We start from the raw sequence: 57,671 nt of genomic DNA, 5'->3' as shown, positions 1-57,671 counted from the left end.
TTTGCTCATCTGTAACATTTTGATTTACATGGATAACAGCATTTTTATCTTCAAGACTTACTTTTACATCACTGACACCATCTATTTTTTCCAGTGCTTCTGTGGCATGTTTTACACAGTGTTGGCACATCATACCTTCAATAGATATAATTTTTTCAGTTTGTTTTTCACTATTTTTGTGGAATAAATTATTTAATAATCCCATATTATCGTCTCCTTTTGATGTATTTAAATCTATTGCTTGAATATTTATGGCAGTAGATGAATTATCTTTATTTATGGATGAAGTTTGATAATTATTTTGGAAAAAACGCAAACGAAGAGCATTAGTTACGACAAAAACGGAGCTAAAACTCATGGCTAGAGCACCAATCATAGGATTTAGTTTTAAACCAAAAGCAGTATAAAATAAGCCCATGGCAATAGGAATACCTATGATATTATAGATAAATGCCCAGAAGAGATTTTCACGGATATTTTTGATAACGGCTTTACTTAATTTTATAGCAGTTACTACATCTAGTAAATTGTTTTTCATTAAAATAATATCAGCGGAGTCAATAGCAATATCTGTACCAGCCCCAATAGCAATACCAACATCAGCACGAGCAAGTGCAGGAGCGTCATTTATGCCATCACCTACCATGGCTACTTTTTGCCCTTGATTTTGAAGCTGACGAATTTTGGCTTCTTTATCTTGAGGTAATACATCAGAAATTATATTATTTTCTTCAAGATTTATTTGCTTAGCTATCTGTTTTGCTGTGAGTTGATTATCACCAGTCAACATATAGATATTGATACCGAGATTTTTTAATTCTTGAATAGCTGGAGGACTTGTTGCTTTAATTGTATCAGCGATAGCTATTAAGCCAAGGATTGTATCATCTTTAGTGAAGTATAAAGGTGTTTTTCCTTGCTGGGCTAATTTATTACCTAGGGAAAATAGCTGTTCATTTTCAATATCATGAGCGATTAATAATTTTTGATTACCTGCAAGACAAATGGAATTGTCAATAATACCAGATAATCCTTGCCCTGCTATTTGTTTAAAATTTTCTACAGCTAGAGTCGATATATTGTGTTTATCTGCTACTTGAAGAATGGCTTCACCTAAAGGGTGTTCAGATAATTTTTCTAATGAAGAGGCAATAGTCAATAATTGTTGAAGTGTTACTTCTTTTGAAGTATAAATATCTGTTACTTGAGGTTTGCCTTGAGTTATTGTGCCTGTTTTGTCGAGAACAACTGTATTGATATTGTGAAGAGTTTCTAAAGCTTGGGCTGATTTAGATAAAATACCTAAACTTGCACCTTTACCTGTGCCTACCATAATAGCTGTAGGTGTAGCAAGTCCTAAAGCACAAGGACAAGAAATAACCAATACACAGATACCAATAGATAAAGCAAATTCTAAACTTTCGCCTTTAAATAGCCAGATGATAGTGGCAATAATAGCGAGTGTTATTACAATAGGAACAAAGATAGCACTGATTTTATCAGCGATTTTGGCAATAGGTGCTTTGGAACTAGTGGCATCATCTACTAAATTTATGATTTGAGCTAAAGTAGTATTTTCGCCAATTTTAGTAACACGCATTTTAAAATAGCCGGATTTATTGATTGTACCACCAATTACAGTTTGGTCAATTGTTTTATCACAAGGAATAGGTTCACCAGTAAGAGAAGATTCATCAATAACGCCATGACCTTCAATAATAATACCATCTGTAGGAATACTTGCACCTGCTTTGACGATTAGAATGTCATTTAGTTTTACATCATCAATAGAAATTTCTTGTTCTTGATTATTTTCTAAGCGAAGAGCTGTTTTCGGTGCTAAATTCATCAATTTGGTGATAGCATCAGATGTTTTATTTTTAGCTCTACTTTCGAGAAATTTTCCTAAGGTGATCAAGGTCAAAATCATACCTGCTGATTCAAAGTATAAATCCATGCTAAAATGATGAGCTGTAGATAAATCTCCATGACCTAAGGCAAAACTTATTTTATAAATGGCATAAATACCATAGATAATGGCAGCACTTGAGCCAAGGGCAATCAAAGAATCCATATTAGGCGAAAGTTGAAATAATGTTTTGAAGCCTACGCTATAATATTTGAAATTGACGAATACTATAGGAATTAATAATAAAAATTGAGTAAAAGCAAACGAAAGTGCATTTTCTGTACCTAGAAGTAAAGAGGGCATAGGTAAGGAAAACATATGTCCCATAGAAATATAAAATAGAGGTAACATGAAAATAATAGAGATAAATAAACGTTTTTTCATTTGTGTATGAATATCTTCTGCTTTATTTTCAATTTTTGTAGGACTTTGTTTGCCCAAAGATTGATTATAATGCAATGAAGCACCATAACCAGCTTTTTCTACAGCTTGAATAATTTCATTTGTGGATAATAATTTTTCATCAAATTCCACAACCATAGAATTTTTTAGTAAATTCACCGAGTGATTGATTATACCAGGTAATTTACCGACAGCTTTTTCTACTCTACTAGAGCAAGCCGAACATGTCATACCTGTGATATCAAAATGTTCTTTTTGCAAGAATATCACTTCTTTTCGTTAGGATATATAATTTATATATCAAGTATAATAAAAATGATAATTAATTTCAATATTTAAAGGGATTTTTCTGATAAATGTATTTTCGTTTAGATTATTTCCCCGTCTTTTGGTACGAAGATATAATCGGTTAATTTATGTTGAGTGATAAATTTGCTTAATTGTTGACGGTTTAAAGTGGCATGACCTACAGTATCTAAATGACTAGCTATTATTTTTAAATTAGGAGCATATTGATGAAGTTTTAAAATATCATCAGTTCCCATGATGATAGAGCCACTGTGTTCAAATTGGGCATCTGCACAGTTGATGATAATTTTAGCAGGTGCATATTGAGCAATAGCATTTTTGACAAAATCACAAAATATAGTGTCGCCAGCTAGATATAAAGTTTCTTCATTTTTATGTTGGAAAATAACGCCCATGGCTTCATAGCGGACACTCATATTAAAATAATTACTTGTAAATTCAAAATACGGCACAGTGAGAGCTTTTATGCCATGCTGACAATCAACTTTATAGAGCTTGATATCATCAAATGAATTGCCTTCTTTTGTTAAAACTTCGATATTAGTAAAGTCATGATTTATCAATAATTGTTTATCAATATCATCTTGAACGTAGATTTTTAAGTCTTTAGGTAGTGCCTGAACTGCAAATTCATCAAAATGGTCGATATGATAATGTGTTAAAATTACAGCATCAATATTATCAATGATTTTGGAAATGGCAAAGGGTAAATCTACAAGAGGCCATTTAGTATTGGGATTAAAACATTTTGGTATTGGTGGATAAAAATCTTTAGGTGCAAACATTGGATCAATTAGAAATCTTTTATTGGCATAAGTTATGATTAAAGTAGCGTTGCGTATTTGTTGAATTTTCATCATAAAAATCCTTTCTGATATAGATTTGTAAATTTGTTATAATAATATCACAGATAAAAATGTTTATGAAGAAGGTACTTTAAAGTATTATAGTTTCTTCAAAGATAGTAAAGAAATGGAAGAGGAGCAATATGGAAAAAGAATTATTACCTTGTGATGTAGCTGTATCTTTACAAATTTTTGGGACAAAAACAAAAATATTAGTAGTTAAAGAATTGTTAAAAGGAACAAAAAGATTTTCAGAATTAAATAGAGCTATTCCTTGTACACAAAAAGTATTAACATCTAATTTACGTGAATTGGAAAAAGATAAAATCATATCTCGCAAAGTCTACGCTGTAGTTCCACCTAAAGTGGAATATTCTTTGACGGAAATAGGCAAAACAATAGAGCCTATAATAAACTTGATGAATAAATGGGGAGCGTATTATAGGAATTTATAAAATCTATTTAAGGAATAAAAGAAATGGAGAATTTAATAAGTAATGATATATTATTTTTCAGGAACTGGAAATTCGTATCAAGTAGCGAAATTATTGGCATATTTAACACAAGATAAAATGCAAGATATCAGCACTGTAAAAGATTATAAGCATGATGATAGTGTAATGGGATTTGTTTTTCCTGTACATTGTTATGATGTTTTAGATTTAATGCAGGATTTTATAAAAAAATTAGAGATAAAAAGCGATAAGAAAATATATTGTTATGCTGTAGTTACTTGTGGCGGTAAAGTGGGAAATACTTTTATAACAATGCAAGATTTATTAAAAGCTAAAAATATAGATTTAGCATATAGAAATGAGGTATATTTACCAGATAATATCTTAAGTTTTTGGGGTAAAAAATACGATTATAACTCATTGAATACGTATAAAGATAAAGTATTGCAAATTGCAGAAGAATTAAATCAACGCAAGACTAACAATAATGTTTTAGTGAAAAAATCATGGTGGTATGTAATAAAGAAATATATTTCATGGTTATTTATAAAGAAATGTTTACAAAAGAAGACAGTTAAAAAGAATTGTATTCATTGTAAGCGATGTGTAAAACTTTGCCCTACAAACAATATCATTGAAGAAGCAGGAAAAATAAAGTTTAAGTCAAATAATAATTGTATATACTGTTTAGCGTGTATTCAGTGGTGTCCAATGCAGGCGATTAATTTTGGCAGTTATAATTTAAAGGATAAGCAATATCATCATCCAGAAGTAGTAGAAAATGAATTGTTTAAACGTTGGTGAGGTGTAATTATGTTTAAATATGTGAAGTATATATTAGTAGTTATGGTATTAGGTATGGGTTTAATAGCTTTTAATCAAATAGCAAAAGCTGATAATGAAGTTGTAGATGTAGGTGAAAATATCAGCTTTCGACAAATTGATCCTGAACAAGCAAAACAGTTTATGGACAGTGAAGAAAATTATGTGATTTTAGATGTAAGAACTAAACCAGAATATGAAGATGGTCATATTAAAAATGCTATATCTTTGCCAAATGAAGAAATTAGCCCTGATAATAAACTATTACAAGAATTATTATCTGATAAAGAACAAATGATATTAGTTTATTGTAGAAGTGGTAGAAGAGCTACAGATGCTTCAATTAAATTAGCTAAGATGGGTTATGTGAATGTTTATAATTTTGGTGGCATTGTAAATTGGCCATATGAAATTGTGAAATAGATATAAAACTATTGATGAAGAGAGGAGTTATATATAATGAATAATAGAGCTGAAGCATTTAAAAAATTTTTAGAGGAAAAAAATATTAATAGTTTTCAGGTAAATGAATTTGAAAATAATGAATTTAATACAGTAGTTTTTCGTTCAAATCTTGATATTAAAGGACAAAAATTGCCTGTACTTGTTATTTTAGATGATAGTATTTATGGCATGATAAGGGTTTTTGTAGCAGCTAAGGCTTTAAATAAAGATAATGAAACAGAGCTAAGAATAGGAATAAATGAATTAAATAAAACATATAAGTCATTTAAATATTATTTTGATAATGAAGATAATTTGATTTTAGATTGCTGTATTCTTCTCAATGAAATAGAAAAAGAAGGTAACTTGATTTATACTATGTTTGATGTGATTATAAAACATTTGAATAATGAGTATAAAAATTTAATGCAGTTAATTTGGAAATAAAAAATACAATGCTTAAGTATTTATTATAAATTAATAAATATTTAAGCATTTTTTTATTGACATGAAGTTTACTCTAAGGTTTATAGTATAAATAACAAAAGAAATGTATTATTTAGAGGAGAGATTACAATGAAAAAGAATGTTGTTATATTGTCAGCTAGTCCAAGAAGAAAAGGAAATTCTGATATTTTATGTGATGAATTTATGAAAGGTGCTACTGAAGCTGGTCATGATGTAGAAAAAATTTTTTTAGCAGATAAAAATATAAAATATTGTACAGGTTGTGGTGTTTGCAATACTACACATGAATGTGTGCAAAAAGATGATATGAAAGAGATTTTAGTTAAATTACTCAAAGCTGATGTCATCGTTATGGCTAGTCCTGTTTATTTTTATACAATTAATGCTCAGATGAAGACTTTAATTGATAGAATTGTGCCTCAATATACAAGTTTAAGCAATAAAGAATTTTATTTTATAATCACAGCAGCAGAAACTGACTTAAATATGATGGAAAGAAGTATTGAATGCTTTAGAGGCTTATTAGATTGTTTAGAAAATCCAACTGAAAAAGGTATTATTTATGGTGTGGGTGCTTGGCAAAAAGGAGAAATAAAAGGCACTAAAGCTATGCAAGAAGCATATGAAATGGGGAAAAATGTTTGATAAAAAAATATGAGGTGATTTAATGAAAAAAAGAATAGTTATTAGTGTATTGTTATTAATAATTATCTGTGCAGTAGGAATAATGTCATATTCACCACTTAGAAATAAAATAGAACAGATATTTTTTGCTACAAAAGTATATAATTTATTAAATAGTGAAGAATATATGAATTTACATCAAGTAATTACAAAAGATAGTGTTAATAGTAGAACTATTATGTGGCAATCTTTGAATGATAGAGAAGACTTTATTTTAGAGTATAAGCAAGAAAATGAAGATGAAATTTTACAAGCTAAACCACAGAAAAGTGTTTTAGATATCGATAATAAGAAGATTTATATTTATGCTGTAACTTTAGAAAATTTAAAAGCTGATATGGTCTATGATTATAGATTGGGTTTTGAAAATAATCGCAGTGATTGGTATAAATTAAAAACAGCAAAAGAAAATAATAATAAATTCAAGGCTTTGATTTTCCCTGATTCTCAATCAAATGATTATACTGAATGGAAATCATTGGCAATGAATGCATGGCAAAATAATCAAGATAGTGATTTTTTCATAAATATGGGCGATTTAGTAGATAATGGATATGATTTAGTGCAGTGGAATGGCTGGTTTAATGGTGTAGAACCAATGGTAAATAATATACCAGTAGCGCCAGTGCAGGGAAATCATGAAACTTATACCACTGATTGGCAAGTAGCTATGCCGAATGTGTATTTAGAAATGTTTAAATTACCAACAAATGGCAATGATAAATACCAAAATCAATATTATTCATTTGATTATGGTGATGTTCATTTTACTGTGATTAATACTCAAGATGATGAAATGGCAGAATTTGAGCCAGATTTATTGAATGAACAGATTAAATGGCTAGAAAATGATTTAGCTACTACAGATAAAAAATGGAAAGTTGTATTAATGCATAGAGATATTCTAAATTATGGCAGAGATGCAAAACCATTAGGTGATGAAATAAGCTTTTCCAGACATGGTGAAATCTATATGCCGATATTTGATAAATATGATGTTGATGCAGTATTAACAGCACATTTACACACTTATAGACGCAGAGCTTTAATCAGAGATTTTGCACAAAATGAACAGGGAACATTGTATATACTTACAGGCGTAGCAGGTAATGTACGTTATCCAAGTTTATGGCATAAAAATCCACTTGATGAATATGTACCACCACAGCCAGAAACTAATAATTATTTAGTTTTAGAAGCTGATGAAAATAGTTTAACTTTTAATTGTTATTTGCCAGATAGTACACAAATAGATACATTCACTTTGACAAAATAATAATATATTAACAATAAAATTTATGGTATAATGAAAAACATTGATATTTAGTATAATACATAAATAGCGAGGTTTTAAAATGTTACCATTAAATTCTCAAAAAGCTTTATTTTCTGGAGAAGAAGCAAATGTAATAAGATTTGCTTTAAGTATTTTTTTACAGACTGACTTTGCTGGATTGACTTCTAAAAAAGAAGAAGAAAAAGCAAAAGATTTAGCACATTTATCTTTAGATAAATTTACTAATCATGTAAATGATTTTACATTTAAAGAACTTTGTGTAATGGCTGGTGCTGTGGATAATTTAATCGCTTTGATTGAAGATGGCGAAACTTTTGGTATCAGTGAAACACAGATGAGAAATTGTAAATTCTTTTTACCAGCAGTAAAACAAAAATTAATAGAGCTTGTAAAATAAAAAGGGCTTTCTACAAGATTTTTTATCTATGTAGAAAGCTTTTTTCTTATAAATAATTTTTTATTTTTAGATAATATTGACTAATTGAAAAAATGATTGTATTATAATTATAGTTTTTAAAAATCAAGTAAAACGTTTTATTAAAATAGATAAAAATAAAGGAGAAGTTATTTATGAAGATTTTAAATTTCGGTTCGTTAAATATTGATAAGGTTTATACTGTTGAAGAAATTGTAAAAGGTGGAGAAACTATCGACTCTGTAAGTTTTAGTGAAAGTGTAGGCGGTAAAGGTTTAAATCAGTCAATTGCCGTAGCTAAAGCTGGCGGAAATATCATGCATGCTGGTTGTGTTGGTAAAGATGGAGAGATTTTATTACAATCTTTAAAAGATAATAATGTAGATACATCTTTGATTAAAACAGTAGAAACAGCAAGTGGACAGGCTATTATTCAAGTTGATAAACATGGACAAAATTGCATTATTTTATTTCATGGAGCTAATTATGAAGTGGATAAAGCTTATATTGATGAAGTAATGCACGATTTTGCACAAGGTGATATTTTAATTTTACAAAATGAAATTTCCAATATTGATTATATTATTGAAGTAGCAAAAGCTAAACAAATGAAAATTTATCTAAATCCTTCACCAATCAATGAAAATCTTAATAAATATAATATGCAGGCAATAGATGGAATTTTTGTCAATGAACATGAAGGGGCATATTTAGCTGATAAAGAAAAAGTTGAAGATATATTAGATAGTTTAGCTAGCAAATATCCTGAATTAGAAATTATTTTAACTTTTGGTGATAAAGGTGCATATTATCGTCATAAAGATATAAATATTTTTCAACCTGCATATAAAGTTGATGCTGTAGATACAACAGCTGCTGGAGATACTTTTACAGGATATTTCATTGCTTTAAGACAACAAGGTAAATCTATTGAAGAAAGTTTACAAAAAGCAAGCAAAGCGTCTTCAATTACAGTATCAAGAAAAGGAGCAAGCATTTCTATTCCTAAAATTGCAGAAGTGGATTGAACTGAAAAAACATTTTTTCTATAATATTTATAAATAAATAATAAAGGTTTGAATAAATATGAAGTCACGTGTTACTATCAAGGATATAGCACAAAAAACGGGTTTTTCAGTTACAACAATTTCTTTGGTATTAAATGATAAAGCAAATCATATTCCTCGAGAAACAAAATTAATCATTGCTAAAGCTGTAAAAGAAATGGGATATAGACCAAATAAGATGGCTGTAGGCTTAGTAAAAAAGCAAAGCAATATTATTGGTTTTGTATTACCGGATATTAGAAATCAGTTTTTTTCATATACAGCTAAAGTTTTAGAAGATGAGTGTCATAAATACGACTGGAATTTATTGATTTGTAATTCAGATAATAATCATAAACAAGAGCTAAAGCATTTAAAAATGCTCTGTGATTATATGGTCGATGGTATCTTTTTAAGTATGGCAGCTAATAGCACGGAAAAAGAAGTTGAAGAAACCATAAATTTTTTAGAGGATAATAAGATACCATATTGTCTAATTGACCGTGATATGTTTGATATCGGTAAATATAAAATCAGTGTTGATCATTTGCAAGGTGCATATTTGGCGACAGAACATTTGATAAAATTAGGGCATAAAAAAATAGGCTGTATAACTGGGCCTTTAATTTTAGATGATGCACGACAAAGACTAGCAGGCTATAAACAAGCATTGAAAGATAATGGCATAAAAATAGATGAAAATCTAATTTTTGAAGGAGATTATTCTTTTGAAAAAGGGAAAATAGGCTGTGATAATTTATTAGCGAAAAATATAACGGCAGTATTTGCAGCAAATGATTTCTCGGCTATGGGGGCATTAGCTAGTATTAAAGAACATAATTTAATAGTACCTAGAGATATTTCTATTGTGGGTTATGATGATATTGCGTTTGCGTCATTATTAGAAGTTCCTTTGACAACAGTTCGTCAACCGATAGATGCAATTGGACAAAAGGCAACAGAAGTAATTAATCAATTAGTAAATAGTGAGGAAAATATAGATAGTAAAATCATTATTTTAGAACCTAAATTGATTGTTAGAAGTAGTACAAAAGCTATAAGTTAAAAAATTAAGTATATCTAAAGATACTTAACTAATATATAATTTTCCTGAATAGATATGCATGAATTTTTGATTTAAATTTAATATAGATTTAATAAATCCTACCTATTCTACTATAAAATAGTATGATATAATAAAAAGAAAGAATTTATGTATGTTTAAGGAGAGGATTTTAATGGCAAATCCAGCTATGAAAATAATAGGCAAGGCGTCTACGGAATATGTAGATTCTCCTGCCACTTTGAAAGGTACGATTACAAAGGCATTTGGCTTGACACTTGTTACTATTGCATCAGCAATTGCTTCAGGTGTATTTTTAGCCAATAGCCCAGCTGCTTATGGTGTATTGATATTAGGTATGATTGTGGGTGTAGTTTTAACACTTGTTACTTGCTTTAAACCACATTTAGCACCAATGACAACACCTGGCTATGCCGTTTTTGAAGGTGCAGTGCTTGGTATTATTTCTGCTCAATTTGAAAGAATGTATTTTGGTATTTCTGCTATTGCAGTAGGAATTACTTTGGCTACAATGATTTTTATGCTTGTCTTATGGAAAACACGTATTATAAAAGTTACAGAAACAGTGCGTTCTGTGATTATTTCCATGACAGGTGCTGTAGCGATTTTCTATTTCGTGAATATCATTGCAAGTTTATTCGGTTTCCATATGATGCCAACAAGTGGTATTTTTGGTATAGCGATTGGCTTTATTATCGCAGGTGTAGCAGCATTTAATTTGCTTTTAGACTTTGATAATATTGAACAAGCTGTAGCTTATGGGGCTCCGAAGTACTATGAATACTTCTGTGCATTTGGTTTACTCTTAACTCTTGTATGGCTCTATATCGAGATTTTAAGACTTTTACAGATGATTATGGCTATGTTTGGCAATGATGACTGATAAATAAAATGATTAAAGATTAATAAAAAAGCTATTTGAGATTATCCTAAAAAATGGATATATGCTCAAATAGCTTTTTTATTTGTTAATTATTAAATATGAAAGAATGTAAATACTAAAAATCCGATACAACTTGCAATAATACCTGCACAAGAAGGCATGAAATATCTTGTTCTAACTAAGCAATAAAAAAGGCTGATGGTAAAAATAGGAATGAAGATAAAAGGTATACATAAACCTAAAATCATAGCTATGGTTTTGTTAGCTAGAGCAATTACAATTAAAGGTACGATATTAAATAAATGTCTAAATTTTCTTAGCTTGAGACTATATTTATACATTAAGAAGATACCTAGTGGATAAAATAAAAGCCATGTAATGATGATAAATGAATCTTTTTTATAAAATTTATCTTGTTTTATATTAGCAAGATATAAATCTGTTTGTTCCTTGTGAGCATCACCGAAATTGATTAATTTTTTAGTTAAAAAGTTTGGTGCTTGTTTGTTAGAGTTCTCCATGATAATATTCATCTCTTTTCATAACTTTTTAGTAAATTTCATTGGAAGCTTAGCGTAATATTATTTAGATTAATAAAATAGAATATCACTAGAATTTAATAGAGAATGATTAATTGCAAATAATTTATATTTGATGATTTATCAACATTAATAATTAAAAATTTCTCTAAAAGATTAGCTTCTTGATTAGTACATTAGTTAGCTTGAAAATAATATGTTTAATTGTCATTTTAGTGAAATACTTATTTAATTAATCTTTGTGGATATACACTCCTTTGAAATTTATTAATAGTCTTAAGCGATTTGTTAGAAAAAGGGATATTTATTTTGTTTTTGTCTAAGTATAAACTAATGTACTATTTAAAGTATATTCGTTTTATTCTAATAATTCAATTAAATTTTTGAAAATGATTAATAAAAAATAAAAAGACTTAGTTTATTAAATGAAAAACTAAGTCTTAATTAAAAATTTAATTGACTAAAATTAATATTTTATGGTTTACATACTTTGCAAGGTACATAGCCATAGCTAAAAGCTTCTTCACGACTACTAAAATATATGGCATTACCAGGATTGATTTTTTTAGCCCAGCGACAATCTGTATAGTGAAATTTATTGCTTTGAGACGAACCAATATAAGTTGTAGCTGTTGCTATATTTAAGGTCATCAATAAAGTAACTAAAGTTAATAAAATAATGGCAGTTTTCCTTTTGAGTTGTTTAAACATAAGATACACGTCCTTTGTTATTTTAATATAAGTTTCTCATATGAGGATGTTCTTGTATATGACATTCACGACATAACGCAATCAAATTTGTTTGGCGTAAATCTTGTTTATTACCATTTATGTGATGGACATGTAGTAATTTATGATCATGTGAACAATCTTTACCACAGCGTTCACATCGATAATGACATAATTTCCTGTGTAATTCAGAAACATGCTCCCAATTGTCAGGATAAATATTAGTTTTTGCACTATATTCATCATGTTTAGGCATATCGTGGAAAGAATAATCGCTGTTTTGCACATTAAAAAATTCTTTTAATGAAAATTCATTATAAATTTTATCTTTTTGTGATTTAGTGGCGTATCTATATCCTTTATAATTTAATGTACTTAAGCAATATCTACAAACATGAAGTTTTTGTTCAGATTCATATACTTTATTATTACTTCCAATTGCTCGAACTAAAAGTACATCATCTTGTCTAGTTGAAACGACATATTTTTCATATTTTCCACTATTAAACATAGTTTGTAATGTTTGGCACCAAGACAAATGAAATTTATAAGCAGATTTATAATTTTTTAAAGCATCTTCAGGTTGTCCATACATAGCTTGATCACGTATATATAATAGAACTTTAGTATTTTTATAAAATAGTTCATTATTTTTAATTGAGAAATTTTTATCTAATGGAGTAATTGTTATACCAGATATTTCGATAGTTTCCCAATCTGTATTAAATGAAAATTTACCAAAATTCTTATCGACTATTAATTTATTATCAATATTCATATTGTCTCTTATATCGCTAAATATATCAGAAAAATTTATATTTCTAAGTAAAGTCATTCGAATCTATCCTTTATTAATTCATCCATTGTATCTTCGGCTTTTGTTCTAATCCTAAATTCAACTCTACGAGATTTATCAGGATTTTCAACACCATTTTCTTTTATTCTTTGACTATAAGAAAGCCCATTGGCGGTAATTTTTTCAATTAACCATTCTTGTTGATTAGTAACGGCTGGAAGAGTAATAGTATATTCTAGTACAGTTCTTGTACGAGCCTGTGAAAGTTCCATATTTTTGAAATAAGCATCCATTGTACCATGTTGATCATTCCATTCAGATGAAGTGTGTCCCTCTATACGAATTTCTTGAATATCATCTCCATATTTTTGAGATAGTATTGCAATATATCGAGGAAAAAAGTCATCTAATATGGATTTGAATTTTGGATTTATTTCTTTAGAACCAGCCTCAAATAATACATCAGGTTCTTGGAATCTTATAGATAATGTTTGTGGATCGATTTCTGCATCCCATTTTGAAAAATCATTTTTAAATTCATTATATAAATCGTTATAGATGTTAACTTTTACATCTCTATAATCAATAATGAGATGATTCATAGCATCTTGTTGCTGTTGTACTTTTATCATAAAAGCAATTGCTATAAATAAGAAAATTATCATTAATGCAGACATCATATCAGAAACAGACATCCAATAATTTTCAGTAACTTTAAATTTACGTTTTTGCATAATAAAACATCACCATACTTAAGATATTCTTCTGCTAATTTGTACTACTTCTCTTAATTTTTCTGCTAATGGAGTATAATCTTGGGCAAATTTATTTGAGATTAAAGCTAATTGATTAGCAAATTGTTTCATTGATTCACCCATAACATCTTCAAGATTTTTATTTACATTTTCTGTAGTTTTACGAAGTGCTTCTGTGTTTTGTTTATTCATTTCTACTAATCTATCAGAAATATTTTGTGTAACTTCTAAAGCACTACGTTCTAATTTATCTGTAGAAGCACTTATAGCTCTATTTGTTTTATCAAAAGCATTATTTAATTCACTTTCATGAGTATTAATCATTTTAATCATGTTATCGGAAATATCTTTTAGTCGTTTTAGCATATTTTGAATATCTTTGTCTAATTTTTCTATGGCAGAAATAGATATTTTTTCAATATTTTCATTCATAACATTGATTTGTTTTTCAATTATATGGTTAGTTTTATTATTTAAATCATTAAGGTTATCTTTAAATTTAATATTGACATCATCTAGTTTATTTTTTAAATCTTTATGGAAATCAGTTACATTTTTTTCAAGTGTAGATGTAGTATTTTCAATTGCTTTATTAGTTGCATTAAATGATTGTTGTAATATAGTATCATGATGCTCTAGATTATTAACTACATTTCCTAAGTATTGATCTATACTTTCAGTTGCTTTATTTGATAAAGAAGATATTTGTTCAGATGTTTTATTGATACTATTTTGAGTTGTTGCTAAATAGTAATCGATATTTTGAATAGCTTTTTGAGCTAATTCTGTTGTTTCCTGTATAGATTTTGTCATATTTTCTTGAGCTAAATTATGTAGTTTAGCTATCTGTTCATGAGCTAAAGAAGATGACATAGTTATATTATTAGTAGCTTGTGTCAATGTTTCATTTAATGCAGGTATGAATTGTTTTGCTTCTTTAGAAATTTCTACTAGTGTATTTAAGGAAATAAGTAATTCTTCTTGATATTTTTGAGCTGTTAAAATTATATTTGATAATAATTGGGCAGATTCTTGTATACTATATGAATTATTTGCCATATCTTTTAATGAAGATTTTGCTTGTTCAATACCTTCAAAAATCACTTTTTGATTTTCTGTTACTTCAACAATAGTATTTTTATATTCTTCTTGCCATACAAGTAATTTACCTACAGCAATATTAAGTTGCTTAAAGTTTTCTCCAAATTGTTCTTGAATCTTAGTATTAAAATCTTTAATAGTTTCTTCTAAAGCTTTAATAAATGCTTTTGAATTATTTTCAGCCATTTGATGAGCAAATTCATTGAAAGCAGATATCATTCCTTCACGCATAAGTTGTATTTCTGAACGAGTTTCTTTTTCTTCATCAATAATAGCAATTCTTAAGTTTTTTAATTGTGATAGTAATGTTGTATCACTTTCACCAGAAATAGATTTACTCATAGTATTAATTGCATCAAGAAGATGTTTATCTGATTTGATTTTTTCTTCATGATAATTAGTGTTATGTATATTTTGCTCTTGAAGCGTTTGTATTAGTTGAGTATTAAATTTTGTGGTTTCAATATTTTTTTCTTGCAAATATTCTATTAATGTAGCAATAGTAGCGTTTTCATCGACTTCATCTAATGGTTGAGATAAGTCATATTCTTTTTGTTTTTTTCTTTGCCACCATTTTGTTCCTAATGAACCAGCCATACCGACGATAGAAGTAAAAAAGGCAGACTTCATACCATCTAATAAAGCTGGTACACTTTTTTCGAGGTTATGTGTATCAAAAAACAACAGACCAAATGTAATACCAATAAAAGTCCCTAATACCCCTAAACTAGCAAATGCTTGTGAAGCATCATTTTCAAAATAAGGATTTTCTTTAAGGTTTTGAAAAAACTTTTTTCCATAAAAAAGCCACCAAGCAACTACCATTAATATTATTGTTATAATTGTAATTATATTATCTAGAAAAAACATATATAACTCCTCTTAATTAATAAATTTATTTTTTTACGTAATATATATTTATTTTTATAATATAGTTATAAATCACTTCCTTACAAATTTATTTTCAAGACATAATAAATTATTGTTATGTTTTTTGTAATACAGATAAAAGTTCCTAATATATTTAAATTAGCAAATGATTATGAAGTATCATTTCATAAAAAACATTAAATAATTAATATAGCGATTGATGTAATAATAGTAATTAAATAATTAATAAAAAACATATATATTACTTTGTATATTTTAGTTTTAATAATTAATAAAAATTAACTAAAGTTAATAAAATAGATAAAACAATATACCTCCCAAATAAAAATTTTTAGTTAATTAATACTAATTGTATCAGTAATTTTTAATATAGTAAATTCTTAAGGTGATTTTTTTATAAATAAAATTAATTTTTGATATAAAAAAAGCCCCTATTAGGGGCTTTTTTTATTATTGTACTCGTTTAAACATCTTTTCCAAATCATAAGTACTAAATTTTATGATGGTTGGTCTGCCGTGTGGGCAGGTGTATGGTAAAGTCGTTTGTGCGAGTTCATTTAAGATTATTTTCATCTGTGTGATATTTAAGATATCGCCTGCTTTGATAGCTGCTTTGCAAGCTGTCATAGCTAAACAGGAATGACGGATTTCTTGAGGAGTAGGTGTGTGCAACTGAGAAAGTGAAATTAAAATTTCACGGAAAATATCTTCACTTTCTTGTGGTTTTATATCAGCAGGAACTTCTTTTAAACGGATTTGATTTTGTCCTGCTAATTCCACGTTAAAGCCTAAATCATATAAAATTTGTTGATTTTCTTCAATTAGAGTTAATTCACTATTATTTACATCTAAAAATAAATGCATCAATAATGGTTGAACATGAATTCGCTCAGTTTGTTTAGCAAATTTATCGTATAAGATGCGTTCATGTGCAGCATGTTGGTCAATGATGTACATTCCTCCATTAGGGCCTTGAGCAACAATGAAGCAAGCATCAATTTGTCCAATTGGAGTTAGGTTGACAGCTTCTTTTAATAGTTGAGTAGAATTTTGACAATCTGTCGAGTTTTCGCTAGATGAAATATTTATATCTGTTTGAGGTTTTGTAGTAGCATTTGTTTGGTAATCTTGAATAGCAGTTTCTTTAACAGTATTGCTGTGATGATTAGATAAATTAGGATGAAGTGTTTCTCTTGCTTGGCGAAATTTATTTAAATCTGCTGTTAAAGGAGTTGTATTATTTTTTAATGATGGTATATGGTTAATTGAATTTTGTTTAAATGAATTTGATGGAGTAGATGGATTGTCTTCAGGTAAATCCATATTGATTTGTTCAGGCACTGTTTTTTCAATATGCAATGCTTTATCTGTTACAGGAATAGCAAAATCACTTAAAGATTGATTATCACTAGGTTTAACAGCTTCTAAAACGGCGTGATATATAGTCTTGAATAATAAGGATTCATCTTCAAATTTTATTTCCGCTTTTTGAGGATGTACGTTGATATCAATAGTTCGTTTGTTGATTTCAATATTTAAAATAACAAATGGATATCCAGATTTTGGCAGTAACGAATGGTAAGCATTGTCGATTGCTTTGGAAATAATTCTACTATTGACTACGCGACCATTGATGACGAATGTTTGCCAAGAACGAGAACTGCGGATAATAGCAGGTTTAGAGATGAAGCCTGTTACTTTGATATCGTCCGTTATAGCTTCGATGGGCAATAATTCTTCGCTGACTTTAGCACCATAGATACATTCAATAGCATCATATAGAGAGCCATTACCTGGGGTAGTGATAGCTATTTTATTATTATTAATCAATTTAAAAGCAATATTAGGCTTAGATAAAGCTAATTTTATGATAAAATCATTTATTTTATTTGCTTCTGTGGTAGTGGTTTTGAGAAATTTTTTACGAGCTGGTACATTGAAAAATAAATCTTCTACTTTGATAGTAGTACCAATATTACAGCCCATATCTTCAATTTCATCAATGCGGCCACCTGTTAATTTTATAGTAGTGCCTAAATCATCTTGTGGGCGACGTGTAATCAAATTAAATCTTGATACAGCAGCGATAGATGGCAAGGCTTCACCACGGAAACCTAGAGTATCTATAGACATCAAATCATCTACCTGTTTGATTTTACTAGTAGCATGACGCAAGATAGCTAGTCTAGCATTTGGATTATCCATACCATCGCCATTATCTGTAACGCGTATAAAAGATGTTCCACCAGCTAAGATTTCTACTTCGATTTTATCCGCATGAGCATCTATGGAATTTTCTACAAGTTCTTTAATTACAGAAGCTGGTCGCTCGACAACTTCACCAGCTGCTATTTTATCGACAGTGATATCATCTAAAATATGAATAGAAGTCATAATATCACTCCTCTTGTTTTGCCTGTTGTTGCAATTCGTATAATTTATTCATGGCGTCTAGTGGTGTCATACTCATTAAATCTAATTCTTTTAATTGAGTGCTTATACTTACGCCGAATAAAGTTGGCATTTCTGCTACTTGCATGAATTTCAATTTTTTAGTTGGGTTAGCAGTTAAAGTTGGTGTTTTTTCTTGATAATCAGCTGTTTCAGTATCTTCTTGATTATCTTGAAGATAATTTATTTCTGAAGTAGTGTCATTTGTGATAGCTATATCTTGTTTTAGTGTAGTATCTATATTGTCTTTGTCAGAATTATTTTTAGAAATAATAGTTTTTTCTTTAGTTGGAGCTGTATTTTCTAAATCAATGAGAATTGTTTCCGCACGTTTGACAACTTCTTGAGGTAATCCAGCTAATTTAGCAACATGAATACCATATGATTTATCAGCACTACCGCGAATAATGCGACGTAAGAAGGTTACATCAGAGCCTTTTTCTTTTACGGCAATACAATAATTTTTTACATGAACATCATCTTCTAGGTCAGTTAGTTCATGGTAATGCGTAGCAAATAAAGTTTTAGCTCCGATATGGTCGCGTATATGTTCAATAACAGCACGAGCAATACTCATACCATCGTACGTACTTGTACCGCGTCCAATTTCATCTAAAATGACAAGACTTTTATTTGTAGCGTATTTTAGAATATGAGATACTTCATTCATTTCTACCATGAAAGTACTTTGTCCGCTGACTAAATCGTCGCTAGCACCTATACGTGTAAAAATTTTATCCACAGGAGAAATTGAAGCTTCACGAGCAGGTATGAAAGAGCCTACTTGTGTCATCAATGTGAGTAGAGCAGATTGTCGCATATATGTTGATTTACCAGCCATATTAGGGCCAGTGATAATCATGATTTCATTTTGATCATTATCCAAATGGGTATCATTTGGCACGAATAAATCTCGATTTAAAATGCGTTCAACAAGAGGATGTCTACCATCTTTGATATGGATAGTGCCATCATCTAATAATTTTGGACGAATGTAATTATATTCATCACCTGCTTGAGCTAAGCTTACTAAAACGTCTAAAATAGCTATTTCATGAGCGGTATTTTGAATGGAGCTTATTTTCGTTTTTAAGATATCACGAAGTTCTGTAAAGAGATTATATTCTAATTGAACAATTTTTTCTTGTGCACCGAGAATTTTAGTTTCAAATTCTTTGAGTTCTGGTGTGATATAGCGTTCAGCATTGGCTAAAGTTTGTTTACGAATATAATTTTCAGGTACCATTTCTGTGGAGCTATGGCGGACCTCAATATAATAGCCAAATACTTTGTTATAGCCGATTTTTAAGGATTTGATACCAGTTTTATTTTTTTCGTCTTCTTCCATTTGCTGTAAAAGACGTTTGCTGTTTTTAGCGATATTACGGTATTCATCTAATTCTTGATTGTAGCCATCTTTGATGAAGCCACCTTCACGGATAGAGAAGCTAGGATCTTCAACGATTGCTTTATCGATTAGAACTACTAAATCATCATAGGTAGAAATCTTTTGATGAATATTTACTAATAATTTAGCAGTGGCTTTAGCTAAGGATTTTTTTATAGCAGGCAATACATATAATGAAGATTTTAGGGCATTCATATCGCGAGCATTTGCTGTGCCGACTTCCATACGAGTCAATAATCTTTCAAAGTCATAGATTTCTTTTAATTGTTCACGAAGATTATTACGCAAGGAAAAATCAGATACAAGATTAGCTACAGCATCTAAGCGGTCATTTATCTTTTTAGGGCTAAGTAATGGATATTCTAGCCATTTACGTAAAAGACGGCTACCCATAGCTGTTTTGGTGAAATCTAAAACATCATATAATGTATCTTTTTTGCCACCATCGCGAAGATTGCGAGTTATTTCTAAGTTGCGCAAAGTATAGGTATCAATAAATAGAGATTTTGAAGAGTCTAAATAAGTTAATTTATTCAGATGAGTTAAATCTGTTTTTACTGTTTCATGTAAATATTCAAGTAAAGTAGCGATTGCCTTGTGAGCGATTTTATTATCTGGGCGATTATGCACATCAAAATGTTGGAGCATGAGGTCTTCGACTTGTGATGTGATTTCAGTTAATTCATTAACTAAGCAATTATTTAAACGGAGAGATAAGAAATTTTTTAATTCACGTTCATAAGAAAAAGGCTTAATTAATAATAATTCTGGCATCATCAAGCGATAAAGTTCGTCAAATAATAATTGGCAACGGTCAGGGCCATCATAAATACTATAGAAGCATTCTCCAGTGGAGATATCAGCCCCAGCTAAATAAATAGCATGATTTTCTTCATAGATTAAAGCTATATAATTGTTTTTACTGCTAGTCAAAGCTGATTCATTCATCACTGTACCAGGAGTTACGATTTTGATGACTTCGCGTTTTGTAAGTCCTTTTGCTTTAGGATCGCCAATTTGTTCACAAATAGCTACTTTATAGCCTTTATTTACTAATTTATTGATATAAGATTCAGCAGCATGATAAGGCACTCCACACATAGGAATGCCATCACCTGCTGTACTTCTTTTAGTTAACGTGAGTTCTAATTCTTTGGAAACGAGTATAGCATCGTCCAAAAACATTTCATAAAAATCACCTAGACGAAAGAATAATATTTGGTCTGGGTGTGCATTTTTTACAGTTTGATACTGTTGCATCATTGGAGTGAGTTTCAAAATTTACGCCTCCAATTCACCTTTTAATACCCATGTCTGTGGATGTGTGATTTTTACTTTAACTAAATCGCCGATTTGTTCATCTTTATGTTCCCAAAGCACAATTTTATTAGTGCGAGTATGACCAGTATAAACATTTGGTTCAGTTTTACTAGGGCCTTCAACCATTACTTCTACTGTTTTATTTAATAAAGATTGATTTATTTCTAAGCTGATTTCATTTTGAGCGTCCATTAATTTATGGAGACGTTCTTTTTTGAGTTCTTGAGGAACTTGATTTTCCATAGTAGCTGCTGGTGTACCAGAACGTTTGGAATATAAGAATGTATAAGCAGCGTCATAGCGAATTTCTTTTAAGAATTCGAGCATTTGAGCGAAATCTTCATCTGTTTCGCCAGGGAAACCTACGATTAAATCAGTAGTGAAACTAGCTTCAGGGAATTGACTGCGGATTTTAGCTACAAGTTCTTTATAATAAGCTGTAGTATAACCACGATTCATAGCTTTGAGCATTTTGTCTGTACCATATTGAACTGGTAAATGGAAATGTTCGCAGATATGTTTGCTATTTTTTATAGTTTCGATAACTTTATCTGTTAAATCACGAGGGTGAGAAGTCATATAGCGAATACGTTCAATGCCTTCGATTTTATCTACCATAGCAAGTAAATCGGCAAAGTCAGCATCATCTCTATCTTTTCCGTAGGAATTAACATTTTGACCGAGTAAAGTAACTTCTTTTACACCATTTTGAGCAAGTTTTGTTATTTCTGCAACGATTTCTTGTGGTGCACGACTGCGTTCACGACCGCGAACGTAAGGAACGATACAATAAGTACAGAAATTATTGCAACCATACATAATAGGAACAAAAGCAAATAGAGAATTATTTTCTGCTGGTTCTACATTTGGTGGCATATCATAATCGCCAGCTAATTTGACAATATGACCACGAGAAGCAAAAATTTCTTCTAATACAGCAGGTAAATCATACATTTTATTTGTGCCAAGGACAAAATCTACATGAGAAGCTTTTTTGAAGATAGCATCACCATCTTTTTGTGCCATACAACCAGTGATACCTAAGATTAAATCTGGTTTTTGTTGTTTTAAATGTTTGATTTCGCCAATTTTGCCGTAAATTTTCTTTTCGGCACTTTCACGAACACAGCAAGTATTGATGATGATAATATCAGCGTCTTCTAATTTTTCGGCAGGTTTATAGCCCATGCGTTCTAATTGACCTGCGAAGCGTTCACCATCAGAAAAATTCATCTGACAGCCATAAGGTAAAATTTTATATAATAATTGTTTATGATTTAACAAAAGATACATCCTTTCTAAAAATAAATTGAATTGTAATTAAATAACTAAGATAAGAATAGCCACCAGCTAATTAATACTGGTGGCTATATCCACAATAAAATAATTATATCATTTTCTAAAATGGACTTCAATACTTAGTGATTTTGAAGACAGCAAGTATAATTTTGCAGATAAGATGTATTAGTATGATGAACTTTAACATAGATTTTTATTTTAGATTTTTGATGATTGAAAAAAATGATTTTAATTTTTATCTTAAAATCTTGATTATGTTACGAAAAATAAAATTTTAAATACAAATGTATATTATAAAAAGAAAAAATATAGAGTGTTTATTATATTGCGTATATCATTGACAATATGAATAACTTTGGTATAATTATACGATAAAGATGTAAGATAAATGCAATTAATTAATAAAACTTAAAAGAGGAGTGGTCGATAGATGAAGAAAAATATGAAAAAAGATATTTTAGTTATGGGTTTTGCGATGTTTGCCATCTTTTTTGGTTCAGGCAATTTGATTTTTCCACCAATTATAGGTTTAGTATCAGGTGAACAAGTTGGCTGGGCAATTATTGGTTTAGCACTTACAGGAATTTTATTTCCTATGATGGCTTTAGCTTCTGTAGGTAATGTAGGATATAATCTGCAAGATATGATGAAACATATCAATAGTTGGTGGCATTATTTATATATGGGACTTGGTTTATTAGTTGTTATCTTTGGTACTATACCTAGATGTGGCGGTGTTGCTTTCGAGTCTGGTATGCAAGGAATTTTTGGTGAATTGCCATTCATGGCGAGAATTATTTTTTTAGCTATATTTTTTGCAATATCATATTATTTTGCTATGAACCGTTCCACTGTTATTGATAAAGTAGGCAATTATTTGACACCAGCTTTACTTATTACTTTATTGGCAATTGTTGTATTAGCCATTGTAAATCCTATCGATACATTACATAGTAGCTCTATTTCTACAGCCAAAGAGTCATTTTTGAATGGATTTTTTACAGGATATAATACAGGTGATGTAGGTACAGGTATTATTTGTGCAGGTATGTTTATCACTGCTTTTCGTGAAAAAGGTTATTGTAATAAACAAGAATATAATAAAATGATGCTCGGTATTATTTTAGTAGGATTTACTTTATTATTTGTTGTTTATGCTGGCTTAGCATATTTAGGAGCTCAAGGTGTAAATTATTATAGTTTAGATGTAAATGCTACATTTTTGCTCACTGATTTAGTGAAAAATTTAGCAGGTTATGAAGGTAGTTTTATTTTAGCTGTTGCTGTTATTTTGGCTTGCTTGACTACTGCTATAGGTATGATAGCTACTGCTGGTCAATGGGTAGAAGCATGGTTTAAAGGTAAAATTTCCTATAGACAGGCTTCTTTGATGATTACTATTGCTATTTTTATGATTTCTTGTCTTGGTGTTAGCAATGTACTTAAAATATCTGGCCCTATTTTTATGATTTTATTTCCAATGTCAGTAGTATTGACTTTCTTAGGTTTAGGTAAAAAATGGGTGCCAAATGATGGTGCATGGAAAGGTGCTGTTTGGGCAGCTTTTGTTATGTCATTATTTGATGCTTTAAATTTAGCAGTGATGACAGGATTAGTGAATATAGATATTTCTGGTTTAATGAATATCATCAATCAAATTCCATTAGCTAAACAAGGCTTTGCATGGCTTATTCCTACAATTTTGGGTTACATCGTAGGTGCTGTTGTCTATAAATTTAAGAAAAAAGAAAGTATTGCTTACGAAGTTTGGGATAATTAATTTGAATTAATATTTGGAGCATATTTTATGGAAGAAAATAATTTTATTTATGAAAATGGAAGAATTTTTACATCAAATGAAGATAATCTTTATGCTGATAGTATGATTGTGGAAAATGGCTATATAAAATGGATTGGGAAAAAAGAAGATAGACCAACTTGTGATTATCCGATAATAGATTTAAATAATGCTTGCGTATTGCCAGGATTTGTAGATGCACATATGCACCCTGTAATGCTTGCTGATTTTAGTAAAGAAATATCAGCACTACCTCCAAAGGTGAATTCTATAAAAGATTTGATTGCAGAAATAAAAACAAAAGCTCAACAATTGAAAAAAGATAATAAGAATGAATGGATTTTGGGCTGGGGTTATGATGAAGGGAAATTCGCTGAAAAACGTTCTATAACTCGTTGGGATTTAGATGAAGGAACAGAAGATTTTCCTGTGGCAATCATTCGCACTTGTGGTCATATAAGATGTGTAAATAGTAAAGCATTAGCTTTAGCAGGAATAGATAAAAATACAAAAGATCCAGAAGGCGGGCAAATTGAACGTGATGAATGCGGCGAGCCTACAGGTGTTTTAAAAGAAAATGCGAGAAATTTAGTTTTGCCTTATATACCAGAATTAAATGAAGCTGAAAAGGTGCAGAATTTAGTGGATTTAGGCGATTTATTGACTTCACAAGGTATAGTGGCTGTCTGTGATATGGGCAATTTGGATAAATCCGATAATTATACTTATTATAAAAAAGCAATAGCAAAAGGTTTTAAGCAAGAAGTTTCTATGTATTATATGTGGGATTTCTTTATGCATGACAAGGATTTTGCTATTAGCAAGGAAAAGCAAAATAATGACAATCAAGTATTTGTTGCTGGATTGAAATTAATTGGTGATGGCAGTGTATCTGGTAAAACTGCGTGGATGGATAAGCCTTATTTAAATAGCGATAGTTGCGGTATAAGTGTATGTTCTGATGAACAATTAGAGACTGCAATTGATTTTTGTAAGCAAAATAAATGTCAATTATCTGTGCATGCTATGGGAACAAATGCCATAAAACGCGTGGTGGATAGAGTTTATGCAGAAAAAGATTGGCTCAATCAAGACAGACCATATGTAAGAGTTGAACATATTACTTTACCTAGTCAAGATAGTATTGATAAAGCCGTAGAAAAAAATATTGGTTTTGTAACTCAACCTATTTTCCTTTATGCAGAGATAGAAAGTTATCTACAAAATTTGGGCGAAGATATCATGAAAAAATGTTATCCAATAAAATCTTTATTAGAGCAAAAAGTAAATCTATGTTTTTCTACTGATGCACCAGCAACATCATGGGCAGTGCCTTCTGATCCTTTTGTTTGTATCAAAGGAGCTGTTACGAGAAAAGCATATGATGATACAGATTGTGGTGATGACCAAATCATAGATATGAAAACTGCTATAATTTTATATACAAAAAAATCAGCGCAAATTGCAGGTTTTAAAAATCTTGGTCAATTGAAAACAGGATATAAAGCAAATTTCATAACACTTGATAGAGATATTTTTGCTATAAATCCTCAAGATGTTGATAAGGTAAAAGTTAATAAAACTTATATTAATGGCAAATGTGTTTTTGCTAGATAAGCTGAAAATATTAAATAATATTTAATAAATATGAGAAAATAAGAGAGAATTCTATAATATTATGGAATTCTTTTTTATTTATATTGATGTATTTGTAAAAATCAGATTATTTTTATTTAAAGAGTAGAAAATAAATACAGCTTGCTATATAATATTAAGGAATATAACTTTTGTTTTTGTAAAAAGAAATGAAGTATATTAATAATAGAGAGGAATTTATAATATTTTTGTTATAAATTTTGAAAGGAAGTTCTTTATGAATTCAAAAAATGAAAATTTAGCCATGTTATGTGATTTTTATGAATTTACAATGGGAAATGGCTATCTAAAAAATAATTTACATAAAAAAAATGTGTATTTTGATGTGTTTTTCCGTAATATTCCTGATGAAGGTGGTTTTGCTATAGCAGCAGGACTACAACAAGTAATAGAATATATAAAAGATTTACATTTTGATAAAGAAGATATTGAATATTTTCGTTCTAAAAATATGTTCAGTGAAGATTTCTTAGAATATCTAGCTGATTTTAAATTCACAGGGGATATTTATGCTGTTCCTGAAGGAACTTGTATTTTCCCTCGTGAACCAATTATGACTATCAAAGCTCCTGCTATTGAAGCACAGATTTTAGAAACTTTTATTTTATTGACTTTAAATCATCAATCTCTTATTGCTACAAAAGCAAATCGTATAGTAAGAGCTGCTCAGGGTAGACCTGTGTTAGAATTTGGTTCTCGTCGTGCTCAAGGTGCAGATGGTGCGGTAAAAGGTGCTAGAGCTGCATATATTGGCGGTTGCGCTGGAACAGCTTGCACACTTACTGATGAACTCTATCAAGTGCCAGCTAGTGGTACTATGGCTCATGCTTGGGTACAGATGTTTGATTCTGAATATAAAGCATTTAGAGCTTATTGTGAAATTTATCCTCATAATGCAGTGTTATTAGTAGACACTTATAATACTTTAAAAAGTGGTGTACCAAATGCTATTCGCGTATTCAAAGAAATGCTTGTGCCACAAGGTATTACTAATTTTGCAATTCGTTTAGACTCTGGAGATATTTCTTATTTATCTAAACAAGCTAGAAAAATGCTTGATGAGGCAGGTCTTACAACTTGTAAAATTGTAGCATCTAATGCTTTAGATGAACATTTAATTCGTGATTTATTAATGCAAGGTGCCAAAATAGATGTATTTGGTGTAGGTGAAAGAATGATTACTTCAAAATCTGCACCAGTGTTTGGCGGTGTATATAAATTAGTAGCTATTGAAAATGAAAATGGTGAAATCGTACCAAAAATTAAACTCAGTGAAAATATTACTAAAATAACAAATCCACATTTCAAAAAAGTATATCGTTTGTATGATAAAGAAACAGGCAAAGCTATCGCTGATGAACTTTGTTTATATGATGAAACAATTGATACAACAAAAGAACATACTATTTTTGATCCAAATGCTACATGGAAACAAAAAACTCTTACTGATTTCACTGTTAGAGAATTGCAAGTTCCTATTTTTAAAAATGGTGAATGTGTATATGAAAGCCCATCTATAGAAGAAATAAAAGCATATTGCCAAAAAGAAGTGGAAACTTTATGGGACGAAGTAAAACGCTTTGAAAATCCACATCGTTATTATGTAGATTTATCTCAAAAATTATGGGATATTAAAAAAGAATTATGCGTTAAAAATGCAATGAAAAGCAAATAATATAAATAAGATATGTTCATTTCTTTGATGGCAAAGAAACGAACCAAATCACAATAAATTGCATAACATATTTCTAAAGTGCTGAAGCACTAAGAACTATGTTAAAAACCACCGCAGATAAATTTTTAGTTTTGAAAATAATTATTGCTTCATACAACGCTTAGAAACTCGCTACGCTCAAACATTCAGACTAAAATCGTATTCAGCAATAATTATTTTCAATAACCTACGGTTACCACTAAAATTTATGATGCGGAACTAGTTTAGTGTTGTATTTTTGTAGTGTGTAAATTAAAGGCTAGAGTATAGGTTACTCTAGCCTTTTTGTTATTTTATGGGATTGGATATGAGGTAATGGGGTTTTGTTCTGATGATGAAAGATGGAGTGGGGTTGTAATGTAGGTATAGTTGGTGGTTGTAGTAGTTAAATTCTAGGGTATCAATGAAGATGCCTTGGTTATAAACTAATTTTAAATTTAGTTTGTTATTTTGCCAACCATAGTTGGCGTAAGGGTTTTCATAGAAAATTGTTGTACAAGAATCAAAGTTATCATTTTCGGAATTAGTATTATTCTTTTGCCAAGCGTTTAGTTTAGCTAACAAATTGTATTTTCTAGTGTTTAAGGTAATATTAATTCTGATGCAATCATGGGAAATTTGGGAGAAAGAAATAGAATTTAAATTTAGAGGATTGTGAGAGAATTTAAATTCTTGTTGAAAGATTTCGGGAGTAATGGAATTGTCATTAGGTAAATATGGTAAATGAAGCTTAGAAAGATAGTTATTTAAAGATGATAAATCTTGAGTAGAGGATTTATTATCTTTTTTTATTTGAGCTAAGAATTTCCATGTAGCAGATAAAATAGCTTGTTTTTGTTCGTTTTCAGCATTGCTAGTTATAGCTATGACCATATTTTCTTTGGGCAAGATAATGCAATATTGACCGAAAAGACCAGCACAGCGAAAGGCTTTTTCTGGTTGGCATTTCCAAAAATAATAGCCGTAGCCTAATTTGCTATCTGGAAAAGCTTTATCATCGGTATTTATATATACTGTGAGTAATTTTTCAATGTATTCTGGGGCTAGTAATTGTTTATTATTCCATGAGCCTTTATTGAGTATAAATTGACCAAATTTAGCTAAATCTTCTGTGGTCAAGCTTAAACCCCACGAGCCTTTATCGTAGTTTTGAGTATTTTTTTCCCAACTTATATTAGTTATGTTTAAATGAGAAAAGAGTTTTTCTTGTAGATAAGTCAAAAGATTTTTGCCAGTTAATTCTTGAATGATGGCACTACATAAAAATGGGCAACGATTATTATAAAAGAAGGAAGTGCCAGGCTTTGTCTGTAGTTTTAAAGAAAATGCTTCATTAATCCAATCATCTTTTAGATAAAAATCTTGAATTTCTTTGTCGATAAAACCATAAGTCATGGATAATAAATGATGTATGGTGAGGCTTTTAATATCTTCAGTAGGTTCAAATTTTAATTTGTGTTTTAAAAGTGAATAAATTGTGGTATCTAATGTAAATAATTTATCTTGGAGAGCAAACATCATAGCAACTGCTGTAAAGGATTTGCTGACAGAAAATAAAATCTGTTTTTCGTATTCATTATAAGGGGCAATATAAACTTTAGAAAGCAATTTATTATCTTTATAGATTACAAGTGAATGTAAATTTAGATTAGTTAAGGTATCAACATATTGAAAAAAATAAGAAGGTGAGATACCTTCTTGTAAAAAATTATTATTTATCATATATATTCACTTCCTTGATTAGTAAAATAAATTTTTGCGTAAACGAACAGCAACATAACTAGCAATTAAAGTCTTGATGATATCACCAGGTATGAAAGGTAAAGCACCAATGGTGATGCCTTCTAAAATGGAAAGTTTCATAATAAAGCAAAGCATAGCCACACCGAAAATATAAGTGATGGGAATGACAGCAAGTCCTGCTAAAAAGAAGTTTTTGAAGGAGTTTTTATTTCCTTTTAGATAACTAGCGATAGGATAGCTGACGATGAAGCCCCAAAGATATCCACCAGTTGGGGAAAATAAACAGTTAAAACCACCTGCACCACCAGAGAATACAGGAAGACCGATAGCTCCGATTAGCGTATAGACAATCATGATGATTAGTGTTTCTTTTGGTGTGGATAAAAATGCTGATAATAACATAGCTAGAGTAAGACAAGTAAAGGGAACAGCAGTGACAGGAAAAGATATGTAAGCTGATATGCAGATGATAGCTACGCAAACAGCCATTTTTGATAGGGCTTTTGTTGTTAATGATGATGACATAAAATTATCTCCTTATATATTTATAAAATTGAATTTTATAAAGTATGTTTTGATATGATTATAAGAAAATAAAAAGATATAGTCAACTCTAAAGATGTTTTTGGTTTACTATGTTGTTAAGTTTTAAGTTTTATTTTAAAATAGCTTATGTATTATATGTGAAAAGAGAGGATTATAATGGACGCTAGAAAAGCTAATATTTATAAATTTTTAAGTGGTGATAAACAATATATTATACCAGTATATCAACGTATTTATAGTTGGGAAGTAGAAGAATGTAAGCGACTTTGGTTTGATATAGTAGATATGCAAAAGAAAAATAAAAATGGTCATTTTGTAGGTTCTATTGTTAGTATTACAGAGAATGATTCTCCAAGTGATATGTCTAAATTTACTATAATTGATGGACAACAAAGGATTACAACATTAATGTTATTATTATTAGCATTAAGAGATTATGCTTTTATACATAGAGAAGAGAAAAGTATAAATTGGAAAAAGATAAATAATAGTTTTTTAAAAAATCCTGATGAGGATGATGATAGTCAATATAAATTATTATTAACAGAAACGGATAAGGATATATTAATATCACTTATTGAAAAAAGACCGATAGATGAAAATTTAAATTCAAGATTAATAAGTAATTATAATTATTTTTTTAGTAATATAAAAAATATGGATTTATCCTTACAAGATATTTATGAGGCAATAGGGAAATTACAGATTGTTAATATTAATTTAGATAGAACAAGTGATGAACCACAAGTTATTTTTGAAAGTTTAAATTCTACAGGTAAAGAATTATCTGAATCTGATTTAATTAGAAATTTTGTTTTGATGGGATTAGATAATAAACAGCAAAAAGATATTTATAAAAATATTTGGCGTCCTATGGAACAATTGTTTAGATATGAAAAACAAACTTTGTTAATGGACAGATTTTTTAGAGACTATTTAACTATGAAATTAGCTAGAATACCTAAATTAGATAAAATTTATGAAGAATTTAAAATGTATAATAATAACTGTGAATTTAGCACTTTAGAAGATTTATGTAAAGATTTATATATGTATGCAAGATATTACACTAATATGATATTTGAACAAGGTACAAATAAAAATTTGATAAATCTATATAAAGAAATTAAATATTTAAAAATGGAAGTAGCTTTTCCTTTTTTATTGAAAATACATTATGATTTTGAAAGAAATTTGATAAATGAAGATGAGCTTGTAAGTATCATAAAATTATGTATTAGTTATGTTTTTAGGAGAAATATTTGTGATATACCGACTAATTCATTAAATAAAACTTTTGCTACTTTAAAAAATGAAATAAACGTAGATGATTATATAAATTCGATAAAAGCATTTTTTATTTTAAAAGATGATTATAAAATTTTTCCAAATGATGAAAAGTTTTCTTCTGCATTAAAAGTTAAAGATATATATCATATGAGAATAAGAAATTATATATTGAGTTCTCTAGAAAATTTTAATAATAAAGCCCCTATAAATATTGAAAATTATACGATAGAACATATAATGCCACAAACAAAAAATTTATCAAATGTTTGGAAAAAAGAGTTAGGGAAAAATTATGAAACGGTTCAGAAGAAATACTTGCATACTATAGGTAATTTGACATTAACAGCTTATAATTCAGAAATGAGTAATAAATCTTTTAGTGAAAAAATGGAAATGAATGGAGGTTTTAAAGAAAGTGCTTTAAGATTAAATAGTTATGTAGTCAAACAAAATGAATGGAATGAGAAAATAATAAAAGAAAGAGCTTCTATATTAGTAGAAAAAGCTCTACTTATTTGGAAATATCCAATTATAGAAAGAAATATTTTGGTTAAATATAAAAATGACGATAAACAGCAAATGTATGGAATAGATAGTTATGATTTTAATAAAACAACTAAAATGTTATTTGATAAATTAAATATGCGTATAATGAATTTATCGTCAGAAGTAAGACGAGAGTTTAAAAAGTTATATATAGCATATAAGTTAGATACTAATTTTGCAGATATCGTAGTTCAGAAAAATAGATTACGAATTTCTGTAAATATGAAATTTAATGAAGTTATTGATGAATATAATATATGTAAAGATGTTACTAATTTAGGAAGATGGGGCAATGGTGATGTAGAATTGTTTTTAGAAGATATATGCGATGTAGATAAAGTAATGGACATTATAAGGCAATCTTTTAATAAACAATTATAATAAAAATAGCCTTTATACTAAGAGTAGATAATCTCTCAAGTATAAAGGCTATCTTTAATTTATAAAGTATTTAATTTTAAAGGAGTTGCAGGAGGGAGGACTAATTTATATTAATCTATATCAATTTGAGTGGTTGTTGATTGTGGTTGAAGTTTTGGCAATGTCATTTTTAAAACACCATCAGTATATTCAGCTTTAGCGTTAGCTTTATCTATCTGACCTACATAGAATGAACGTTGCATTGTGCCATAATAGCGTTCTTGATGAATGTAGTTACTTTCTTCATTCTGATTTTGTTCATTTTGTATTGTAGCTTTGATAGTTAAATAACCATTTTGATAATCAAGAGCGATATTTTCTTTTTTTACTCCTGGTAATTCAGCAGTGAGTTCATAAGCATTATCTGTATCTTTTACATCAACTTTGAATGCATTGAACATGGAATTTACTGGAGCAAATGCGTTTTGGAAAAATGGTTCGTTGAAAACATCAAAAATAGATTTGAAAGAATTGTCTCTAGATGCAAGATTATTTGTAAATGTAGGAATTAAACCAAACATGATAAATACCTCCTAAAAGTTTAAAAGTCAAATTTTATTTAAAAGAAAATTAGTCAATATTAATTTGGGTAGTTGTTTCTTCTTTAGTAGCTTTTGGTAAAACTACAGTCAAGATACCATCTTGATAGGAAGCTTTGATATTTTTTTCATCAATATCGTCAATGTAGAAAGAACGTTGCATTTCACCTACATAACGTTCACGGCGAATATATTTTTCTTGAGGTTTTTCATTTTTATCATCAGCATTTTCAGCAGGTTTTTCTTCTGTGGATTTTGTAGTAGTTGTTTTAATTGTTAAATAACCTTTGTTGTAGTCAAGAGAAATATTTTCTTTGGCGATGCCTGGTAATTCAGCAGTGAGTTCGTAAGTTTTATCAGTATCTTTTACATCGACTTTAAAGGATTTTACATAAGAATTCATTTTTGCAAATGGTTCATGAAAGAATGGTTCATTGAAAACATCGAATAATTTATTGAAATCATCATCACTTTTAGCAATATTTTTTGCAAATGGAACTAAACCAAACATAAATAACAACCTCCATGTATTAAGCAATAAATAAAGTCAAAAAGTCAAATTAGATTTTGATTTAAACGGACTATGAAGTCCGTTTTTATTTATTGTTATTAGTAAGTTTATAAAATTAAAATTTGGATTTTGTAAGTATCTTAAGGGATACTTCTTATCTTTTGTATCTCTTAACGTCCTTACAATTATTATTATACTCGAATTAGTCAAAATGTCAATAATTATTTTTGACTTTTTGACTATTTTTTGCTTATTTTATAAAAGTAAAAATATACATAGATGATAAATAAAAATTGCATAATTTATAATAGGTTTTAGGTACTTATATTTATTGTAGAAAAAATAGATTAGAGTTTTATTGATGAATATGTAATGGAGATATTATATAATATAGAAAGTAATAATATTATAAAGTACGGTGATTAAGATATGAGTAAATATAGAAAAATGGATGAAGAAGATTTTGATATTATTGGAGAAATATATGGAAATATAAGTAATGCAAATACTTTATATGGTGAAGCTAAATTAAATGGGGCTCGTGGTCATGGTTTTGCTGCTGAAAGAGCAAATCATTTGAATGATTTACTTCATGGCAAAAGTGCTGTATTAAAAGGCGATGATTTTGTAAAAAATGGTGCGGATAGAATAGTTGATGGTGTCAATATACAATCTAAGTATTGCAACAGTGGTTCAAAGTGCATTAGTGAATGTTTTGAAAATGGTAGATTTAGATATGTTAATCCCAATGGAGCACCTATGCAGATTGAAGTGCCTTCAGATAAATATGATGATGCAGTAAAAGCAATGAAAGAACGTATTCGTCGTGGACAGATTCCAGGAGTTAGTGATCCCACAAAAGCAACGGATATTGTTAGAAAAGGAGCTTTTACATATGAACAAGCCAAAAATATTGCTAAAGCAGGAACGATAGAATCTTTGGCATATGATGCGACTAATGGTATGATTGTTGGAGCAACTACGTTTGGTATAAGTGCAACAATAAATTTTGCTGTTTCTATTTGGAATGGAGATAGTTTTGATATTGCATTGGAAAAAGCAACATTTACTGGATTAAGAATAGGTGGGACAGCATTTGCCTCAGCTATTTTAGTAGGTCAATTGGAAAAAGCAGGTATGCATACAGTTTTGATGGGGACTTCTCAAAATATAGTTAAATTAATAGGTCCGAAAGCATCAGCTACATTAGTAAATATCTTTAGAGAAAGTGGTACTAATATTTATGGAGCGGCTGCAATGAATAATGCTGCTAAATTATTTAGATCAAATGTTATAACTAATGTAGCAGCAGTTGTAGTTACAACAGCACCAGATGTTATAAATATTTTTAGAGGAAGAATATCTGGAAAACAATTATTTAAAAATCTTGTAAAAAATGGAGCATCAGTAGGCGGTGGAGCCGCTGGATTTGCAGCAGGTGCAGCAATGGGATCTGTTGTTCCTGGAATAGGAACATTTGTAGGTGGTTTAGTTGGTGCATTTGTAGGTGGTACTATAGGCAATAAAGCGGCAAGTAAGGCAACTAGCTTTATTGAAGATGATGCAGTAGAAATGATTAGAATTATAGAAGATAATTTTAAAGATTTAGCAACAGATTATTTATTGAATAAAAAAGAAGTAGAAAATATTGTTGAATCTCTAGGTAAAAAATTGTCAGGGGATATGTTAAAAGATATGTTTGCTTCTGATAATAAAAATCTTTTTGCTAAAAAATTATTAAAACCAATAATAGAATTTGAAGTGAGAAAAAGAAAAAAAATATATTTACCAACATCAGAACAAAAAGTCAGAAGTTTAAAAATGGTATTAGAAAAATTATAAATAAATATATTTTAGGAGAGTGGGATTATGGAAATTTTGAAGAAACTTGGTTTTGGCTGTATGCGTTTACCTATGCTTGATGTGGAAAATAACAAGGTAGATATGGAGCAATTTTGTAAAATGGTTGATACTTTTATGGCAAAAGGCTTTAAGTATTTTGATACTGCGTATATGTATCATAATTATCAAAGTGAGTTATTTGTAAAGGAAGCTTTAGTTAAAAGATATCCACGAGAAAGCTTTTTATTGGCGGATAAATTGCCTACAATGCAGTTGAAATCCATAGAAGATAATAAACGTATTTTTGATGAACAATTAGAAAAATGTGGTGTGGATTATTTTGATTATTATTTATTGCATTGTTTAGATGTTGATAATTATGCAAAGGTTAAAGAATTTAAATCTATGGATTTTGTGCGTCAAATGAAAGCGGAAGGCAAGATTAAAAAGTTAGGTTTTTCTTTTCATGATACAGCAGAATTCTTGGAAAAGATTTTACTTGAAATTGGCGAAGATATTGAGTTTGTACAGTTACAGATAAATTATCTTGATTGGGAAAGTGATAGTGTACAATCTCGCAAGTGTTATGAAGTTTGTCAAAAATATCATAAACCTGTAGTTGTCATGGAACCTATAAAAGGTGGTAAATTGGTAAATATTCCGCAGGCTGGTATAGATTTATTGAAAGCTCAAGATGAAAAAATGTCAGTGGCTTCATGGGCAATTCGCTTTGCTAGTAGCTTAGATGATGTATTTATGGTGCTTTCTGGCATGTCAACATGGGAACAATTAGAAGATAATTTAAGTTATATGGAAGATTTTAAACCGCTTACTAAAGAAGAAATTGAAACAACTTTTAAAGTGGCAAAAATCATCAATGATACAACAGCTATTGCTTGTACAGCTTGTAATTATTGTAAAGAAAATTGTCCAATGCAAATTCAAATACCAGAGGTTTTTGAGTTATATAATAATGAAAAACGTTTTGGCATGGCGTCTGGCAGTAAGAAGAAATATCAAGATATGATAAAAACTCATGCGAAAGCTTCTGATTGTATTGAATGTAGAAGTTGTGAAGGTCATTGTCCACAACATTTGACAATTGTTGATTATCTAAAAACAGTTGCTAAAACTTTTGAAGATTAAAATTTAAAAGTTTTAAGGAGAGGTTTTTAATGAAAAAGATTTTAGTTTTATTCATGCTGTTAATGGCAATTACCGCTAATTGTTTTGCTAGTAGTATTAATCAAGAATTTGAAAATACAAATATCGAGCAAGTGAAACATGGTATAGTCAAAGCTATAAGTATATTTTCAGCAAAAACTAATTTAGTAGAAAAAGATGATAATACAATTGTATTGTTTAATGTTGTGGATACTGTAGATAAAAATAATAAATTTATGTATCGTGATAAAAAAGATATTATTTGTGAATTGGTGCAAAAAGGCAATAATGTAGAAATGACACTTTCTAGTAAATATGAAAGAATTTATGCTGATGGCACTAATGAAATTGAAGAATATGATAATGTCAAAGAATTAAAGGCAGTATTAAATTCTGTGAAACGTGTATTTTTTGATAGTTACGTTTATGGAATAGCTTCTAGTCGTGAAATTAAAGATAATGGAGTTATTATAAATGTAGCGGAAAATTCTCCAGCAGCAAAAGCTGGTATGAAAACAGGTGATTGTTTAATTAGCATCAATGGTAAAAGTGTAGTCGATAATTTTGAAGATTTTAATATGGGACAATTAGTAGATATATTTTCATCTGAACCTGCAACTTTTGTAATTGTTCAAGATGGCACAGAAAAAACTATTGTAGTAGAACCAGATAAAATAAATGCTATAGGTGTAAAATAAAAAAATTTTGATTTTGTATATATATTGGTATATAATACTTTTTATAAGACACTGTCTTGTAGTTGACACAAGATAGTGCCTTTTTTGTTGGAATTTGAATTTTATGTTATAGATATTTGAATATTAATATAAGGAGGAGTTTATTTAATGGAAGAAAATATGCAATATGATGATTTAGGAACACTTGCTCAATTAAACTGGTTCCCTGGGCATATGGCAAAAGCTAAACGCATTATTGTGGAAAATTTAAAATTAGTTGATGTGGTCATTGAGCTTCGTGATGCTCGTATTCCTAACAGTAGTGCAAATCCAATTTTAAAAGATTTAATTGGCAAAAAACCGCATTTAATTGCTTTGAATAAAATTGATTTAGCAGATAATAATATCAATAATAAATGGGAAGAATATTTCACATCTATGGGTAAATCTGTGGTGAAAATCAATTCTTTAGATGGTAAAGGTATTCGTCAATTAGTAACTGTAGCAGATGAATTGGCAAAGGTAAAAACTGCTAAATTCGCTAATAAAGGTGTAAAACCTCGTAATGCTCGTGTAATGATTGTAGGTATTCCAAATGTAGGGAAATCTTCTTTAATAAATAGATTATCTGGCAGTGCTTCATTGAAAACTGCTGATAAACCTGGTGTTACACGTGCAAAACAGTGGATTAAAATAAAAAATAATCTTGATTTATTGGATACTCCAGGTATTTTATGGCCAAAATTTGAAGATCCTGAAGTGGGATTGAATTTAGCTTTTACTGGAGCTATCAGTGATGAAGTTTATGATATTGAACGTGCTGCTGAAATCTTATTATGGCGTTTAAAAGATGATTATGCTAAAAATATAAAAGAACGCTATAAAATAGATGAAATTCCACAAACTAGTGAAGAATTATTTACTTTGGTAGGCAAAAAACGTGGATTTTTACAAAAAGGCGGTATTGTAGATACTGAAAAAACTGCTATTGCTGTGCTTAAGGATTTTAGAGCAGGAAAATTAGGAAAAATCTCTTTGGAAAGACCTTGAGTCTAAAGAAAAATTTTTAGCTATTTTAGTATTTTAATTTGACATAAAGATATTGATATACTACACTAGTAAAGAGATATTTTATCTTTTATATGATGTAAACATAATATATTCATTAATACATTGGGAGGAATTTTTTTGTATACTAATAACAAATTGAGAAATGTCGCTATCATAGCTCACGTTGACCACGGTAAAACAACTCTTGTTGACGCAATGCTTAAACAAAGCCATATTTTCCGTGCTAACGAACAGGTAGCAGAAAGAGTAATGGACTCTAATGCTATTGAACGTGAACGCGGTATTACCATTTTGTCTAAAAATACAGCTGTAATGTACAAAGATATAAAAATCAACATCGTTGATACACCAGGCCATGCTGATTTTGGTGGCGAAGTTGAACGTGTACTCAACATGGTTGATGGCGTTTTATTATTAGTTGACGCTTCTGAAGGTCCTATGCCTCAGACTAAATATGTTTTACGTAAAGCTTTAGAACAAGGTTTAAAACCTATCGTTGTTATCAACAAAATTGACCGTCCTGACCAGCGTATTGATGACGTTTATGACGAAGTTTTGGAACTTTTCATGGAACTTGGTGCTGATGATGATCAGCTTGATTTCCCTGTTGTATACGCAATTGCTCGTGATGGTATTGCTAAACTTGATCTTGATGATGAAAGCGATAGCTTAGAACCATTAATGGATTTACTTATTAAAGAAATTCCAGCTCCACAGGGTGATGTAGAAGGTCCTCTTCAAATGATGGTAACTACACTTGATTCTGATGAATATGTTGGTCGTGTAGCTATTGGTCGTATCATGCGTGGTAAAATCAAAGAAGGTCAAAATGTAGTAGTTATCAGTGGTGATGGCGAAACTAAAGAACGTATCGGTAAAGTATATGTTTACCAAGGTTTAAAACGTATGGAAGTTAGCGAAGCTGAACTTGGTGAAATCGTAGCAATTACTGGTCTTCCTAGTGCAAGTATTGGTCATACTGTTGCTGATGCTGAAAATCCAGAAGCTTTACCTAGCATTAATATTGATGAACCTACATTGTCCATGACTTTTGGTGTTAATACTAGCCCATTTGCTGGTCGTGAAGGTCAGTTTGTAACATCTCGTCATTTACGCGACCGTTTATATAAAGAAACTGAAACAAATGTAAGCTTACGTGTTGAAGAAACAGATAGCCCTGATACATTTAAAGTTTCTGGTCGTGGCGAATTACATCTTTCTATCCTCATTGAAACAATGCGTCGTGAAGGATACGAACTTCAGATTGGTAAACCAGAAGTTATTTATAAAGAAATCAATGGCCAACTTTGTGAACCAATTGAAAACTTAACTATTGAAGTACCTCAAGAATTCATGGGTACAGTTATGGAATCCCTTGGTACTCGTAAAGCAGAACTTTCCAATATGACTGAATTAAAAGGTTACTTACGTCTTGAATTCACTATTCCTGCACGTGGACTTATCGGTTTCCGTTCTGAATTCTTAACTAATACAAAAGGTAATGGTATTATGAACCATGTATTCCGTGGATATGCTCCATATAAAGGTGATATTCCAGGTCGTAGCCGTGGTTCTTTAGTAGCATTTGAACAAGGTGAAACAACTCCATACGGTATTTATACTCTTCAAGACCGTGGTGTAATGTTCATTTCTCCAAACCAAATGGTTTATGAAGGTATGATTATTGGGGAAAATACTCGTGAACTTGATATGGACGTAAATCCATGTAAGAAGAAAAATGTTTCCAATATGCGTTCTTCTTCTTCTGATGAAGCTATTCGCTTAACTCCACCTCGTCTTTTAAGTCTTGAACAGGCTCTTGAATTCATCAACAAAGATGAAATGGTAGAAGTTACTCCAGAAAGCATTCGTTTAAGAAAAACTATTCTTGACAAATCTCAGCGTGGACGTTTACGTAAAAACGCAAAATAATTTTAAGTATAGTATATAATGTGTTAGAAGCGACATTTATATGTGTCGCTTCTTAGCATATTTATGAATTTATTTGATTAGTTAAACAATCAAATAAATTTTATGAAAATAATATTTATTACAGTTTTTTGCAGGATTTTTTTATTTTATATAGAATTATCCTAGTATGGGTTTATTTTAATTTTATATAAAATGCATTTATGGTTTATAAAAGAGATATTTGAGGTGAGATTATGGCGGATTTTTTATCAAAAATCACTAAGTTTCTAATTCCAGAAGAAGTTGAAGAAATAGAAGCTAAAGTTGATGAAAAACAAGAAACTAGAAGACAAACAGTAAAAGTAGCTCCTAATGTTACTCGTGTAGCAAATGGACCTTCCATTTACACAAATACAGCTGAAGCTACAAGAGATGAAGCAACATCATCTGCTACTAATAACTATGAAGAAAATAATCGTCGTCCTAGTTTAAAAGTATATAAACAGCCAAATATGAATGTACTTGTATTTGAACCTACTAATTTCAATGATACAAGAATTGCTGCTGATGCTTTAAAAGCTTCTAAAGCTGTACTTATCAATTACGAAAAAATTGAACAAAGTGAACAAGTTCGTATTTGCGATTTTATGAATGGTGCTTGCTATGTATTAGATGGTTCTGTAAAAAGAATTTCTGCAAAAATGGTATTATATGTGCCAAACGGCGTATCTATCGAAGAAATTATTCCAACAAAATAAAAAAAGACATCTATGGAAATGGAAGTTTATGAAACTTATCATTTTTTATAGATGTCTTTTTATTTTAAACGGTTATGGTTGTAAGATAATCGAAAATATCTGCTCTAACAGGTGTATCTAATTTATAGAGAATTTTAAAACCATTATATTTAGGTGCAAATTCTGGCTTGCCTTGGGCTGTGATTTCACCTAAAAAATAAAATTCTTTAGCTTCTTTATCTTCACTAGGTTTGCGTACAAATAGATATAATTTATTTTGTTCTTCTTTGGCATTATATATATGTTTAGCATCACTAGAGTCTAATTTTCGATTGCTTTTGGAGTAGGCTGTAATCAAAGTATTGCTTAAAAATTCATTAGTATAATCCACTCTTTTTTTATCTGGGGCTATATAATTGATAAACACTGGCATGGTATGTGTTGTCTTTTCATAGAAATAACCAGCCATGGCATTAGGATTTATTTTTTGAGGCCAATTTAATAGATAACAAACTTCTTCATAAGTGTATTTTTGATATAAAACAAGGTTAGTATCTTTGTATTTATTTTGATAGTATTTTTGATATCTTTCTAAGGCAAAATCGAGAATTTCATTTATTTGAAAATAGAACTTTTCATCTTGTAAAGCTGATTTAAAAATATCACTGATGATGTAATCATTATCATTTTCTTTGATGAAAATGCAATTACTAAATTTAGCTTGCTCATTGCTAATGGTAAATAGATTAGTTAAATTGCGTATTAGAGAAGTTTTTATTTGCTCAGTAAATTCTTGATGGTATTTTGTAATTAAGATTTGCTTTATATCCATTAATAAATGAGATGTATTTTTTAATAATAATTTTAAAGCTATGAGTTCATGAATTCTTTTGCCTTTAGCGAAGCGATATGAGATAAAATAAAGAATTTCTTCTTGAATTGTATTAAATCTAATTGTGTAATCTTTATCGTATTTTTGCAAGAAATTATGATATGTTTTAAATTTATCAAGGAATTTTAAAATGTCTATACTACCAAACTGGGAAAAATCAAAGATAGAAGGAATTTTTCCTAATTTTTGTTTTAATTGTAGATATTCATTTTTCAATAAGGCTGTATCGCTTAATTTGGCACTATCAATAGCTTGATAGATTTTTTGACGAGCTACTTTATCAAAATGAATGGTAGAAGAACCAAAGATGAAGCGATTTCCTTCTGCTACATAATGACGGATATTATCTTTATTATAAGAAGTATCACCAGATAGGGCTATTGGTATCATAAAGTTATTTTGATAGTTGCCGATAAAGTCAAGAATTACTACATAATCTTTTTGCGGATATTTACGAAGCCCACGACCTAATTGTTGAACGAAGATAATGGCTGATTTTGTAGGTCTGAGCATAATTATTTGATTTATAGCAGGAATATCAATACCTTCATTCATAATGTCTACAGTGAATATATAATCAAGACCTGTAGAGCGTTCTTTTTGTTCTAATTTATGAATGGCATTAGTTCGCGTTTCTTGACTATCTTTACCTGATAGAGCAATGGTATTAAATCCTCGCTCATTAAATTTTTGTGAAAGTATTTGGGCTTCTTCTATTTGACTACAGAATATTAAACCGCGTAGACGTTCTCCACTGAAACCATAGTATTGAGATTGATTGATGATATGTGTTACGCGAGCGTCTGTAGTTAAATCATTAAATGTTGAATTATCATTGATTTCTTGATCATCAACTGTGATATCAGTGATGCCAAAGTAGTGAAATGGGCAAAGTAAATTTTCTTGCATAGCTTGATTTAAACGAATTTCATAAGCTATATTATGGTCAAATAATTGGTAGATATCAAAACCGTCTGTGCGTTCTGGTGTCGCTGTCATACCTAATAAAAATTGTGGTTGAAAGTAATTTAAGATTTTTAAATAACTATTAGCACCAGCTCGATGAGTTTCATCAATGATTATATAGTCAAAATGTGTTGGTGTGAATTGAGTTAAATTTTCTTCTTTGTTTAGCATATTTATGGTAGCAAATAGATAAGGTTTATGAAAATCTTTATGGTTAGCTGATAAAATACCATATTGGATATCTGGTATTATTTTGGCAAAAGTTTTACAAGCTTGTTTGAGAATTTGTTCGCGATGGGCTAAAAATAATAGTCGTTTAGGCTTGGCTTTTTTGACAGCAAAGGCACTTAAATATGTTTTTCCTGTGCCTGTGGCAGATATCAATAATGCTTTATGTTTATTATTTTGTTGCAATTTTGCTAAAGCTTTTAATGCTTCCTGTTGCATTTTATTGGGTGTAATATCATTGGTAGAGATATTTTCTTGAGCTGCAGCAAATTCTCTTTTTAATTTTTGTAAAGAATGATATTTAGTAGCATATTGTTTAAGCCAGATATCAGTCAAAGGCAGGGATTCTTGCCACATTTGTTGAAATTGAGATAATGTATTGTTGATTAAAGCACCATTTGTTAAAGAATTTATTTTTAAACTCCATTCTTTATTTGCTTTTAAGGCTGTTTGCGTTAAATTATTACTGCCTACAATTAAAGTATAATAATCGTTTTGTTCAAAGATATAGCCTTTGATATGGAAATTTTCTTTAGTATAGATGCAAATATTTAAATTAGGATATTGTTGTAATTCCTGTAGAGCTTTTGGTTGATTAAAATATAGATAATCAGTGGTTAAAATGTCGCCAGTGATGTTTTTTTCTTGAAGTAGTTTTAAACATTCTTTAAGACAAATTAAACCACTTTGAGTGATAAAAGCTATGGCAAAATAAAATCGTTTACAAGTTTGTAATTCTTGAAGTAGTTCTACTAATAGATTAGAGCCACTATTATAATCATTATAGATTATCTGTGGTTGTAAATCAGGCAAGGAATTAATTTTATCATCTATAAGAGCGCTAGCAAGACTTTGTTGGAGTTCTTGAGCTAAATAATCTTGTGTTTGCATAGAGTAACCTCATAATTTTATATTGAATTTATTGATAAAAAAGGCTGAGTTTAAATCTATAAAGGATTTTAAACCCAGCTTTTTATTTTAACGTAATACATATTCAGCTAAAATAGCTTGTAGTTGATAAATATCTAAACTTTTATCAAATTTTTTGCTAATAGGCATATCCATACCAGCGACATATATTTTTAATTCAGCATCTAAATCGAAATGACCAGCTGTTTCAATGCTGAAATGTCTTATGCTTTTATATGGTATAGAATGATATTGTGTTTTTTTGCCTGTAAGACCTTGTTTATCCACAAGGATAAGGCGTTTGTCGGTAAAAATAAATAAATCACGAAAGATTTCATAAGCCTGTTGAATGCTTTCTCCATTAGCTAATAATTTAGCGTAATCTTGGCGGATATCATCAAGATTTGCTTTAGAGGCATTGCCTAAAAGATTATCAAATAATCCCATAAAAATTCCTCCTATACTTATATACATATTTTTATATTATAGATATTTATATAATATAATTCTGTGTATCAAGGAAGAATACCTTTATTTATTGTAATACCAATCATAATCGTCATGGTAAATCATTTGTTTCGTCATGCCACCATCAACGACGATATCTTGACCGGTGATAAATGAAGATTTTTCACTGCAAAGAAACATCACAGCATTTACAATATCTTTGGGTACGCCAACACGATTTACTAAATGTTGAAGTTTATCTGCTGAGGAAAATTCACTATTTGTAGTATCTATCCAACCAGGAGAAATACTGTTTACACGAGCTTTTCCACGCAATGTAACTGCCATAGCATGAGTTAGTGAAGAGATTGCTCCTTTAGCAGCAGTGTAACTTTCAGTATTTGCTTGACTCATCAAATGACGGCTAGAAGAAATATTTACGATGCTAGCATTGTCTTGAAGATGGTTCATAAATAATTTAGTAAGCATAAAAGGAGCCACAGCACCAACTTTTAGTACGTAGAGAAAATCTTCATAAGAAGCAGTAGCTAAGCCACCTTTCATAAGACAAGCGTTATTGATTAAATAATCTATTTTTTTATGCTCATCAATTACTTTTTGGGCAAATTGCGTCAATATTTTTTCATCAGCAATATCGCCAACAAAATAATCATTAGGTAAAACATCAATAGTACATACTGTAATATTTTGAGCTTTGAATTCATCACAAATGGCTTTGCCAATACCTCTAGCTCCACCAGTAACAACAGCAACTTTATTCATATAGTTCTCCTTTAATTGATAGCTGAATAAATAGTATATAAAGCACTGAATAATAACATAACGAAAACGAGTCGATTAAACATTTTTTGAGAAATATAAGGAAATAATTTATTACCTAGCCATAAAGCGATAAAACAGAATGGAACGATATAAATACTTTGTTCAATAGCGAATGAAAAATCTTTTCCTGCTAAGTAAAAAGCAAAGATACCTAGGTAATTAATAATAGTAAAATAAGCAATACAAGTGGCACGCAAAGAAGTTTTATCACGATTAGTAGATGTTAAATAAATAATAAGCGGTGGGCCACTCATACTGGTAGAAGTATTTAAAATACCAGATAGACAACCAACAACACCAGTTTTACAGGATGTTTCAGTCAGTTGTTTACGGTAAATTTTGGTAAGAAATAAGAATGATAAAATAACACAAGCAATGAAAATTTTTAATCCTATAGTAGGCACAAATAGATAGATGAGAATACCAATAGGATGACCTATTACTGAACCAATCAGCAATGGTTTTAGAAAATGCCAATCAATATTATCTTTGACAAAAAAGACAAAAACAGTATCAAGAACAACAGATAAAAATTGCAAAAGAACAACAACTTCTTTGGCATCATAGACCATTAAAAGCAATGGCGTAGAAACAATAGCAAATCCAAAACCCGTCAAGGATTGAATTAACGTAGAAATAAAAGCTATACCAATAGCTAATAATAACGAAGTATCAGAAAATATCTCCAACATAAAAATCGCCCACTTTAAGTATTAGTTCATTTCTTTGATGACAAAGAAACGAACCAAAGAAATCACCGCAGATAAAATTTTAATTTTGAAAATAATTATCACTTCATACAACGCTTAGAAACTCGCTTCGCTCAAACATTCAGACTAAAACCGTATTCAGTGATAATTATTTTCAATAATCTTGCGATTACCATTAAAATTTTATAATGCGGAAAATAAAAGTTACAAATTATTATTTTGTAATTGTTTTTAAATAATACCAAAATTTCCCGCATTAGCAGATTTTACGGTAGCTGAAAGCTATTGATAAAGATAAAATTATGGCTATGTTTTTAGTCCAACTGTTTGAACAAAGTGAGTTTTGGACGTTGTAGACATAATTTTATCTTTATCAAAGTAAAATCAATATCGCGGGATTTTTTCTTTTAGATAAAAGAAAAATGAATAAATCCTTATTCTTTGTCAGTTAGTTCTAGATAAGGGATAGCGTTTAGGTTGCTATCGGCAAAGTCTCCTGCTTGGGCTTGGTAGTAACCACGGCAGGCTATCATGGCAGCGTTGTCTGTGCATAAGATTTTGCTTGGGTAGTAAAATTCTAAGCCGTTTTCTTTGCAGGCTTTTTGGAGATGTCCTTCTAGGGAACTATTTGCTGCTACGCCACCGGCAAGTACTAGTTTTGTCATGTTGGTTTGACGAGCTGCTTCTACAGCTTTATGCACTAGGATATTAACTACTGATTTTTGGAAGGAAGCGGCAACATCAGCTTTGTTGATTTCGATGCGTTTCGCTTTCATATTGTTTAAATAATTGAGCACAGCCGATTTTAAGCCACTGAAGCTAAATTCATAGTTACCTTTTTCATTTAATGCCATAGGGAAATCAATAGCATCAGGATTTCCTTCTTTAGCTAATTTATCAATTTGAGGGCCACCTGGATAAGGTAATCCCATTACACGAGCTACTTTATCAAAAGCTTCACCAGCTGCATCATCACGAGTTTGTCCCATTAGGGAAAAATGATTATAGTCTTTTACGTGAACTAGAGAAGTATGTCCACCAGAAACTACGAGAGCCATAAATGGTGGTTGGAGTTCAGGCGTGGATAAGAAATTGGCGAAGATATGACCTTCTAAGTGATTTACGCCAATTAGTGGTTTATCTAAAGCAAAAGCCAAAGTTTTAGCGGCAGATACGCCTACAAGTAAAGCACCTACTAATCCTGGGCCATAGGCTACAGCAATGCGATCGATATCTTTTAAAGTAACATTTGCTTTATGAAGTGCTTCATCTAAAACAGGCATGATATTAACAATATGTTTACGAGAGGCGATTTCAGGAACGACACCTCCGAATTTTTGATGAATTGGAATTTGAGTAGAAATTACATTAGCTAGTATTTCTCTGCCACCGCGTAAGATAGCAACAGAAGTTTCATCACAGCTAGATTCTATACCTAAAGTCAATGAATTATCTGTAGTAGTCAAATTTTTATTCCTCCTCTAATTTTATTAAGCAATTTATTATAAACCTAAAGCTTGTTTAGCTAATTTGTCAGCAAGTTCATTACCTAATACTCCTGTATGACCTGCTACTTTTTTGAAGGTCACTAGATGTAAATATGGTTTCATAAATTCAGCATATGCTTTAGTCAATTCTTTATTTGTTTTCCAATTGCCTAAAGCCCATTCAGATAAACCGATATAATCATGACAGATTACAATTTTTTCATCATGAGCAATAGCCCATTTGGTAGCTTCCATAGCACCTTGAATTTCTCCAGCTACGTTATGTAGTTCACTAGCATCTATGGAAGTGCCTTTTCCGTTGAAAGTATCTATTAATTTACCTTTATAAAAAATAGCCATACCCCAACTATATTCACCATTTATATATGAACCATCTACATAAATATAATAACGGTCATCATCTTGTTCAGAAATATTGACAGATGGTTTGTCTTCTAAATAGTTTTGAGCTTCTTCTTTTGTGGGAAAAGATTTAAATAATGCTCCTTTAAAACCTTGTGTTTGTTTTTGGCATTCAGCCCAAGTTGTGAATATTCCTGTTTGATAACCTTTTTTTACTGCGTAAAATTTCTTCTTTGTAGCCATATGTCCTCCTTTACAATATGTTTTATTATAGCATTTTTGTTTTATTATAGCTATTTTAATTAAAAATAGTTAGATTTTATTTATTTGTTGTTGCTTTCTATAATTTGTAGGAGTAGTGCCAACTATACGTTTAAATTGTTTAGTAAAATATGCATTATCATCAAATCCTACAGATATAGCCACTTTATTAATAGAAAAATTTGTGTATGTTAATAATTCTTTAGCTTTTTGTATGCGTATGTGCAAGAGTAGTTGTAGTGGGCTTAAGCCATATTTATTTTTCACGCAACGAATTATATGTGTAGGATGAAAAGCATATTCATCAGATAGTTTTTTTAAATCGAAGCTTTCTGTATAAAATAGAGAAAAATGTTCATAAATTTTTTCTGCTACATTTTTGGTATTTGGCTCATGAATATCACAAAGAATACTTAGAATGGAAAAAAATAATTGTTGGCTCTTTAATTGAGAAACAGTTGAAGAATAGAAATCTTTTTTTGGTTTAGTTTTATCAATTTTTACTTGAACGATAGTATTCATATATTCAGCCATTTGAGATTGTTGTTCGGCTGTTAGTGAACCATGTTGAGGTAGTGATATATGGAAAGGTTCTTTAGTAAATTGATAATTTGCTTTTTGTTTATGGTTTTTATCATAGATAGGTTTATCCATATATTTGAATTTACCAGTAGTATAAAAATGTAGCCAAAAGAAATCTGTAGCTTCATCACAACATTTATATCCTTTGTGTAATCTATTTGGTGGCAAAATCAAGAATTCTCCTTTTTTGAGAATATATTTTTGAGAATTTTCTTCTAAATATAGCTTGCCAGCAGTTACAAATATTAAGTCAAATGTAGAAGGCATGATTCTTCTTAAATGTAAATCGCCTACTCGATATAATGATTTACCTCCCACTATTAAATGAGGCAAAGGTGGACAAGTAAAAATAATATACAAAAAATCACCTCAAATATTAATTTTATTATACTAACAAAACTTGAAATTAAGCATAATACTGATGATTATTAATATTATACTATATATTTTTTTATTAGTTATGATAATTTTATTATACTATTTATGCTAATATTATACTATTAAATGTTAATTTTATTTATTTAAAGTTTTCAAATAATTATATAAAATATAAACAGTTAAAAGTTACGTGACTAAAAAATATTGTAGTTATTTGTATGTTAGTAAAATTTTTTACATAGGAATATAACGGTAATGATAATAATTTTCTTATGTGGAATTATTCTAATGCTTTTTTATCATAAGTATAAACAAAATGAAAATAATATTCTTTTAGATTTAGCAAAAAGAAATAGTTAATAGATTATTATTAAGGAGATTTATTATGTTTGAAAATAAAATAAAAATAACAGCACCATTTTGGCAACAATATATAAATTTAATCCGTGAAGAAATGTTACCTTTTCAATGGTCGGTATTAAATGATGAAGCTGATATTAAAATTGAAAAAGAAAGAGATGCAGATCATATACCAGCAGAGAAAAGCCATGCTATTGAAAATTTCAAAATTGCATCTGGAATAAGCAAAGGAAAACATTATGGAATGGTTTTTCAAGATAGTGATGTTTATAAATGGCTTGAAGCAGTAGCATATGCATTACATCAACATCAAGATGACGATTTACAAAAAATTGCAGACGGAGTAATAGATTTATTAGCAAAAGCACAACAAAGTGATGGATATTTAAACACATATTTTACTATAGAGGCACCAGAACGTAGATATAAACGTTTATATCAAAGCCATGAACTTTATTGTGCAGGGCATTTTATTGAAGCAGCAGTTGGGTATTATAGTGTTACAAAAAATCAAAAAATATTAGATATTGCTTGTAAATTAGCAGATCATATTGATGATATTTTTGGCAGTGAAGATGGAAAAATTCATGGATATGATGGACATGAAGAAATAGAATTGGCATTACTTCGTTTATTTGAGCTTACAAAAAATGATAAATATAAAAACTTAGCAAATTTCTTTTTATATGAACGTGGGAAAAATCCAAATTTCTTTAAAGAACAACAAAAGACAGATCCTTCAACTGAACCTGTAATTGAAGGTATGGAAAGTTTTAAACCAGAATATTATCAAAATCATAAGCCTATTTTGGAACAAGAAACAGCTGAAGGACATGCTGTACGTGTTATGTATATGTGCACAGGTATGGCTATGTTGGCTCGTTTAAATAATGATGAAAGAATGTTTGAAGCTTATAAACGTTTATGGAAGAATATTGTTACTAAACGTATGTATATAACAGGTGGTATAGGTTCTACTGTTATAGGAGAAGCCTTTACTGCAGATTATGATTTGCCAAATGATACAATGTATTGTGAAACATGTGCTTCTATAGGATTGATCTTTTTTGCAAATAATATGTTGAAATTAGATGTAGATAGTCAATATGCAGATATAATGGAAAAAGCTCTGTATAATACAGTTATAGATGGTATGGCTCTTGATGGAAAGCATTTCTTTTATGTAAATCCATTGGAAGTTGTTCCTCAATTAAGTCATAAAGATCCAGGTAAATCACATGTAAAAACTGTTCGTCCAGCGTGGTTTGGTTGTGCATGTTGTCCACCTAATTTAGCTAGATTATTAAGTTCTTTAGATGAATATATGTATACAGTAAAAGATGATGTCATTTATAGTAATTTATATGTAAGTAATAAATCTGATTTTAAAATAAATAATCAAGTGATAAGTATTGAAGAAATTACAGATTATCCATGGGATGGAAAAATTACTTTTAAAGTAAATAGTGAGGCAACATTTAAATTAGGTTTACGTATTCCTAGTTGGGCAAATAGATATTTATTTAAGTTAAATGGTAAGGAATTTACACCAAAAATAGAAAAAGGATATGCTATTATAGATAGAACTTGGGAAAAAGGAGATATAGTTATTTTTGATATACAAATAGAAGCTAATTTTGTTTGTGCAAATCCTTTAGTTCGTGAAGATTATGGCAAAGTTGCTATACAACGAGGTCCTATTATTTATTGTGCAGAAGGTGTGGACAATGGAGATAATTTGCATTTAATAACTATAGATACAAATAAAGAAATAAATGAGTATAAAAATAATGATAGTTTAGGAGATATTGTAAAATTAGAATTAGAGGCTGAAAAATTAATTTTAGATAAACAATGGAATGATATTTTATATAGAAATGTAATAGAAAAACAAGAAAATGTAGAAATTATTAAGTTAAAACTAATACCATATTTTTGTGCATTTAATCGCGGTGAAAATGAAATGGCTATTTGGTTAAAAACTAAATAATAAATAAAGCTCCTTAAAAGTCAGTGGACAGCTTTTAAGGAGCTTTGTTTTTATTTATATTATGCTAAAGTATCACCTTTAAAATTATTTTGGTAAGAAGATTTTATTTCTCCGCGAGAAATTTCACGTTCCCAAAGACCAACAACAACTGTAGCGATACAGTTACCAAATATATTGCAGAATGTACGAGCCATATCCATGATACGGTCTACACCTAAGATAATAGCGATACCTTCTGTTGGAATACCAAAAGAAGCAGCTGTACCAGCAATTACGATGATAGAAGCGCCAGGAACACCGGCTATACCTTTAGTGGAAATCATAAGTGTAAGTAACATCATGATTTGTTGAGTAAGACCAAAATCAATATCATACATTTGAGCTAAGAAAATAACAGCTAGAGAACTATATAAAGTGGAACCATCAAGGTTGAAGGAATAACCTGTTGGCATAACGAATGTGATGACATGTTTTGGTAAACCTAATTTTTCTAAACATTTCATGGCAAGTGGTAAAGCAGCTTCACTACTTGCAGTGGAATAACCTAATAATAATGGTTCACGTAAAACTTTGAAGATATGCCAGAAATTTAATTTAGTGATGATAGAAGCAATAATTGCAAGGATAATTAAGAAGACGATTATTGCAAAATAAAGTGAAAATACTAATTTTCCAAGAGGAATAAGCATTTCTAAACCGAAAGTACCAACAGTATAAGAAATCATGGCAAAAATACCAATTGGTGCAAAAAGCATAACATAATGTGTAACTTTGAACATTGCTTCTGCTACACCGCGACAACATTCAACAACAATTTTTCCTTTTTCGCCGATATGAGCAAGAGCTACACCGAAGAAACAGCTAAAGAAGATGATTTGTAACATATCGCTTTTAGCGCAAGCTTCAACAATGTTAGCAGGAATGATATTTAATAAGTGCATAGAAATACTGAAAGATTCTGCAGTAGCAGCAGCATTAGCACCGGCAGAAGCTCCAATGGAAGGAAGAGAAACGCCAACACCAGGTTGAAGTACATTTACGACTACAAGACCAACAACTAAAGCTAAACTACTAGCAACTTCGAACCAAATGATGGCTTTACCACCTAAACGACCAAGTTTTTTGAAATCACCAGTACCAGCAATACCAATTATTAAAGTACTAAAAATAAGAGGTACAACGATCATTTTAATCATGCGAATGAACGCATCGCCTAATGGTTTTAATTGTGACCCGATATCAGGTAAAAAATAACCAAAGATAGCACCTAATACTAGCCCTAAAAATATTTGGGCTGTTAGATTAATGCGCAACTTTTTCATTAAAAAGACTCCTTTTTGAAATTTATTTTTTTTTGCATAAAAACTGATTATATATTGTTATTTTATGCAGTTAAGATATTAACAATATATTTAAAAACATATTTATCATTATAGTAGTAATGTTATGTTAAGTCAATGTAAAATCTAGATAAAACATTGTATACATTGTTTTAAGAGTAAAATTAGTTTGAATATTTATGAATTAATAATTTGCATAAAAACTCTATGGATAAATTTTAAATATATGTTAAAATAAAAAATATATTTAAATGAATAGGAATGAGATTAATGTTAACTTTAAAAACAGGTATAAAAGGACAAGCACAAGTTAAAGTGGTTGAAGAAAATACAGCGAAAATAATGAAAAGTGGAACCTTGCCAGTTTTTGCAACTCCAGCGATGGTGGCGTTAATGGAAGAGGCTTCTTGTATAGCTTTAAAAGATTATTTGGAAGAAGGAGAAGGTACTGTAGGTATAAAATTGGATATATCACATATTGCACCAACTGCTTTAGATGATGTCGTAATAGCTATAGCTACTTTAGATAAAATAGAAGGTAGAAAATTAACTTTTATAGTTGAAGCAAAAGATACGCATAAAGTTATTGGTAAAGGAATACATGAAAGATTTATTATAAATAATGAAAAATTCATGAATAAATTACAAAAAAATTAATAATTAATAAAAAAGCTTTCTATTTATAGTTTGTACTAAATAGAAAGCTTTTTTGTTTGATTTATTTGCTATTTTCGGCTAATTCTTCTAAATATGCCCAACGTTCCATTAAATAATCTAATTTTTCTTGAAGAGCAGTTTCTTCTTTAGTTAGCTCATTTAATTTGCCATAATCAGAAGCATTTTGACTCATTTGAAGTTGTACTACTTTTAGTTTTCCTTCTGTTTCAGCAATTATGGCTTCAATTTCAGCATATTCTTTTTGTTCTTTAAAAGAAAGTTTTTTTACTGGCTCAGTTTTAATTGTGGTATTTTTAGATGTTTTTTCTGTATCAGAAATGGTGTTTTTTGTTTCAGTATTTTTTCCTTTTTCTAATGTAGCCAATTCTTTTTCTTCAATACCTTTGTAATAAGAATAACCACCAGGATATTGACGAAGAGAGCCGTCTTGCTGATAAACAAAGACTTTATCTGCTAAGCGGTCAATGAAAAAGCGGTCATGGGATACAAATATAATAGCACCATTAAAATTATCAATGAATTCTTCTAAAATAGACATAGTTTGTAAATCTAAATCATTTGTAGGTTCGTCTAGTAATAGAACATTAGGAGAACTCATTAAAACTCGCAATAGGAATAAACGACGTTTTTCACCACCAGATAATTTACTGATAGGAGTCCATTGTAATGTACCTGGGAATAAAAATCTTTCCATTAATTGAGATGCACTTAGTTGTGTGCCATCAGCTAATGTTATGTGATGAGCAACTTCTTTGATATATTCAATAGGGCGAAGTCTTTCGTCCATATCAATATTTTTTTGAGCAAAATATCCAATTTTTACAGTTTGACCAATATTTACATTTCCTGTTGTTGGTGGCAAGATGCCAGCTATTATATTTAATAAGGTAGTTTTACCAGAACCATTAGGTCCTAAAATACCTATGCGGTCATTTCGTAAGACTGTATAAGTGAAATTTTTAATGATTGTTTTATTATCTACAGTATAATTTACGTTTTCTAATTCAATTACAGTGCGACCTAGACGAGAGCCTGCAAGTCCCATTTCAATTTTGCTATTATCAATATTTACTTTTTGATTTTTTATTTCTTCAAATCGTTGTATTCTTGCTCTTTGTTTGGTAGAACGAGCTTGAGCACCACGACGTATCCATTTTAATTCATTGCGTAAAAAGTTTTGACGTTTTTGTTCTGAAGCTTCTTCGCGTTCTTCTCTGGCAGTTTTTAATTCTAAGAATTGAGTGTAGTTACCTGTATAAACATAAGATTTACCTTTATCCAATTCTAAAATTTTAGTAGCAACAGAATCAAGGAAATATCTATCATGTGTTACCATGATTAAAGCACATTTCAATTTTTGAAGGTATTCTTCAAGCCATGCGATAGTTTCACTGTCTAAATGGTTAGTAGGTTCGTCAAGCAATAATAAATCACATGGTTGAATTAATACTGTAGCTAAAGCTAATCGTTTTTGTTGTCCTCCAGATAAGGTTTTTATTTGGGCAGAAAAATCCATAATACCTAATTTAGTTAAAATGGTTTTAGCATCACTTTCTAATTGCCAGCCATTTAATTCATCAATTTTACTAGTTAATTTAATGATTTTTTCTTGTAATTTATGATCATGAGGATTTTTTTGACTTTGAGCTAGAGTGATTTCGTAGTCATAAAGCGCTTGCATAATAGGTTGATTGCCCTGAAATACTTCCATTAGAATTGTATTTTCAGGATTGAAGATTTTATCTTGTGATAGATATTCGATTTTTATATTTTTGCCAGCGATGATATTACCACTATCTTGAGGAATAAGACCTGCAATAACTTTGATAAAAGTAGATTTACCTGTTCCATTGACACCAACAATACCTATTTTATCACCTGAAGATAGGCTGAAGTTTACATTTTCAAATAAGACTTTTTCTCCATAAGTTTTACATAAATTTTCTATTGTTAAAATCATAATAAAAACACACTCACTTTAAATGTTTTATTGTTTGTATATTATATCATAATTTATTTAGCTAAATAAAATTTTTAATTAAGTGAAAAAGAACAACATAGATACAATTTTTAGAAACATAAAACATTGATTTTATTTTTTATAAATATTATAATATTAGGCAAGAAAAGCGAAAACGTTTACAGATTTATTTGTATTGAATTTTGCAAAAAATCTTAGCATTTTTAATTTAGTTATTAATGCAAGAAATTTTTTAATTCAAGGAGGATAAAAGATGATTTTATTTAACCAAGAAACAAAGACATTTCATTTAAAAACTTCTAAAACAAGTTATTTGATGAAAGTCTTAGAAACAGGGCATTTACTCCATCTTTATTGGGGGCGTCCTTTAAAATCTGAAAATCTTGATTATACTGTACGTAGAAAAGATTGGTTTAGCTTTGTTGCTAATACAGATAATATAGATGCTTTCCATTTAGAGTCTAAAGAACAAGAATATCCTGGATATGGTTCTACAGACTTACGTAGTCCTGCTATTGAACTTGAATTTGCTGATGGTACAAGTGCTACAGATTTTAGATATGTAGATTATAAAATTGTTGATGGCAAACCTGCATTAGAAGGTTTACCTGCAACATATGTGGAAGCAGATAAAGAAGCTCAAACTTTAATTATTACATTAACTGATAAAGTAAAAAATGTTGATGTAGAATTATCCTTTACTGTTTTTGAAGAATATAATGCTATCGCTCGTAGCGTTAAAGTAATAAATAAAAGTGCTGATGATGTAAAAATTCAACGTGTATTGAGTGCAAACGTTGATTTTAAAGATAGTAAATTTGAAATGATTCAGCTTTCTGGTTCTTGGGCTAGAGAACGTCATATCATTCGTACACCACTTCGCATCGGTGGACAATGTGTAGAAAGTCGTCGTGGTGCAAGTAGCCATGCGCAAAATCCATTTATGGCTCTTGTTCGTAAAGATGCTACTGAAACAAATGGCGATGTTTATGCTATGAGTTTAGTATATAGTGGTAACTTCTTAGCTAATACAGAAGTTGATATGTATAGCAAATCTAGAATGCAAATTGGTATCAATCCATTTGATTTCACATGGTTATTAAAAGCTGGAGAAGAATTCCAAGCACCTGAAGCTGTACTTGTTTACTCTAACGAAGGTTTAACAGGTATGAGTCATACTTATCAGAATTTATATGGTAAACGCTTAATGCGTGGTGTATGGCGTGATAAAGCTCGTCCTGTTCTTATTAATAACTGGGAAGCAACATATTTTGATTTCAATGAAACTAAAATCAAAGAAATTGCTAAACAAGCTAGTGAATTCGGCATTGAATTATTCGTTTTAGATGACGGCTGGTTCGGTGAAAGAAATAATGATGACCGCTCTTTAGGTGATTGGTTCGTAAATGAAAATAAAATCCGTGGCGGTTTGAAAAAACTTGTTGATGAAATCAACGGTATGGGCATGAAATTTGGTTTATGGTTTGAACCAGAAATGGTATGTCCTATCAGTAAATTATATGAAGCACATCCTGATTGGTGCTTGCATATAGAAGGTCGTACACGTTCTACAGCACGTCGTCAGTTGATTTTAGACCTTTCTCGTAAAGAAGTTTGCGATTATATTATTAAATCTGTATCTGATGTACTTGCTAGTGCAAATATCGAATATGTAAAATGGGATATGAATCGTAATATGACAGAAATTGGTTCTGCTGTATTACCAGCAGAACGTCAACGCGAAGTAGCTCATCGTTATATGCTTGGTTTATATCATGTAATGGATGAAATTACTAGTCGTTTCCCTAATGTTTTATTTGAATCTTGCTCTGGTGGTGGCGGTCGTTTTGACCCAGGTATTTTATACTACATGCCACAGACTTGGACAAGTGATGATACTGATGCTATTGAGCGTTTGAAAATTCAATATGGTACATCTATGGTTTATCCTAATGTTGCTATGGGTTGCCATGTTTCAGCAGTACCAAATCATCAGGTAGCTAGAATTACACCATTTGCTACTCGTGGTATTTCTGCAATGTGTGGTAATTTTGGTTATGAACTCGATTTAACAAAATTAACTGATGAAGAAAAAGCTCAAACTAAAGCTCAAGTAGCATTTTATAAAGAAGTTAGAGAACTTATCCAATTTGGTGATTTCTATAGAATTCAAAGCCCATTTGAAAATAATGAAACAGCATGGAGCTTTGTAGCTAAAGATAAATCAGAAGCAGTTGTAAGCTTCTTTAGAACTTTAGCAGTGCCAAATGATAATTTAGCAACTATTTGTGCTGTAGGTTTAGATGCTGATGCTATTTATGAAGATATGCGTACTGGTAAACTTTATGGCGGAGATGAATTAATGTATGTAGGCATTAATGTTCCAGATAAAGTTGTTGGTGGTATAGCTGAAGAAGGTAAAGAATTATTTGCAGGCATGCCAAGTCCTGTTATTGAAGGCGATTATGCTGCATTTATATGGCACTTCAAAAAAGTTAATAAATAATAAAATAAATTATATAAATGAATTTACTAGAGATTGAGATTTTATCAATCTCTAGTAAATAAAAGATAAATGATTGAATATTTTTAATATTATTTTTATAGGCAAAAACTTTATTTTAAATAAAAATTTTATATTTTAGGAGAGAATTTATTATGTTTAACAAATCTACATTAACTATCACAACATCTGCTTTGGTTTTAATGAGTACGGGAGTAGCAGGAGCTGCTAGTAAT

The 57,671-nt window shown here is 29.9% G+C and carries 46 protein-coding genes (1 of these 46 running past the window's edge); 23 read left to right on the top strand and 23 right to left on the bottom strand.

What is annotated here, in order from left to right; all coding sequences use genetic code 11:
- Together AC5LAX_RS03940 and AC5LAX_RS03935 are read right to left on the bottom strand one after the other, a co-directional pair.
- Positions 1-2,581 carry the 5' portion of a heavy metal translocating P-type ATPase gene (locus tag AC5LAX_RS03940; protein ID WP_288909544.1) on the bottom strand. 50 nt of this gene lie to the left of the window's left edge, so only the first 2,581 of its 2,631 coding nucleotides appear in the window; the start codon lies at positions 2,579-2,581; its stop codon lies off the left edge, out of view.
- 98 nt (positions 2,582-2,679) lie between these two features.
- The gene (locus AC5LAX_RS03935) at positions 2,680-3,480 is read right to left on the bottom strand and encodes an MBL fold metallo-hydrolase (protein ID WP_288909543.1); all 801 of its coding nucleotides are present in this window, start codon (positions 3,478-3,480) and stop codon (positions 2,680-2,682) included.
- A gap of 128 nt (positions 3,481-3,608) precedes the next feature.
- On the opposite strand from AC5LAX_RS03935, the gene AC5LAX_RS03930 reads away from it, so the two are divergent.
- The 10 genes from AC5LAX_RS03930 to AC5LAX_RS03885 all read left to right on the top strand — a co-directional run bounded on the left by AC5LAX_RS03930 (position 3,609) and on the right by AC5LAX_RS03885 (position 11,063).
- Positions 3,609-3,920, top strand: coding sequence for a winged helix-turn-helix transcriptional regulator (locus AC5LAX_RS03930; RefSeq protein ID WP_117976564.1), 312 nt, complete (start codon positions 3,609-3,611; stop codon positions 3,918-3,920).
- Between the two features lie 42 nt (positions 3,921-3,962).
- Positions 3,963-4,724: an EFR1 family ferrodoxin gene (locus tag AC5LAX_RS03925; protein ID WP_288909542.1), complete on the top strand. Its 762-nt coding sequence runs from the start codon at positions 3,963-3,965 to the stop codon at positions 4,722-4,724.
- Positions 4,725-4,733: 9 nt separating this feature from the next.
- Positions 4,734-5,165 (top strand): rhodanese-like domain-containing protein, encoded by a 432-nt coding sequence (locus AC5LAX_RS03920; RefSeq protein WP_008537590.1) that lies wholly within the window; start codon positions 4,734-4,736, stop codon positions 5,163-5,165.
- Positions 5,166-5,201: 36 nt separating this feature from the next.
- The gene (locus AC5LAX_RS03915; protein ID WP_018999514.1) at positions 5,202-5,633 is read left to right on the top strand and encodes a thiamine pyrophosphate-dependent enzyme; all 432 of its coding nucleotides are present in this window, start codon (positions 5,202-5,204) and stop codon (positions 5,631-5,633) included.
- 129 nt (positions 5,634-5,762) lie between these two features.
- Positions 5,763-6,299: a flavodoxin family protein gene (locus AC5LAX_RS03910; protein ID WP_288909541.1), complete on the top strand. Its 537-nt coding sequence runs from the start codon at positions 5,763-5,765 to the stop codon at positions 6,297-6,299.
- Between the two features lie 22 nt (positions 6,300-6,321).
- Complete coding sequence (locus tag AC5LAX_RS03905; protein ID WP_288909540.1) at positions 6,322-7,614, top strand: purple acid phosphatase family protein; 1,293 nt, start codon at positions 6,322-6,324, stop codon at positions 7,612-7,614.
- A 79-nt stretch (positions 7,615-7,693) separates the two neighbouring features.
- Positions 7,694-8,032, top strand: a complete 339-nt coding sequence (locus AC5LAX_RS03900; RefSeq protein ID WP_008537594.1) for a hypothetical protein — start codon at positions 7,694-7,696, stop codon at positions 8,030-8,032.
- 173 nt (positions 8,033-8,205) lie between these two features.
- Entirely contained in the window at positions 8,206-9,078 is an 873-nt protein-coding gene (locus tag AC5LAX_RS03895; RefSeq protein ID WP_288909539.1) for a ribokinase, read from the top strand.
- A gap of 58 nt (positions 9,079-9,136) precedes the next feature.
- A complete protein-coding gene (locus tag AC5LAX_RS03890; RefSeq protein WP_118035568.1) occupies positions 9,137-10,162 on the top strand; it encodes a LacI family DNA-binding transcriptional regulator in 1,026 nt (341 codons plus the stop codon).
- A 172-nt stretch (positions 10,163-10,334) separates the two neighbouring features.
- On the top strand, positions 10,335-11,063 hold the full coding sequence (locus AC5LAX_RS03885; RefSeq protein ID WP_288909538.1) for a Bax inhibitor-1/YccA family protein: 729 nt from the start codon (positions 10,335-10,337) through the stop codon (positions 11,061-11,063).
- 92 nt (positions 11,064-11,155) lie between these two features.
- Here the strand turns inward: AC5LAX_RS03885 and AC5LAX_RS03880 are convergent, their stop codons facing one another.
- From AC5LAX_RS03880 to miaB, 8 genes are all read right to left on the bottom strand, one after another.
- The gene (locus AC5LAX_RS03880) at positions 11,156-11,584 is read right to left on the bottom strand and encodes a hypothetical protein (RefSeq protein ID WP_224169007.1); all 429 of its coding nucleotides are present in this window, start codon (positions 11,582-11,584) and stop codon (positions 11,156-11,158) included.
- Positions 11,585-12,076: 492 nt separating this feature from the next.
- Positions 12,077-12,313, bottom strand: a complete 237-nt coding sequence (locus tag AC5LAX_RS03875) for an Ada metal-binding domain-containing protein (RefSeq protein ID WP_278402725.1) — start codon at positions 12,311-12,313, stop codon at positions 12,077-12,079.
- A 22-nt stretch (positions 12,314-12,335) separates the two neighbouring features.
- Positions 12,336-13,166 carry an HNH endonuclease gene (locus AC5LAX_RS03870; protein WP_278402724.1) on the bottom strand — a complete coding sequence of 277 codons (831 nt, stop codon included), beginning with the start codon at positions 13,164-13,166 and terminating at the stop codon, positions 12,336-12,338.
- Positions 13,163-13,861, bottom strand: coding sequence for an OmpA/MotB family protein (locus AC5LAX_RS03865; RefSeq protein ID WP_288909537.1), 699 nt, complete (start codon positions 13,859-13,861; stop codon positions 13,163-13,165). Before AC5LAX_RS03865 ends, AC5LAX_RS03870 begins: the two co-directional genes overlap by 4 nt.
- Positions 13,862-13,879: 18 nt before the next feature.
- On the bottom strand, positions 13,880-15,853 hold the full coding sequence (locus AC5LAX_RS03860; protein WP_288909535.1) for a hypothetical protein: 1,974 nt from the start codon (positions 15,851-15,853) through the stop codon (positions 13,880-13,882).
- A gap of 471 nt (positions 15,854-16,324) precedes the next feature.
- Positions 16,325-18,268 (bottom strand): DNA mismatch repair endonuclease MutL, encoded by a 1,944-nt coding sequence (mutL, locus tag AC5LAX_RS03855; protein WP_288909534.1) that lies wholly within the window; start codon positions 18,266-18,268, stop codon positions 16,325-16,327.
- A gap of 4 nt (positions 18,269-18,272) precedes the next feature.
- Positions 18,273-21,011: a DNA mismatch repair protein MutS gene (gene mutS / locus AC5LAX_RS03850; RefSeq protein WP_288909533.1), complete on the bottom strand. Its 2,739-nt coding sequence runs from the start codon at positions 21,009-21,011 to the stop codon at positions 18,273-18,275.
- 3 nt (positions 21,012-21,014) lie between these two features.
- Positions 21,015-22,346 carry a tRNA (N6-isopentenyl adenosine(37)-C2)-methylthiotransferase MiaB gene (gene miaB / locus AC5LAX_RS03845; RefSeq protein WP_033405803.1) on the bottom strand — a complete coding sequence of 444 codons (1,332 nt, stop codon included), beginning with the start codon at positions 22,344-22,346 and terminating at the stop codon, positions 21,015-21,017.
- Between the two features lie 436 nt (positions 22,347-22,782).
- Here miaB and brnQ point away from each other — a divergent pair, with 436 nt between their 5' ends.
- From brnQ to AC5LAX_RS03830, 3 genes are all read left to right on the top strand, one after another.
- Positions 22,783-24,132, top strand: coding sequence for a branched-chain amino acid transport system II carrier protein (brnQ, locus tag AC5LAX_RS03840; RefSeq protein ID WP_288909532.1), 1,350 nt, complete (start codon positions 22,783-22,785; stop codon positions 24,130-24,132).
- A 27-nt stretch (positions 24,133-24,159) separates the two neighbouring features.
- Positions 24,160-25,767 (top strand): amidohydrolase, encoded by a 1,608-nt coding sequence (locus tag AC5LAX_RS03835; RefSeq protein WP_288909531.1) that lies wholly within the window; start codon positions 24,160-24,162, stop codon positions 25,765-25,767.
- A gap of 256 nt (positions 25,768-26,023) precedes the next feature.
- Positions 26,024-27,481 carry a nicotinate phosphoribosyltransferase gene (locus AC5LAX_RS03830; RefSeq protein ID WP_288909530.1) on the top strand — a complete coding sequence of 486 codons (1,458 nt, stop codon included), beginning with the start codon at positions 26,024-26,026 and terminating at the stop codon, positions 27,479-27,481.
- A 327-nt stretch (positions 27,482-27,808) separates the two neighbouring features.
- Here AC5LAX_RS03830 and AC5LAX_RS03825 read toward each other — a convergent pair whose 3' ends face one another.
- Both AC5LAX_RS03825 and AC5LAX_RS03820 read right to left on the bottom strand, forming a co-directional pair.
- A complete protein-coding gene (locus tag AC5LAX_RS03825) occupies positions 27,809-29,242 on the bottom strand; it encodes a serine hydrolase domain-containing protein (protein ID WP_288909529.1) in 1,434 nt (477 codons plus the stop codon).
- Positions 29,243-29,260: 18 nt separating this feature from the next.
- Positions 29,261-29,788, bottom strand: coding sequence for a biotin transporter BioY (locus tag AC5LAX_RS03820; RefSeq protein ID WP_115151750.1), 528 nt, complete (start codon positions 29,786-29,788; stop codon positions 29,261-29,263).
- A gap of 177 nt (positions 29,789-29,965) precedes the next feature.
- Here AC5LAX_RS03820 and AC5LAX_RS03815 point away from each other — a divergent pair, with 177 nt between their 5' ends.
- Entirely contained in the window at positions 29,966-32,026 is a 2,061-nt protein-coding gene (locus AC5LAX_RS03815) for a DUF262 and DUF1524 domain-containing protein (RefSeq protein WP_288909528.1), read from the top strand.
- A gap of 110 nt (positions 32,027-32,136) precedes the next feature.
- Here the strand turns inward: AC5LAX_RS03815 and AC5LAX_RS03810 are convergent, their stop codons facing one another.
- Both AC5LAX_RS03810 and AC5LAX_RS03805 read right to left on the bottom strand, forming a co-directional pair.
- Positions 32,137-32,586 carry an Hsp20/alpha crystallin family protein gene (locus AC5LAX_RS03810; RefSeq protein WP_288909527.1) on the bottom strand — a complete coding sequence of 150 codons (450 nt, stop codon included), beginning with the start codon at positions 32,584-32,586 and terminating at the stop codon, positions 32,137-32,139.
- Between the two features lie 49 nt (positions 32,587-32,635).
- On the bottom strand, positions 32,636-33,115 hold the full coding sequence (locus AC5LAX_RS03805; RefSeq protein ID WP_288909526.1) for an Hsp20/alpha crystallin family protein: 480 nt from the start codon (positions 33,113-33,115) through the stop codon (positions 32,636-32,638).
- A gap of 429 nt (positions 33,116-33,544) precedes the next feature.
- Between AC5LAX_RS03805 and AC5LAX_RS03800 the strand changes: the two genes are divergently transcribed.
- From AC5LAX_RS03800 to AC5LAX_RS03775, 6 genes are all read left to right on the top strand, one after another.
- Positions 33,545-34,957 (top strand): YeeR family protein, encoded by a 1,413-nt coding sequence (locus AC5LAX_RS03800; RefSeq protein ID WP_204921242.1) that lies wholly within the window; start codon positions 33,545-33,547, stop codon positions 34,955-34,957.
- Between the two features lie 27 nt (positions 34,958-34,984).
- Positions 34,985-36,103, top strand: coding sequence for an aldo/keto reductase (locus AC5LAX_RS03795; protein ID WP_288909525.1), 1,119 nt, complete (start codon positions 34,985-34,987; stop codon positions 36,101-36,103).
- 29 nt (positions 36,104-36,132) lie between these two features.
- Complete coding sequence (locus AC5LAX_RS03790) at positions 36,133-36,819, top strand: PDZ domain-containing protein (RefSeq protein WP_117585155.1); 687 nt, start codon at positions 36,133-36,135, stop codon at positions 36,817-36,819.
- Positions 36,820-36,966: 147 nt separating this feature from the next.
- Positions 36,967-37,848, top strand: a complete 882-nt coding sequence (gene ylqF / locus AC5LAX_RS03785) for a ribosome biogenesis GTPase YlqF (RefSeq protein ID WP_008537671.1) — start codon at positions 36,967-36,969, stop codon at positions 37,846-37,848.
- A 138-nt stretch (positions 37,849-37,986) separates the two neighbouring features.
- Entirely contained in the window at positions 37,987-39,801 is a 1,815-nt protein-coding gene (typA, locus tag AC5LAX_RS03780) for a translational GTPase TypA (RefSeq protein ID WP_018999879.1), read from the top strand.
- A 233-nt stretch (positions 39,802-40,034) separates the two neighbouring features.
- Positions 40,035-40,538 (top strand): cell division protein SepF, encoded by a 504-nt coding sequence (locus tag AC5LAX_RS03775; protein WP_008537673.1) that lies wholly within the window; start codon positions 40,035-40,037, stop codon positions 40,536-40,538.
- A 64-nt stretch (positions 40,539-40,602) separates the two neighbouring features.
- On the opposite strand, the gene AC5LAX_RS03770 is transcribed toward AC5LAX_RS03775, so the two are convergent.
- From AC5LAX_RS03770 to AC5LAX_RS03740, 7 genes are all read right to left on the bottom strand, one after another.
- Positions 40,603-43,494, bottom strand: a complete 2,892-nt coding sequence (locus AC5LAX_RS03770) for a DEAD/DEAH box helicase (protein ID WP_288909524.1) — start codon at positions 43,492-43,494, stop codon at positions 40,603-40,605.
- Positions 43,495-43,581: 87 nt separating this feature from the next.
- The gene (locus AC5LAX_RS03765) at positions 43,582-43,959 is read right to left on the bottom strand and encodes a PH domain-containing protein (RefSeq protein WP_117584861.1); all 378 of its coding nucleotides are present in this window, start codon (positions 43,957-43,959) and stop codon (positions 43,582-43,584) included.
- An 84-nt stretch (positions 43,960-44,043) separates the two neighbouring features.
- Positions 44,044-44,742, bottom strand: a complete 699-nt coding sequence (locus AC5LAX_RS03760) for an SDR family oxidoreductase (RefSeq protein WP_266286693.1) — start codon at positions 44,740-44,742, stop codon at positions 44,044-44,046.
- Between the two features lie 11 nt (positions 44,743-44,753).
- Positions 44,754-45,494 (bottom strand): sulfite exporter TauE/SafE family protein, encoded by a 741-nt coding sequence (locus AC5LAX_RS03755; RefSeq protein WP_018999876.1) that lies wholly within the window; start codon positions 45,492-45,494, stop codon positions 44,754-44,756.
- A gap of 452 nt (positions 45,495-45,946) precedes the next feature.
- Entirely contained in the window at positions 45,947-46,978 is a 1,032-nt protein-coding gene (gene tsaD, locus AC5LAX_RS03750) for a tRNA (adenosine(37)-N6)-threonylcarbamoyltransferase complex transferase subunit TsaD (protein WP_118035640.1), read from the bottom strand.
- Between the two features lie 36 nt (positions 46,979-47,014).
- A complete protein-coding gene (locus AC5LAX_RS03745; protein ID WP_008537680.1) occupies positions 47,015-47,605 on the bottom strand; it encodes a ribonuclease H1 domain-containing protein in 591 nt (196 codons plus the stop codon).
- Positions 47,606-47,674: 69 nt separating this feature from the next.
- Positions 47,675-48,565, bottom strand: coding sequence for a helix-turn-helix domain-containing protein (locus AC5LAX_RS03740; protein WP_117464050.1), 891 nt, complete (start codon positions 48,563-48,565; stop codon positions 47,675-47,677).
- Between the two features lie 403 nt (positions 48,566-48,968).
- Between AC5LAX_RS03740 and AC5LAX_RS03735 the strand changes: the two genes are divergently transcribed.
- Positions 48,969-50,933 carry a glycoside hydrolase family 127 protein gene (locus tag AC5LAX_RS03735; protein WP_288909523.1) on the top strand — a complete coding sequence of 655 codons (1,965 nt, stop codon included), beginning with the start codon at positions 48,969-48,971 and terminating at the stop codon, positions 50,931-50,933.
- A 59-nt stretch (positions 50,934-50,992) separates the two neighbouring features.
- Here AC5LAX_RS03735 and AC5LAX_RS03730 read toward each other — a convergent pair whose 3' ends face one another.
- On the bottom strand, positions 50,993-52,255 hold the full coding sequence (locus tag AC5LAX_RS03730; RefSeq protein ID WP_019000210.1) for a dicarboxylate/amino acid:cation symporter: 1,263 nt from the start codon (positions 52,253-52,255) through the stop codon (positions 50,993-50,995).
- 279 nt (positions 52,256-52,534) lie between these two features.
- On the opposite strand from AC5LAX_RS03730, the gene AC5LAX_RS03725 reads away from it, so the two are divergent.
- The gene (locus AC5LAX_RS03725; RefSeq protein WP_288909522.1) at positions 52,535-52,930 is read left to right on the top strand and encodes a thioesterase family protein; all 396 of its coding nucleotides are present in this window, start codon (positions 52,535-52,537) and stop codon (positions 52,928-52,930) included.
- A 61-nt stretch (positions 52,931-52,991) separates the two neighbouring features.
- On the opposite strand, the gene AC5LAX_RS03720 is transcribed toward AC5LAX_RS03725, so the two are convergent.
- Entirely contained in the window at positions 52,992-54,911 is a 1,920-nt protein-coding gene (locus AC5LAX_RS03720) for an ABC-F family ATP-binding cassette domain-containing protein (protein WP_288909521.1), read from the bottom strand.
- A 274-nt stretch (positions 54,912-55,185) separates the two neighbouring features.
- Here AC5LAX_RS03720 and AC5LAX_RS03715 point away from each other — a divergent pair, with 274 nt between their 5' ends.
- Entirely contained in the window at positions 55,186-57,438 is a 2,253-nt protein-coding gene (locus AC5LAX_RS03715) for an alpha-galactosidase (protein ID WP_288909520.1), read from the top strand.
- Positions 57,439-57,671: the final 233 nt, after the last annotated feature.

Source organism: Megamonas sp., from assembly GCF_986095205.1.
The sequence above is the reverse complement of the archived record's forward strand: the minus strand, read 5'-3'. Positions and strand labels throughout refer to the sequence as shown.

What these genes read in the sequence shown, in the direction of transcription:
- AC5LAX_RS03795 (WP_288909525.1), top strand. Translation starts at nt 34,985, where the DNA reads ATGGAAATTTTGAAGAAACTTGGTTTTGGCTGTATGCGTTTACCTATG.
- ylqF (WP_008537671.1), top strand. Translation starts at nt 36,967, where the DNA reads ATGGAAGAAAATATGCAATATGATGATTTAGGAACACTTGCTCAATTA.
- AC5LAX_RS03725 (WP_288909522.1), top strand. Translation starts at nt 52,535, where the DNA reads ATGAGATTAATGTTAACTTTAAAAACAGGTATAAAAGGACAAGCACAA.
- AC5LAX_RS03920 (WP_008537590.1), top strand. Translation starts at nt 4,734, where the DNA reads ATGTTTAAATATGTGAAGTATATATTAGTAGTTATGGTATTAGGTATG.
- AC5LAX_RS03755 (WP_018999876.1), bottom strand. Translation starts at nt 45,494, where the DNA reads ATGTTGGAGATATTTTCTGATACTTCGTTATTATTAGCTATTGGTATA.
- AC5LAX_RS03910 (WP_288909541.1), top strand. Translation starts at nt 5,763, where the DNA reads ATGAAAAAGAATGTTGTTATATTGTCAGCTAGTCCAAGAAGAAAAGGA.
- AC5LAX_RS03905 (WP_288909540.1), top strand. Translation starts at nt 6,322, where the DNA reads ATGAAAAAAAGAATAGTTATTAGTGTATTGTTATTAATAATTATCTGT.
- AC5LAX_RS03815 (WP_288909528.1), top strand. Translation starts at nt 29,966, where the DNA reads ATGGACGCTAGAAAAGCTAATATTTATAAATTTTTAAGTGGTGATAAA.
- AC5LAX_RS03865 (WP_288909537.1), bottom strand. Translation starts at nt 13,861, where the DNA reads ATGCAAAAACGTAAATTTAAAGTTACTGAAAATTATTGGATGTCTGTT.
- AC5LAX_RS03760 (WP_266286693.1), bottom strand. Translation starts at nt 44,742, where the DNA reads ATGAATAAAGTTGCTGTTGTTACTGGTGGAGCTAGAGGTATTGGCAAA.
- brnQ (WP_288909532.1), top strand. Translation starts at nt 22,783, where the DNA reads ATGAAGAAAAATATGAAAAAAGATATTTTAGTTATGGGTTTTGCGATG.
- AC5LAX_RS03895 (WP_288909539.1), top strand. Translation starts at nt 8,206, where the DNA reads ATGAAGATTTTAAATTTCGGTTCGTTAAATATTGATAAGGTTTATACT.
- AC5LAX_RS03765 (WP_117584861.1), bottom strand. Translation starts at nt 43,959, where the DNA reads ATGGGATTATTTGATAATCTTTTAGGCAATGCCTCTAAAGCAAATCTT.
- AC5LAX_RS03925 (WP_288909542.1), top strand. Translation starts at nt 3,963, where the DNA reads ATGATATATTATTTTTCAGGAACTGGAAATTCGTATCAAGTAGCGAAA.
- mutL (WP_288909534.1), bottom strand. Translation starts at nt 18,268, where the DNA reads ATGACTTCTATTCATATTTTAGATGATATCACTGTCGATAAAATAGCA.
- AC5LAX_RS03775 (WP_008537673.1), top strand. Translation starts at nt 40,035, where the DNA reads ATGGCGGATTTTTTATCAAAAATCACTAAGTTTCTAATTCCAGAAGAA.
- AC5LAX_RS03915 (WP_018999514.1), top strand. Translation starts at nt 5,202, where the DNA reads ATGAATAATAGAGCTGAAGCATTTAAAAAATTTTTAGAGGAAAAAAAT.
- AC5LAX_RS03935 (WP_288909543.1), bottom strand. Translation starts at nt 3,480, where the DNA reads ATGATGAAAATTCAACAAATACGCAACGCTACTTTAATCATAACTTAT.
- AC5LAX_RS03715 (WP_288909520.1), top strand. Translation starts at nt 55,186, where the DNA reads ATGATTTTATTTAACCAAGAAACAAAGACATTTCATTTAAAAACTTCT.
- AC5LAX_RS03860 (WP_288909535.1), bottom strand. Translation starts at nt 15,853, where the DNA reads ATGTTTTTTCTAGATAATATAATTACAATTATAACAATAATATTAATG.
- AC5LAX_RS03870 (WP_278402724.1), bottom strand. Translation starts at nt 13,166, where the DNA reads ATGACTTTACTTAGAAATATAAATTTTTCTGATATATTTAGCGATATA.
- AC5LAX_RS03835 (WP_288909531.1), top strand. Translation starts at nt 24,160, where the DNA reads ATGGAAGAAAATAATTTTATTTATGAAAATGGAAGAATTTTTACATCA.
- AC5LAX_RS03720 (WP_288909521.1), bottom strand. Translation starts at nt 54,911, where the DNA reads ATGATTTTAACAATAGAAAATTTATGTAAAACTTATGGAGAAAAAGTC.
- AC5LAX_RS03820 (WP_115151750.1), bottom strand. Translation starts at nt 29,788, where the DNA reads ATGTCATCATCATTAACAACAAAAGCCCTATCAAAAATGGCTGTTTGC.
- AC5LAX_RS03745 (WP_008537680.1), bottom strand. Translation starts at nt 47,605, where the DNA reads ATGGCTACAAAGAAGAAATTTTACGCAGTAAAAAAAGGTTATCAAACA.
- AC5LAX_RS03800 (WP_204921242.1), top strand. Translation starts at nt 33,545, where the DNA reads ATGAGTAAATATAGAAAAATGGATGAAGAAGATTTTGATATTATTGGA.
- AC5LAX_RS03730 (WP_019000210.1), bottom strand. Translation starts at nt 52,255, where the DNA reads ATGAAAAAGTTGCGCATTAATCTAACAGCCCAAATATTTTTAGGGCTA.
- AC5LAX_RS03875 (WP_278402725.1), bottom strand. Translation starts at nt 12,313, where the DNA reads ATGTTTAAACAACTCAAAAGGAAAACTGCCATTATTTTATTAACTTTA.
- AC5LAX_RS03790 (WP_117585155.1), top strand. Translation starts at nt 36,133, where the DNA reads ATGAAAAAGATTTTAGTTTTATTCATGCTGTTAATGGCAATTACCGCT.
- AC5LAX_RS03825 (WP_288909529.1), bottom strand. Translation starts at nt 29,242, where the DNA reads ATGATAAATAATAATTTTTTACAAGAAGGTATCTCACCTTCTTATTTT.
- AC5LAX_RS03900 (WP_008537594.1), top strand. Translation starts at nt 7,694, where the DNA reads ATGTTACCATTAAATTCTCAAAAAGCTTTATTTTCTGGAGAAGAAGCA.
- miaB (WP_033405803.1), bottom strand. Translation starts at nt 22,346, where the DNA reads ATGTATCTTTTGTTAAATCATAAACAATTATTATATAAAATTTTACCT.
- AC5LAX_RS03880 (WP_224169007.1), bottom strand. Translation starts at nt 11,584, where the DNA reads ATGGAGAACTCTAACAAACAAGCACCAAACTTTTTAACTAAAAAATTA.
- AC5LAX_RS03885 (WP_288909538.1), top strand. Translation starts at nt 10,335, where the DNA reads ATGGCAAATCCAGCTATGAAAATAATAGGCAAGGCGTCTACGGAATAT.
- AC5LAX_RS03930 (WP_117976564.1), top strand. Translation starts at nt 3,609, where the DNA reads ATGGAAAAAGAATTATTACCTTGTGATGTAGCTGTATCTTTACAAATT.
- AC5LAX_RS03830 (WP_288909530.1), top strand. Translation starts at nt 26,024, where the DNA reads ATGAATTCAAAAAATGAAAATTTAGCCATGTTATGTGATTTTTATGAA.
- AC5LAX_RS03890 (WP_118035568.1), top strand. Translation starts at nt 9,137, where the DNA reads ATGAAGTCACGTGTTACTATCAAGGATATAGCACAAAAAACGGGTTTT.
- AC5LAX_RS03770 (WP_288909524.1), bottom strand. Translation starts at nt 43,494, where the DNA reads ATGCAAACACAAGATTATTTAGCTCAAGAACTCCAACAAAGTCTTGCT.
- AC5LAX_RS03805 (WP_288909526.1), bottom strand. Translation starts at nt 33,115, where the DNA reads ATGTTTGGTTTAGTTCCATTTGCAAAAAATATTGCTAAAAGTGATGAT.
- AC5LAX_RS03735 (WP_288909523.1), top strand. Translation starts at nt 48,969, where the DNA reads ATGTTTGAAAATAAAATAAAAATAACAGCACCATTTTGGCAACAATAT.
- AC5LAX_RS03810 (WP_288909527.1), bottom strand. Translation starts at nt 32,586, where the DNA reads ATGTTTGGTTTAATTCCTACATTTACAAATAATCTTGCATCTAGAGAC.